At 65.0% G+C, this 43,470-nt stretch carries 44 protein-coding genes; 17 read left to right on the top strand and 27 right to left on the bottom strand.

Going from position 1 to position 43,470, the window contains the following annotated elements; genetic code table 11:
• The 5 genes from QSJ97_RS20870 to QSJ97_RS20850 form a co-directional block, all read right to left on the bottom strand.
• On the bottom strand, positions 1–887 hold an 887-nt coding region (locus tag QSJ97_RS20870), incomplete at its 3' end, for a recombinase family protein (protein WP_285674171.1).
• Positions 884–1,198 (bottom strand): hypothetical protein, encoded by a 315-nt coding sequence (locus QSJ97_RS20865; RefSeq protein ID WP_285674169.1) that lies wholly within the window; start codon positions 1,196–1,198, stop codon positions 884–886. The genes QSJ97_RS20870 and QSJ97_RS20865, both read right to left, overlap by 4 nt.
• A gap of 19 nt (positions 1,199–1,217) precedes the next feature.
• Positions 1,218–1,565, bottom strand: coding sequence for a hypothetical protein (locus QSJ97_RS20860; RefSeq protein ID WP_285674168.1), 348 nt, complete (start codon positions 1,563–1,565; stop codon positions 1,218–1,220).
• 168 nt (positions 1,566–1,733) lie between these two features.
• Positions 1,734–2,393, bottom strand: a complete 660-nt coding sequence (locus QSJ97_RS20855; RefSeq protein WP_285674167.1) for a hypothetical protein — start codon at positions 2,391–2,393, stop codon at positions 1,734–1,736.
• A 20-nt stretch (positions 2,394–2,413) separates the two neighbouring features.
• Positions 2,414–2,914 (bottom strand): hypothetical protein, encoded by a 501-nt coding sequence (locus QSJ97_RS20850; RefSeq protein ID WP_285674166.1) that lies wholly within the window; start codon positions 2,912–2,914, stop codon positions 2,414–2,416.
• A gap of 62 nt (positions 2,915–2,976) precedes the next feature.
• Here QSJ97_RS20850 and QSJ97_RS20845 point away from each other — a divergent pair, with 62 nt between their 5' ends.
• Positions 2,977–3,234: a hypothetical protein gene (locus tag QSJ97_RS20845; RefSeq protein ID WP_285674165.1), complete on the top strand. Its 258-nt coding sequence runs from the start codon at positions 2,977–2,979 to the stop codon at positions 3,232–3,234.
• Positions 3,235–3,254: 20 nt separating this feature from the next.
• On the opposite strand, the gene QSJ97_RS20840 is transcribed toward QSJ97_RS20845, so the two are convergent.
• The 6 genes from QSJ97_RS20840 to QSJ97_RS20815 are packed head-to-tail and all read right to left on the bottom strand — an operon-like array spanning position 3,255 to position 7,385.
• A complete protein-coding gene (locus tag QSJ97_RS20840) occupies positions 3,255–3,524 on the bottom strand; it encodes a hypothetical protein (RefSeq protein ID WP_285674164.1) in 270 nt (89 codons plus the stop codon).
• Between the two features lies 1 nt (position 3,525).
• A complete protein-coding gene (locus tag QSJ97_RS20835) occupies positions 3,526–4,908 on the bottom strand; it encodes a type IV secretory system conjugative DNA transfer family protein (RefSeq protein WP_285674163.1) in 1,383 nt (460 codons plus the stop codon).
• Positions 4,901–5,215, bottom strand: a complete 315-nt coding sequence (locus QSJ97_RS20830) for a hypothetical protein (protein WP_285674162.1) — start codon at positions 5,213–5,215, stop codon at positions 4,901–4,903. Before QSJ97_RS20830 ends, QSJ97_RS20835 begins: the two co-directional genes overlap by 8 nt.
• Positions 5,212–5,586: a hypothetical protein gene (locus QSJ97_RS20825; protein WP_285674161.1), complete on the bottom strand. Its 375-nt coding sequence runs from the start codon at positions 5,584–5,586 to the stop codon at positions 5,212–5,214. Before QSJ97_RS20825 ends, QSJ97_RS20830 begins: the two co-directional genes overlap by 4 nt.
• Before the next feature lie 15 nt (positions 5,587–5,601).
• Entirely contained in the window at positions 5,602–6,132 is a 531-nt protein-coding gene (locus QSJ97_RS20820) for a hypothetical protein (RefSeq protein ID WP_285674160.1), read from the bottom strand.
• Positions 6,132–7,385 carry a hypothetical protein gene (locus QSJ97_RS20815; RefSeq protein ID WP_285674159.1) on the bottom strand — a complete coding sequence of 418 codons (1,254 nt, stop codon included), beginning with the start codon at positions 7,383–7,385 and terminating at the stop codon, positions 6,132–6,134. Before QSJ97_RS20815 ends, QSJ97_RS20820 begins: the two co-directional genes overlap by 1 nt.
• A gap of 189 nt (positions 7,386–7,574) precedes the next feature.
• Between QSJ97_RS20815 and QSJ97_RS20810 the strand changes: the two genes are divergently transcribed.
• The 6 genes from QSJ97_RS20810 (at position 7,575) to hsdR (ending at position 16,470) form a co-directional block, all read left to right on the top strand.
• Positions 7,575–8,141, top strand: coding sequence for a hypothetical protein (locus QSJ97_RS20810; protein ID WP_285674157.1), 567 nt, complete (start codon positions 7,575–7,577; stop codon positions 8,139–8,141).
• 87 nt (positions 8,142–8,228) lie between these two features.
• Complete coding sequence (locus tag QSJ97_RS20805) at positions 8,229–9,281, top strand: hypothetical protein (RefSeq protein ID WP_285674155.1); 1,053 nt, start codon at positions 8,229–8,231, stop codon at positions 9,279–9,281.
• A gap of 467 nt (positions 9,282–9,748) precedes the next feature.
• Positions 9,749–10,762 carry a hypothetical protein gene (locus tag QSJ97_RS20800; protein WP_285674153.1) on the top strand — a complete coding sequence of 338 codons (1,014 nt, stop codon included), beginning with the start codon at positions 9,749–9,751 and terminating at the stop codon, positions 10,760–10,762.
• 700 nt (positions 10,763–11,462) lie between these two features.
• Positions 11,463–12,911, top strand: a complete 1,449-nt coding sequence (locus tag QSJ97_RS20795; protein ID WP_285674151.1) for a class I SAM-dependent DNA methyltransferase — start codon at positions 11,463–11,465, stop codon at positions 12,909–12,911.
• Positions 12,908–14,122: a restriction endonuclease subunit S gene (locus QSJ97_RS20790; RefSeq protein WP_285674149.1), complete on the top strand. Its 1,215-nt coding sequence runs from the start codon at positions 12,908–12,910 to the stop codon at positions 14,120–14,122. Before QSJ97_RS20795 ends, QSJ97_RS20790 begins: the two co-directional genes overlap by 4 nt.
• 17 nt (positions 14,123–14,139) lie before the next feature.
• Positions 14,140–16,470 (top strand): EcoAI/FtnUII family type I restriction enzme subunit R, encoded by a 2,331-nt coding sequence (gene hsdR, locus QSJ97_RS20785; protein WP_285674147.1) that lies wholly within the window; start codon positions 14,140–14,142, stop codon positions 16,468–16,470.
• Positions 16,471–16,829: 359 nt separating this feature from the next.
• On the opposite strand, the gene QSJ97_RS20780 is transcribed toward hsdR, so the two are convergent.
• Entirely contained in the window at positions 16,830–19,310 is a 2,481-nt protein-coding gene (locus tag QSJ97_RS20780; RefSeq protein ID WP_285674146.1) for a DEAD/DEAH box helicase family protein, read from the bottom strand.
• A gap of 444 nt (positions 19,311–19,754) precedes the next feature.
• Between QSJ97_RS20780 and QSJ97_RS20775 the strand changes: the two genes are divergently transcribed.
• Entirely contained in the window at positions 19,755–20,663 is a 909-nt protein-coding gene (locus QSJ97_RS20775) for an ArdC family protein (RefSeq protein WP_285674145.1), read from the top strand.
• Positions 20,664–20,759: 96 nt separating this feature from the next.
• On the opposite strand, the gene QSJ97_RS20770 is transcribed toward QSJ97_RS20775, so the two are convergent.
• From QSJ97_RS20770 to QSJ97_RS20705, 14 genes are all read right to left on the bottom strand, one after another.
• A complete protein-coding gene (locus QSJ97_RS20770) occupies positions 20,760–22,064 on the bottom strand; it encodes a relaxase/mobilization nuclease domain-containing protein (protein ID WP_285674143.1) in 1,305 nt (434 codons plus the stop codon).
• Between the two features lie 4 nt (positions 22,065–22,068).
• Positions 22,069–22,530, bottom strand: a complete 462-nt coding sequence (locus QSJ97_RS20765) for a hypothetical protein (RefSeq protein ID WP_285674142.1) — start codon at positions 22,528–22,530, stop codon at positions 22,069–22,071.
• A gap of 256 nt (positions 22,531–22,786) precedes the next feature.
• On the bottom strand, positions 22,787–23,605 hold the full coding sequence (locus tag QSJ97_RS20760; protein WP_285674141.1) for an integrase core domain-containing protein: 819 nt from the start codon (positions 23,603–23,605) through the stop codon (positions 22,787–22,789).
• A gap of 461 nt (positions 23,606–24,066) precedes the next feature.
• Positions 24,067–25,224 (bottom strand): CaiB/BaiF CoA transferase family protein, encoded by a 1,158-nt coding sequence (locus QSJ97_RS20755; protein WP_285674140.1) that lies wholly within the window; start codon positions 25,222–25,224, stop codon positions 24,067–24,069.
• A gap of 9 nt (positions 25,225–25,233) precedes the next feature.
• A complete protein-coding gene (locus QSJ97_RS20750) occupies positions 25,234–26,037 on the bottom strand; it encodes an SDR family NAD(P)-dependent oxidoreductase (RefSeq protein WP_285674139.1) in 804 nt (267 codons plus the stop codon).
• Complete coding sequence (locus tag QSJ97_RS20745) at positions 26,034–27,140, bottom strand: CaiB/BaiF CoA transferase family protein (RefSeq protein ID WP_285674136.1); 1,107 nt, start codon at positions 27,138–27,140, stop codon at positions 26,034–26,036. The genes QSJ97_RS20750 and QSJ97_RS20745 overlap by 4 nt, the downstream gene beginning before the upstream one ends.
• A complete protein-coding gene (locus QSJ97_RS20740) occupies positions 27,137–28,474 on the bottom strand; it encodes a phenylacetate--CoA ligase family protein (protein WP_285674134.1) in 1,338 nt (445 codons plus the stop codon). Before QSJ97_RS20740 ends, QSJ97_RS20745 begins: the two co-directional genes overlap by 4 nt.
• A complete protein-coding gene (locus QSJ97_RS20735) occupies positions 28,474–29,136 on the bottom strand; it encodes a TetR/AcrR family transcriptional regulator (RefSeq protein WP_285674132.1) in 663 nt (220 codons plus the stop codon). The genes QSJ97_RS20740 and QSJ97_RS20735 overlap by 1 nt, the downstream gene beginning before the upstream one ends.
• A complete protein-coding gene (locus QSJ97_RS20730) occupies positions 29,120–30,301 on the bottom strand; it encodes an acyl-CoA dehydrogenase family protein (protein WP_285674130.1) in 1,182 nt (393 codons plus the stop codon). The genes QSJ97_RS20735 and QSJ97_RS20730 overlap by 17 nt, the downstream gene beginning before the upstream one ends.
• A complete protein-coding gene (locus QSJ97_RS20725; protein ID WP_285674129.1) occupies positions 30,301–31,299 on the bottom strand; it encodes a branched-chain amino acid ABC transporter permease in 999 nt (332 codons plus the stop codon). The genes QSJ97_RS20730 and QSJ97_RS20725 overlap by 1 nt, the downstream gene beginning before the upstream one ends.
• On the bottom strand, positions 31,299–32,165 hold the full coding sequence (locus QSJ97_RS20720) for a branched-chain amino acid ABC transporter permease (protein ID WP_285674128.1): 867 nt from the start codon (positions 32,163–32,165) through the stop codon (positions 31,299–31,301). Before QSJ97_RS20720 ends, QSJ97_RS20725 begins: the two co-directional genes overlap by 1 nt.
• Complete coding sequence (locus tag QSJ97_RS20715; protein ID WP_285674127.1) at positions 32,162–32,890, bottom strand: ABC transporter ATP-binding protein; 729 nt, start codon at positions 32,888–32,890, stop codon at positions 32,162–32,164. Before QSJ97_RS20715 ends, QSJ97_RS20720 begins: the two co-directional genes overlap by 4 nt.
• Positions 32,887–33,711 (bottom strand): ABC transporter ATP-binding protein, encoded by an 825-nt coding sequence (locus QSJ97_RS20710; RefSeq protein ID WP_285674173.1) that lies wholly within the window; start codon positions 33,709–33,711, stop codon positions 32,887–32,889. Before QSJ97_RS20710 ends, QSJ97_RS20715 begins: the two co-directional genes overlap by 4 nt.
• Positions 33,711–34,856 (bottom strand): ABC transporter substrate-binding protein, encoded by a 1,146-nt coding sequence (locus tag QSJ97_RS20705; protein ID WP_285674126.1) that lies wholly within the window; start codon positions 34,854–34,856, stop codon positions 33,711–33,713. Before QSJ97_RS20705 ends, QSJ97_RS20710 begins: the two co-directional genes overlap by 1 nt.
• 318 nt (positions 34,857–35,174) lie before the next feature.
• Between QSJ97_RS20705 and QSJ97_RS20700 the strand changes: the two genes are divergently transcribed.
• The 9 genes from QSJ97_RS20700 to QSJ97_RS20660 are packed head-to-tail and all read left to right on the top strand — an operon-like array spanning position 35,175 to position 43,161.
• A complete protein-coding gene (locus QSJ97_RS20700) occupies positions 35,175–35,960 on the top strand; it encodes an enoyl-CoA hydratase/isomerase family protein (protein ID WP_285674125.1) in 786 nt (261 codons plus the stop codon).
• Between the two features lies 1 nt (position 35,961).
• On the top strand, positions 35,962–36,525 hold the full coding sequence (locus tag QSJ97_RS20695) for a hypothetical protein (protein ID WP_285674124.1): 564 nt from the start codon (positions 35,962–35,964) through the stop codon (positions 36,523–36,525).
• Positions 36,522–36,929 carry a Zn-ribbon domain-containing OB-fold protein gene (locus QSJ97_RS20690; protein ID WP_285674123.1) on the top strand — a complete coding sequence of 136 codons (408 nt, stop codon included), beginning with the start codon at positions 36,522–36,524 and terminating at the stop codon, positions 36,927–36,929. The genes QSJ97_RS20695 and QSJ97_RS20690 overlap by 4 nt, the downstream gene beginning before the upstream one ends.
• A complete protein-coding gene (locus QSJ97_RS20685; RefSeq protein ID WP_285674122.1) occupies positions 36,929–38,077 on the top strand; it encodes an acetyl-CoA acetyltransferase in 1,149 nt (382 codons plus the stop codon). The genes QSJ97_RS20690 and QSJ97_RS20685 overlap by 1 nt, the downstream gene beginning before the upstream one ends.
• Before the next feature lie 16 nt (positions 38,078–38,093).
• Positions 38,094–39,008: an SDR family oxidoreductase gene (locus QSJ97_RS20680; protein ID WP_285674120.1), complete on the top strand. Its 915-nt coding sequence runs from the start codon at positions 38,094–38,096 to the stop codon at positions 39,006–39,008.
• Positions 39,008–39,874 carry a MaoC/PaaZ C-terminal domain-containing protein gene (locus QSJ97_RS20675; RefSeq protein WP_285674119.1) on the top strand — a complete coding sequence of 289 codons (867 nt, stop codon included), beginning with the start codon at positions 39,008–39,010 and terminating at the stop codon, positions 39,872–39,874. Before QSJ97_RS20680 ends, QSJ97_RS20675 begins: the two co-directional genes overlap by 1 nt.
• Positions 39,871–41,034 carry an acyl-CoA dehydrogenase family protein gene (locus tag QSJ97_RS20670; protein ID WP_285674118.1) on the top strand — a complete coding sequence of 388 codons (1,164 nt, stop codon included), beginning with the start codon at positions 39,871–39,873 and terminating at the stop codon, positions 41,032–41,034. Before QSJ97_RS20675 ends, QSJ97_RS20670 begins: the two co-directional genes overlap by 4 nt.
• A 3-nt stretch (positions 41,035–41,037) precedes the next feature.
• Complete coding sequence (locus tag QSJ97_RS20665) at positions 41,038–42,111, top strand: NAD-dependent epimerase/dehydratase family protein (RefSeq protein ID WP_285674117.1); 1,074 nt, start codon at positions 41,038–41,040, stop codon at positions 42,109–42,111.
• A gap of 27 nt (positions 42,112–42,138) precedes the next feature.
• Positions 42,139–43,161: a cyclase family protein gene (locus QSJ97_RS20660; protein ID WP_285674116.1), complete on the top strand. Its 1,023-nt coding sequence runs from the start codon at positions 42,139–42,141 to the stop codon at positions 43,159–43,161.
• Here the strand turns inward: QSJ97_RS20660 and QSJ97_RS20655 are convergent.
• The coding region (locus QSJ97_RS20655; RefSeq protein WP_285674115.1) for a hypothetical protein at positions 43,139–43,470 on the bottom strand (332 nt) is incomplete at its 5' end. The two genes, QSJ97_RS20660 and QSJ97_RS20655, sit on opposite strands and share 23 nt — an antisense overlap.

The raw sequence follows: 43,470 nt of genomic DNA, 5'->3' as shown, positions 1-43,470 counted from the left end.
GTGCTGATGTCCTTGCGTGCGGGCGCCAGCGGCTTACCGTCGAGCCGGTCCTGGATCTTCGTCCAGGTCTCGAAGTCGATCAGTGCCTCGTGGCGGCCGGGCTGCAGGTGGATGTCCCATTTGGGCACCGAGAGATAGCCGGCATAAAGCGGGCGGCGCAGCGTTTCGATGGCGAGCTGCAGCCGCACGCGCCCGTAGCGGTCCTTCGGGATCGAGGGGAAGCGTTCGAGGAAGCGCTGCACCTCAGCGGGCGATTGCAGGCGCCCGGCGGCGAAGCCTTCGAGTGCCTCGCGGACGATCATGGCGTTGGGCTCATCGGGGACCAGCATCTTTCCCTGGCCCGGCACCTTATCGTAGCGGTAGCCGAGCACCGGCGAGAACAGCCAGTAGCCGTCGAGCACGCGGGCGCGCATCTTCTGCACCACCTGCCGCCCGTTCTGCTTGCGCTCAAGTTCGCCCTGTGCGGCGAGGATGGTCTCGATGAATTCACCCTCGGGGGTGTCCTCGAATCGGAAGTTGAGGCATTCGACGCGCGCGCCGCGTTGGCGCAGCTCGCGCTTGAGTTTGATGTGGAACTCGGTGTCGCGGGCGAAGCGCTTCAGGTCGTCGAAGATGACGGCATAGGTCTTGCCGGTCTGCGCATCGAGATAGCTCAACAGCGCCACCATGCCGGGGCGACGCATGAAGTCGCCGCCGCCGGAGACATCGTCCGGGAAGACCGCCTCGACGATGTAGCCCTGTGACTCGGCGTATTCTCGGCAGCGCATCTCCTGGCTGTCGAGCCCGTGGCCGCGGCGCACCTGCGCGGTGCTCGAGACGCGGCAGTATATCACCGCGTGGATCGGGCCCTCGTCACGGTCCTCCTCGATGCTGGCATAGCTGGTCATGGCGTCCTCGCTTTCCGCCCAGCTGTCGGGCGCTCCGCGGCGGCGGCGAAGCGCCGGTCGAGCCGGGGCTCCTCCAAGTCTAACGCATGCGGCACCGGAGCAGGGAGGGCATCGCCTAGTTGTCCACAGACTTCCTGTACAGGATGGATGCCGTAGCCGAGGTCGACGAAGGCAACGACGATGGACCAGAGCGCCTCAAGGAACTGGCGCTTCTCGTCCTCGGTCAGATCGGCCTCGGCGAGATATGTCTCGTAGAACGCCCAGTCGATCTCGACGATCTTCTGCGGGGTCTTGTCGGTGTCGTTTGTCATGCTTGGCATCTCCTCGGGCTCAGCGCGGGCTCCGGCGATCATGGGGGCGATCGGGAGCCTGGCCTCGCGTCCCGCGCGCGAAGGCACTGCGCGGGCGGTCCTCCTCGATCAGCGGCAGGGTCTCGGCCTCCACAGCCAGCTCCCGGCGCATCTCGAGGCTGCGCGCATAGGCGATTTGGCAGAGCGCGGCGATCCGCGGCAGGTCGGATACCGAGAGGCTCTGCGTGTCGGCGACATGGCCCGCCTCGGTGCGGTAGGTCCGCGCGATGGTGGTTGTGAGAAAGGGGCCGGACTGGCCCTCGTTCTTCCAGACGGTCAGCTTGAGCGCGCCGTCCCGGAAGGTTGCTTCTGGTTGTTTCTTGGTCATCCCTGTCTCCTTTCTTGATCGAAATGATGAATAAGAACATTTATAGAACATAGGACAACAATCCTATTTCCACAAGGTAATTTTGTACTTTTATTCGACCTAGTCATAACTCGACCCTTTCTTCGACTATCGCGTCACTACAGGCCACGCTCCGATGGACCCGATACGTTACGGCTCGTATCGGCGCTGATAGCCGCGGCGGGGGCCGCTCGCCTCGCCATAGCTCTGCTTCAGCCGGTCGGTCTCGCGGGCACGGCGTTCGGCTTCGACCTTGGGGCGGTGGACGCGCTCCTCAACCTCCTTGCCGGCCTCGTAGAGATCGCGGCCCTCCGCCTCCTTGTAGGCCTCCTTCATCACCGTCTTGGCTGTGGCCTCGCTGATCTGGAAGGCCTCGGCAAATGTGGTCGCCTGGATGTCGTAGGACTTGTAGAAGGGCATGGTCTCGCCCGACTGGATGAGCTCGGGAACACCCCGCGCCACGTTCAGCGCTTCCTTGCGGGCGAAGTCGTCGAGCTTTCCTTCGCGCTCGAGCTGCGCCTCGCGCATCTGGTTCATGGTCTGGCCGTAGCGCTCCTTGAAGATGTCGCGGATGATCGTCTCGCCCTTCAACTGATCGAAGCGCTGCGAGCGGGCGAAGGCATGGGCATAGTCGGTCAGCTTCTCGGTGAAGCTGCCGGAGCTCTTGATTTCGGTCCGCATGATCTTGGCGATCGCCCAGGCGTCCTCGAACTGCGCGTTGCTGAGGCGCTGGCCCTGATAGCTCGCCTTGGCACGCTCGCGCGCCTGGCTCTCGTCGACGGTCGGCAGGTCGTGGCGGTTCGGTTCCATCTTGCTTTCCTTGTCATGGATCAGTCGTCGGACATGCGCGGCCCGCGGCGCGGGCTCTGGCGCCGCTCCTCTCCGGAGCGGCGGTCCGTGGTGCGGGCGAAGTCGGTCAGGGTCTTCTCGCGCAGACGGTCACGCTTCGCGGCGCGCGTCATCAGCGTCTTGAGCGCCTCGCTCTCCCGTTCCTCGAGCCGGGCGATAGACTTCTCGTGCGCGCGGCGGACATTGCGATGCGCCTGACGCTCGATAGCGGCGCGCCCGAACTTGTCCTCTCGCGACCACCATGGCTTGGGCGTGGGATCCTGGTCCGCCGCCTTGTCGATCAGCTTCTGTTTCTCGGCCTCGACCCGTGTCTCGTATTCGGCGCGGAAGGTACGCTTCTCCTCGCGCTGGGCTTTGGCGAAGTGGACCTGGACCTGCTGAAGGCTCCGCCAATCCTCGCCGGTGCGAAGCTGCTTCGCCTCACGGCGGCGGCTGGCGAGCTCGAAGGTCCGGCGGACCTCGTCGGACAAGCGCGACGTCATGGGCGGAAGTCCAGGTTCGGAATCGATTTAGCGATCCGGCGGATCTGTGCTAAGATCATGACATGAAAACATTTTCCAGCATTGACGAGGCGGATGCCTGGTTCGCGCCAATGGATTGGGAGGAGTTCTGGAGCGAAGCCGAACTCTTTGGCCTGACAGAGGACTTGCCCTCTCAAGCCGGTGCGCGGCGTGACGTGGAAAGAGGCAACGCCAATGAGGCCACCGTGCTCGACGGGCTCAAATACATGGCCCGCCACATCCTCAAGACGCGCCAGGATCTGCATTACCGGATCGAGGATCTCGCCCCGCAAGGCCGCTGAGCGCATCTTTGTGTATCTCGTCACGGGGCACCTCCTTCGAGCTTCGGGAAGTAGAGCCAGCCGCAGCGCCCATCGGTCGGATAGGTGGTGACCGCCGATCCGTCGAAACCGACCCAGGTGCAGCGCGTGTACTGGCGCTCGGCGTTGAAGGGATCGTGCCCGCGACCGTCGTCGATCCAGCTATAGGACCAGATCACCATCGGCGGACCGAGGATCTCGGCGCCGACCCAGAGCGCGGCTAAAGGGATCAGCCAGAGGAGATAACTCGGGCGGAAGAGCCACGGGGTCATGTCAGGACCTCCTCTTCGCTGGCGTAGGCAGCGTGATCTTCGGATCGGGCTCGAGCCGCCCGCCCTCGAGCGGGTTCTCGCCGAGCTCTTGGCAATAGGGTGCGAGCTGGTTCTGCCGAACCTTCAGACAGTGAATGAATCCAAGGCCGGCGATGTGGATGATCTGCTCCTCGGGCGGGAGCCGCATGAGCTCCTCGGCCGAGAAGACGCGCTCGCGGCCGGTGCTGATGTTGAGGGAGTGGTCGAGCCGGCCGCCCTGAGTGCCGATGCCGAGGGTGACGGTGCGGGTCTCGCCCATGGCACGGGACACGCGCTCGGCCTCGGCGTAACTTGAGAACTTGAGATACACCTTGATGGCGCAGTTCTCCTCGAGAACCGCGGTCTCGTGCTCGCCATAGCGCTTCACGCTGTCCATCCGCGACTGGGCGATGAAGTGCCCGCGCGCTCCGAACGCCCTGAAGACGGTGATCTTCTTGATCACCTCGCGCATCGGGCTCGCGCAGAACTCGTCGATTACATAGTCGGACTTGCCGATGGGCCCCGAAAGCTGCGCATCGAAGAGCGAGGTGAAATGCTGCGCGAAGAAGGGCCCGAGCCGGTCGACATGGCGCGTCGGATTGACGAAGCAGACCACCCAATGGTCGCGGATCAGATCCTCATGGGCGAGATCGGGGTCGAAGCCCGCCTCATGGAGCGGGCCCTCGGCAAAGATCTTGAGCGCGGTGAGCGCCGCCCGAAGATGCTGCGAGTAATGCTCCTTGTTGTGCTCGCGCATCCAGAGCGTGTGCTGCGCCATGGCGCGCGTCGCCCCCTCGATCTCCTCCTTGGCGGCCTCGAGCGCGCCTTCCCAGATCTCGGGATCGGCGAGGAGCGCATGGACACCGCCGGGCGTCGCGAGACTCGGCTTGCGGTGCAGGAGGAGCCGTGTGGCCAGGTTGATCATCTGGCGGGGCTCCTCGCGGAAGTAGAAGTTGCGCGTGTCCTTCTCGACCTCGGGGATGAAGGTGTGGGTCATGCTCTCGAGCAGGAACGGCAGGTCCTGATCGCCGCGCGCGGCGGCGAGCGTGATCGAGGAGAACGGGTTGACCTCGATTTGGTGCGGGTTGTCGGCGCCGAGCACGCCGAAGCGGTCGACGAGGCCGAAGCGACGGCCATGGCGCAGGCAGAGCTCGGCGATTTGCGGCGCGATCTCGGCCTTGATGTCGTTGATGAAGAGCGCGCGCTCGGTATCCGCGAGCATCGCCAGGATCGACGGCATGGCGGTGCAGGTGGTCTTGCCGCCGCCGGTCGCGGCCCAGGTGATAGAGGAGAGCGTGCTGTTCGGCTCCCAAAGCGGCTTGCCGTCGAAGGTGAAGCCGAGAATGCGGCGGATCTTCTCAGTCATCGAGCACCCCCGCCTCGCGCAGCCGGTCGTGATCGTCGGAAGCGAGCCGCGCCGACTTCGGTGCCGCTGCGTCTTTGGTGAGCTCGGCGATGGCCTTCTCGCGCTGATAGAGCGCGACCATCTGACGGATCGCCGCGATGACGTTGCCGACGGCGGCAAGCGCGAGGATCACCGACATCATGCCGAAGGACCACCATTTCGGATAGGTGGGCCAGATTGCATAGGCGGTCACCGCCATCAGCGCGGCTCCTGCGAGCTTGGCGTTGATCGAGAAAATCGTCGCGGTCGGACGCGCGCCGGGGATCATGCAAAGGGCCTCCCGCCGAGCCGCCGGCGCTTCGCGACGATCTCCGCGCGCTTGTGGTTGAGACGACGGTAGGAACCCCAGATCGCGCCGGAGAGCTCGCTGCCGCGCAGATCGCGCGAGAGGAGCTTCAACTGGCCGAGCCAGAGCCCGGCGACGAGCGCGACCATCGACGCGCCGACCAGCGTGCCGATCTCGGTTGGGTAGAGGAGATCGGCGTTCGCCCAGGAGAAGGCGGTGAAGCCCCCGCCGATCACGGCGGCGGGGGCAAGCAGCGGGCGCCGCACGGAGACGACCGTGAGGCTGTCGAGGATGTAGCTGTCGCGATGCGTGTTGACCGCGCCGTCATCGATCGAGATCGACCCGAAGATCATGGCAGTCTCCTTCTCTCAACGCGACCCGCAAGCGGGCGAGCGGTAGGCCTGAACGAGGCTCGTCTCGAGGTTCTCGATCTCCGGCGGCACCATGATCCGGGCACTGCCGGCGGCGATGGCGAGGCCGATGCGCTCCGCGCGCAGGAACTCGCTCGCCGCGCAGTCGCAGCGGGAGAGCGCCCGCGAGGCCTCTACCTGGCGGCGTCGCTGGGCGAGATCCTGGAGGCGCTGCTGATGCGCCTGCAGCTGGTCGAGGTAAGGAATCCGCAGCTGGCTCCCGTAGTGCTGGCAGATCGCCCGGCCCTGCGGCCCGAGAATGCCGAGCACGGAATCGCAGTTGATCTGCGGCGCGAATTGCGGGTCCGGCGCGCTCGCGGCGAGCTCCTCGCGCACCAGCGCCGTGCAGCGCCTGGACCAGTCCGCGCGCTCGATCATCCGCTGGCCGATAAGCGGGCCGGTGCCGAACGCGCTCAGAAGCGCATAGAGGATGACCGTCAGCCCGATGCCCCCGAGCGCCGAGACGCCCGATCCATCCGAGCCGAACATCACCAGGTCTCCCCAGCGTCCAGCTTCGCCTTCCCGTTCGCCCGCGGCTTGCGCTTCACCGACGGCTCGTGCTCCTCGTCGGGCTTGGCCTTCGTCAGATCGGTAGCGGGAAGCGTGACGAGCTCGGAGAACTCGTCGCGCTTGGCGTGCTTGCGCCAGAGATCCGGGTCCCGCCGGAAGCCCGCCCAGATCAGCGAGTAGTAGGTGTAGATCCAGAGCGTGATCGGGAAGATCAGCTCGACGAGCGCCACCACCGCGGCCACGGGGAGGAAGTGCCCGATATACTCGAAGGTATCATCGACGCCCGTGCGCTTCGGCATCGGCGGCCGGCTGGTCGCCGACCCCTCGATGCTCGCCAGAACATCCGCCAGACTCTTGCCATGGCCGCGCAGGACCGTGCTGATGTTCCGGCTGGCCACGGGCCGGGCGGGGATCGTGATGCCGCCCCGGAGCTCGCTTGCGTAGGCGGCGACGAGCGCGATCGGCGCGGCTTCGTCGAGCGAATTGAGTTGCTCGCGGATCTCCGCGTCGACCCCTTGCAGCGCCTTGCGTCGATCGGCGGGCGAGAGGTCCTCGGTCTCGATGGTGTCGGCATAGGCGGCGATCTGCTTCTTCAGTGCCGCGAGGGCGGACTGGCGGTCGCGTTCGCCCGCTTCGACCTGAGCGACCAGCGCCTCCGCGCGCTGCCGCAGCGCCGCGAGTGCGTTCGAGACCGGTCCCTGGCCGCCGCGACCGCGCCCCGACAGGCAGGAGCGCTCGATCTCGCAGGCTTCCTTCGCGGCAATATCGCTCACCACAGCCCGCATCGCGGGCGCGATCCGGCTGGTCTGCGATGCCGCCTGGGTCTGCTCCTCGACGAACGCCGTGTAGTCCTGTGCGTGCCGCTGCAGCCGGAGCGTCTCCACGTCGTTGAGCACGAGGCCGGAATAGGTTGCGGTCGCAAGGCAGGCCCCGACCGCCAGGATCGAGACAGTGCTGACAAGCCAGGTCATGCCGACCCGCTGCGCGGCCAGCGGCGCCCCTTTCTCGATGGCCAACCGGTTCACCGAGAACGCGACGAGCGCCCCGGCGCCGGCAATCAGGGCCGTCTTGGCCAAGACAAAGTCGCCGCCGATCAGGTTCGGCACGGCCAGCCCCAGCATGGCTCCTGAGGCGACAGCGAGCGCGCCCGTAGCCATCGTGGCGACAGGCTTCGTGTCGTTCGCGGGCATCCGCCGCGACTCCTGTCCGGCCTTCTTCTCATGTGTGGTCATCACGATCTCCTCGCGTGAGTTGGGATCCCCGCAGAACGTGTAAGTCGCTGCGCGGATTCCGTGCCTTTGGGTGCGGGGTTCACCCGCCCAAGAGCGGGGCCCGGCGTCCTGTGCGCCGATACACATCCGAGGGCTACGGGGAGACCGCTGTTCGTGCACTTGAAGCTTGTTGAAAAAGTTTGAGAGGACTTGAGCGCTGTGTTGCAGCGCCAAGACGAACGATTACAGGAATCTGTATCGTTTCTTCTTATTGATGCATATTGTTTCCAATATTTTTCATTTATACTGTGGAATATTCAACAAGATGCCGATTGTGAGAATGTCTTGAGTACCGCCTACACGGAGAAATATGATGTCGATGTGGTGATTGAGCATGGGGCGGACAGACCCATTGCCGTTCTGGAGACATGGAAGGCCAACGGCGTGCTGCATCGGACAGCAGGTCCAGCCCTCATCGAACGAGATCCGGACACGGGGATTGTCACGCAGGAGCAGTGGGTATGCCACGGTGTCGTCCATCGCGAGGACGGGCCTGCGGAGATCGCTCGGGATCGAGAGTCCGGCCATGTTACGAGCGAGAGATGGTTTCTGAGCGGCCGTCTGCACAGAGATGGTCAGCCGGCCTCTCTTTGGTACGATATGTTCGGCAACGTCATAGAAGCTCGTTGGTATCGCCATGGCACCGAAGTTACCGCCGATAAGGCTTCGTCAGGCGTCGGTCGTCCAGCCAGCCCATCTGGTCCGCGACCGGCATGAGGCGGCTGGCATGCGCCGATCTTGGGATGCGCAGGATCGGCATATCGGCAACGTGCCGCGCTGATCGCTTCAGAACGGGTTTGACGCATGGCTGGCCCCGCCGATCCAAAACCAGAAAGTGGCAAGCACTACTTTCCTGAATTGCAACGGTTTATTGCTCAACGTATTGACGCAATAATTCGCGAATACAAAGCTGCAACCGGTAACAATCTATACAAAAATCGCATAATCTCCGAGATAAACGAGAGCGCCAGCAGTGAATCCGGCCAGGTTGATGAGTTCATGTTTTCGCGGATGCGCCGGAATGGCGACGTTGCAGATCATCACGTGGCCAAGTTTGTAATGTACTTTTCTAAGCCGCAGTACGATCCGACGTTCACCGACGAGGTTGCCGAGAAGAGAAACGAGTTGCTCGGTGGGCTAGCACAGCAGCCGCAACCAGCTACGACGGACTCCGATCCGGAGATCCCCCAATTCGGCGATGCCGATCGTCTCTACCTCTACCAGGTTGCCTTCCTTTGGCACGGTTGCGCTCCGCCGCCGGTCAACATGCACTGGTTCCTGATGACGCCGGATGTCGAAGAGACGAAGCGCATGCTGCACGGATCGATTGCGGCGGGCATGCTCACGGCGACACAAGTGACGATGGAGGTGGGCCTTTCATCATACGTCATGACCATGGAGGACCTGCGCAGCTTCGCCCAGGCTGCTGGAATGCGCCCCAAAGCATTCTTCCCCGATGCACCAAGCGATCCATTGGAAATGCTACGCAATCGCGCCGCCCTGATCGAGAAGCTGACACCTGCCGAGCCTTGCGAACTGCGCATCATTGAAGACTGGTTGGAGCATGACGCTCGCGACGAATGGCTTGTCTACGAGGCCGCGTTCCTCTGGCATGGCTTCGAGCCCCCGTCGATCGCGGACCACTTTCGGACGATGACGCCGGAAGTGGAGGAGACCAAGCAGATGCTTCACACGGCAATCGATGAAGGCAAGCTGGCAGCAAGGACGCAAATGCAGACCCCGTCGGCAGGAAGCCGATATGTCACACGAAGCGCGCTGACGGCCTTTGCCAGGACCCTGGAGCAGAGGCCTCGCTTCCTGTTTCCCGAAAGCATGATGAAAGATGGAGATGAATAGTGGACCGCCTCTGACTTTCCGCACCCCGGAATGTCAACCCGATCACCTGGCGTTAGCCCATCTTTGGGTTAATTTTCTCTACGGACAGTCGCCGAGCAGCATGTTTTTTCGTATCGGTCCAACCAATGGATTGCTGAATAGAGTGAGGTCAGTGAGCAGTTTTGGTTCTTTACAGAGGTCGTAAGTGCCAGAACCTGTCAGGCGGAGACTCCGTTCGCATTTTCGGCGCGGCAGCCGTCGTGGCGGCAGGCGATCTCACTGATCCATCAATCTCGGGCATATGATCCCCGCCAACGAGATTGACGGTCGCTAAGGCCGCAGCGCCAAATACGAAGGAGACCGCACCTAGCGCAGCAATTCCCTTGACCGACTGTAGCAAGCAATATGCCTGGACTTCTTCCTCGCTTTTGTCATAAAATTTTTCTGCGTCTACCATATATCATTGTATCCCTAGTTATGGTGAAGAAATGCATAATACTCAAGAAGAAATCAAAAGTAAAGATTCTGAATCGTTGTCTCTTTACGAGTATTTATTTGCAAAAATAGTAAAATACAGGATGACGCTGGTTCTAATAGCGACATCACTGTTTGTATATATTCTGCTTTTTACCGCGTTTCAGTACTATGTTTCCTCGTGGAGTCCTTACGCGGGAACTATTTTGACAAAGTTAACGGATGCTCTTTTTATCTCTGTGATAATTGCGATATTCGTAACGGTCGGAGAGCGATTGTATGAGAAAACAAACATTGCCTACTACCTTCGGCGTGAGTTGAGTGGTTTTGAGAGAAAATTTTCTGACAGGATCGAGAACTTGATTTTGTCAAGATTCTCCCTTGGCTTGCAGCAGGTCATAGAGAAAATCGATGATGGGGAAATAATATGTGATTCTTCCAACAAGTCTGTAATGTGGATGAACACAAAATTTAACGAACTCGAGGTTTCACAAGAACATATTCGAACTGCCTTACTAAAGGGAACAAATGTTCGCGTGCTTCTTATGCATAAGGACAACCCATGTTCAGAGTTTCGCGGTAAGGACTCCTGCAGAAATCCGGATGACCCGGAAAGCATTAAAAACGCAGTGGAAGACTATAGGAGATCCCTAAAAACAAGCCAGATTTCAATGATAAACTTCTATAAAGACATGCAGAAGTTAAGGAACGCAATAGATCAATCAAAAGATAAAAATAAGAAGCCGCTTGGATCATTCGAGCTTAGATTCTATATGGACTTGCCATCTGTTCCGATGATCGTAGTGGAGAGAGGGGAGCGACACGAGTCGGTTTACACGGGATTCTACTTAAATAGATTTTCTAGCGCAATGCCGTACATTGAGTGGGGCAGTTCAAATCCCGAAAACAGCTTTGTTGACAACTTATATGATTACTTTGAAAGAAAATGGAAATACTCAGAGATGCACGATGCTGGAAATTTTCTTGACGCAGATAGCAAGAAAACCGCTAGCGATCCAAGAAATTGAGGCGTAGATCAGCACCCCCCTAGGAAGGGCGAGTTTGTGCGGGCGAATATTTTTGTCGCCTCAGACCTAAAAAACCCAATCTCCGTCATTCTCTTTAGCCGACGCAAGCGTCCACGGCATCGTCCTACAGGATCACGACCTCGGTTTCGCTCTTCGGTTTGGCGCTGACGCAAGCGTCCGGGGTAGCGTCCTACAGGTTCACGGTCTCGGCCATTGGTCTGCGGTTTGAGACTGACGCAAGCGTCCGGGGTAGCGTCCTACAGGTTCACGGTCTCGGCCATTGGTCTGCGGTTTGAGACTGACGCAAGATGTGTGGTGTATGACACCACAATCTTGTCTCGTCGCCGTCGGCTCCTCGGCAAGGGGGCGGTGCCGCCCCCTGTGCAACCCCCTGCTGGTAATGCGGCCAAGGGATCGCACCGTTCTCACGCGGTGTGCTGTTAGCAAGCTGAGGCCAGGGGAGGAAGCCGTTGCTGTTTGCATACCAGACTTTGCCACCAACGCGACTGACGCGGTCGGAATAAAGCTACGACCCTGTGGAAAAGTCTACATCTTGTAGTAGACTAGGTGCGCAGCACCAACCAAGTTGATAATCTCCTTCGGGGGATCGCGAGCGACAGAATCGGCTGACGGCTGACTCTGTACTGTTCGGTGGCTGCGACAGCTTGGAAAACCAAGCACAGGAAAAACCGAGGACACTTTGTACGAGAACGCATTTAACAAGATTGAACGGGATCTTCGCGCGGAAGAAGGCATCGCCAATGAATTGGATTACGTGGAACAGACCTCATGGGTGCTGTTCCTGAAATACCTGCACGATCTTGAAACCGAGCGCGCAGACCGCGCTGAACTCGATGGAGAAGACTACACCCCCATCATCGACGGCGCTTTCCAGTGGGACAAATGGGCCGCTCCCAAAAAAGACGGCGAGTTTGACCACAACGCAGCCCGTATTGGCGACGACCTGATCAAGTTTGTTGATCAGGAGCTTTTCCCGTACCTCGCATCCTTCCGACAATCCGCCACCAGCCCGCAGACGATCCAGTACAAGATCGGCGAAGTCTTCACCGAACTGCGCAACAAATTCCGCTCCGGCTACATCCTGCGCGACGTGCTCGAAGCCGTGGACGGCCTGTCCTTCAACACCCAGGCCGAACGGCACGAGCTATCCCAGCTTTATGAAACCCGCATCCGCCGCATGGGCAATGCAGGGCGCAACGGGGGCGAGTACTACACGCCGCGCCCACTCATTCGGGCCATGATCAAGGTGACAGCACCCAAGATCGGCGAGACAATCTATGACGGCGCGGTCGGGTCGGCGGGCTTCCTTTGCGAGGCCTACGACTATCTGCGCACCGACAAGCTCTCCGCATCCGAATACGAGGCGCTGCAAACCAAGACCTTCTACGGACAAGAGAAGAAGGGCCTCGCCTACATCATCGGGATCATGAACATGGTCCTGCACGGCATCGAAGCACCGAACCTGATCCACTCTAACACGCTCAATGAAAACGTGATGGATATTCAGGAGAAGGACCGCCACGACGTCATCCTCGCCAATCCCCCCTTCGGCGGTGGCGAGCGGCGCGAGGTGCAGCAGAACTTCCCGATCCGCACGGGCGAGACGGCCTACCTGTTCCTGCAACACTTCATCCGCAAGCTGAAGGCAGGCGGGCGCGCCGCCGTGGTGATCAAGAACACCTTCCTCAGCAACACCGACAACGCCTCCATCGCGCTGCGCAAGGAATTGCTGGAATCGGCAGAGCTGCACACCATCCTCGATTGCCCGGGTGGCACTTTCCAGGGCGCGGGCGTCAAGACCGTGGTGCTGTTCTTCGAGAAAGGCGCACCGACGCGGGACATCTGGTATTACCAGCTCGATCCTGGCCGCAGCCTTGGTAAGACCAACCCGCTGAACGACGACGATCTGGCAGAGTTTGTCGAGCTGCAACGTACGCGACCCAACGGACCAAAAAGCTGGATAGTAAACCGCGCTGATCTGGACGAGGACACCTGCGATCTGTCGGTCAAGAACCCCAACGCGCCCGAGGCCGAGGCCCTGCGCAGCCCCGAAGAGATCATCGCCGAAATGCTGGCGCGGGATGCCGAAACTGCGCAAATCCTCGAAGACATTCGGGGGATGCTGTGAAGGATTTTGCCCAGCAGGGCTGGAAAGAAGTCTCGCTAGGGGACATCTGCGAGAAAACGGAGACAGTAGACCCGCGTAAGGCACCGGAGGACGAATTCGATTACGTTGATGTTTCCAGCGTGTCGAATGAGACCTTCACCATAGGCGAAACGCAAAGACTGCTTGGCGCTGACGCCCCTAGTCGAGCCAGACGAAAAATCCGTTCTGGTGACATCCTTTTTGCCACCATTCGACCGACACTCCAACGTATAGCGCAAGTTCCTGAGCACTTAGACGGCCAAGTTTGTAGCACAGGCTACATAGTTCTAAGGCCAAAGCCTGTCCTTGACGCCCGTTTCTTGATGCACTCGCTCTTCCGCCCTGATTTCATGGATGCGATGGAGTCTCTGCAATCAGGGGCAAGTTATCCTGCGGTCACTGACAAACAGGTGCGGGCTCAAACAATCCCCCTCCCGCCACTTGAAGAACAACAGCGGATTGTTGCGGTTCTGGACGAGGCCTTCGAGGGTCTGGCTCGCGCCCGCGCCCACGCCGAAACCAACCTCCAAAACGCCCGAGAATTGTTTGAGAATTTCCTTGGCGCGCTTTTCACCCGAAATGACGCCGATTGGATCAGCGCTACACTCCAAGAGATTGTCGAGAGCGATTGCAGCCTTTCATACGGAATTGTTCAACCTGGTGACGACGTCTTAGGAGGGCTACCGATTGTTCGCCCCACCGACCTTGGGCGGAGGATCATTACTCTGGACGGTCTCAAACGTATCGATCCCGCGAAGGCGGACGGCTACGCTCGCACGAAGCTGAAAGGCACGGAAATCTTACTTTGTGTAAGAGGCAGCACGGGCGTAGTTGCTATGGCGTCTGAGGAACTTGACGGAGTCAACGTAACGAGAGGCATTGTGCCCATTCGCTTCGATCCTGATAAAATGGATCAGCGTCTTGGTTACTATCAGTTTCTATCGAAGCCTGTGCAAAACCAGATCAAGGCGGGAACCTATGGCGCTGCTCTAATGCAGATCAATATACGCGATCTTCGAAAACTCAATTTCTTTGTTCCTCCGGTTGCCCAACAAGAAGTCCTATTGGAACGCCTCGATAGCGTGGCCAATGATTTTGATACACTGATTGAAGACTATACGCGGAAGGTTTCGAACACCGACGATCTCCGCCAATCCCTTTTGCAGAAAGCCTTCGCGGGCGAATTAAAATGACGTAACGAGTAGATAAGATGAGCATTCACGACGAAACCGAAGCCGATACCCGCGCCGAGCGCATAGACCCCGTCCTTGCGGCGGCGGGCTGGGGGCAGAACGGCTCAAAGGTTCGGCGTGAGGTCATCTGCCCTGGGCGCATCCAGTCGGGCGGCACGCGAGGCAAAGGGCTGTCTGCCGACTATGTACTGATCCACAAAGGCCAGAAGCTCGCCGTTCTGGAAGCCAAGCGCGCAGGCGTCAGCCACCGCAACGGTATCGGTCAAGCCAAGGACTACGCCACACGATTAGGTTCTCGCTATGCCTACGCCTCTAACGGGCTCAGCTGGTATCAGATTGATATGGCCAACGGGGCCGAGGGCGACATGGACTTGCCCTTCCCGACGCCCGATGAACTTTGGGACCGCACCTTTGCCGATCACAACGACTGGCGGGAGCGCTTCGGTGCCGTGGACTTCGAGACGGACGGCGGCAAGTGGGAGCTGCGCTACTACCAACACAAGGCGGTAAACGCGGCACTGGAAGCGTTGGCCAAAGGCGACCGCCGCATTCTTTTGACGCTCGCCACGGGCACGGGCAAGACCTCCATCGCCTTCCAGATTGCGTGGAAGCTGTTTCAAGCGAAGTGGAATCTTTCGGGCGAACCTGTTCGTCGCCCGCGCATCCTGTTCCTCGCTGACCGCAACATCCTCGCCGATCAGGCCTATAACGCCTTTTCCGCCTTTCCGAAAGACGCGGTGACGCGCATTGACCCTGACACCATCCGCAAGAACCGTGGAAAACCGCCGAAGAACGCGAGCCTGTTCTTCACGATCTTCCAGACCTTCATGACGGGCGAAGGCGAGCCTGTTTACACGCAGTATCCGCCTGACTTCTTCGACTTCGTTGTGATCGATGAATGCCACCGTGGCGGGGCAAAGGACGAAAGCGAGTGGCGGCGTTTGCTGGAGTATTTCGAACCAGCGGCTCAGCTTGGGCTGACTGCCACGCCCAAGCGCAAGCATAACGCCGACACCTACGCCTATTTCGGCGAGCCCGTCTACACCTACGCCCTGCGCGACGGGATCGAAGACGGTTTCCTGACGCCGTTCAAGGTGCGCCAGATGGCCAGCACCATCGATGAGTACGTCTATGATGGCAGTGACGAGCTCGTCGCGGGCGAAGTTGAAGACGGCGATTCCTTCGGTGAAGGCGATTTCAACACGCGGATCATCATAGAAGAACGCGAGCTCAGCCGTGTTCGGGAATTTATGAGCCAGATCGATCAACGGCAGAAGACGTTGGTCTTTTGCGCCACCCAGGATCATGCGGCGCTTGTCCGCGACCTGATCAATCAGGTGAAGGACAGCACCAATCCGAACTATTGTCATCGCGTGACCGCTGACGATGGTGCAATCGGCGAACAACATCTTCGCGACTTCCAGGACAACGACAAGACGATCCCGACCGTCTTGACGACTTCGCAGAAGCTGTCAACAGGCGTGGATGCTCGAAACATCCGACATATCGTCTTGATGCGCCCGATCCGATCCATGATCGAATTCAAGCAGATCATCGGGCGCGGAACGCGGACCTATGAAGGCAAAGACTTCTTCACGATCTGGGATTTCGTGAAGGCGCATGAAAACTTCAACGATCCGGAGTGGGATGGCGAACCTCTCGAACCCGAAGAACCGAGAGATCCAAGAACACCTCTAGGCGAGGCCGACCTCGGGCCCGAAGGTGATCCCGAAGATCCGGAAGGAGGCGGCGAAGAAGAGCCGCAGCGCGAGAAAATCGTTGTGAAGCTATCGGACGGTAGCGTTCGTAAGATCAAGTATATCGCCTCCACTACCTATTGGAGCCCTGAGGGCAAGCCGATTTCAGCACAAGAGTTCTTGAAGCGACTCTTCGGTGATCTGTCAGGCATCGTGGCCGATGAAGATCAGTTGCGCGCAGTTTGGAGCGATCCCGATAACCGCGAGCGCTTCCTCCAGCAACTTTCCGATCGTGGTTACGATCAGGACCGGTTGAATGACATACGCAAACTTGTTGATGCACCGGACAGCGATTTGTTCGATGTCCTAAGCTATATCCTATTTACCAACGCACCGAAGACCCGGCACGAGCGCGCAAATAACGTGCGCTCGACAGGGGTGGTGGGCGCTGACGAAGAAACGAGAGAGCTTCTTCTCTCGATCCTCAAGGCATATGAGCAGCGGGGCGAGAGCGAGCTTGCCGCGAAGAAGCTGGGGGCATTCCTGACCGCGCGTTATGGGAGCGTCGGAGAGGGGAAAGTGAGGCTCGGCGGGCTTTCTGCTGTAAAGCTGGCCTTTAATTCAATGCAGAGGGATCTCTATCGCGATTAAGTCACTTGCACTAAAGCGCGATAAAGCCAGATCGGCGTCGTTGGGATTCCCCTGAGCGAGTCAGCGCCACCGCAAGCTGGTATTGACGTCAAGAACTCGAATTACAATGTTTATAAAGAAGGGGCTCTGAAGCCCACGCCATCGCCTGTTCTGGTGCGTCGTTTTCGGGTGCGGGCGAGCGGCATGAGACTTGCTAGGGAATTCTTGGCCTAACCAAAATGGATTGGAACAACAACACATTGCACAAGCAGTTAACATTTACACCTGTCTACTCTAAGGCGTTTTCAGACACCATTCATCAAAACAAGGACATGTCCTATAGTGTTTACGATTTTCGCAATTTTATATGACGCTCAAGCTTACTTTACGATTGTAGTATACTGTTTCAGAAACTCCACGCCGTTGAATCCATGAGTGGCGAGAAGTTCGTTTATCTGCTTCTGGCTGTTGAGGATGTCCGGATCGCCAAGTGATTTCGCAAAATCGGCGAGCGCTTTGCGCAGCTTCTTTAGCTCGTTTTCAGTCATGATCCGCATGCCCTCGACCTCGGATGCACCGTCGCCAAGTGTCCGGAGGGGATGGATGATGACGGGCGTGCCGCTGGCAGCCTTCGTGTACTTCCCGAAGAACCATGACATAGCCTGGTCGAGTTGGCCCAGATCGGTTTTGGAAATGCCTTTCTCGGATGTAGCGTTATTCTTGCACTCTATGATCAGGAACGAACCATCGGGGAGCGCCCACAGATTGTCCGGCCCTTCATCATTGAACTGTTTCTCGGGACGCTGGGAATGCAATCCGATGAACCGGGCAACAGCATCTATGGCCGCTTCGAACTTATCCGGCGTCACGCTTTGAAAGCGCAGGTCGTCGCTAAGCTGGTTGACTTCCAGTATCCGGTCGGCAGCTTCGAGAAAGCGCTCCTGATGATACGATTGCACTTCCGCCGCCTGTGCACCTTTCTGCGCCGCGAGCTTCTGATAGGCGATGCCTTCCATCGGGCGTAAGACGTTCGGGTTCAGCCGGTGCGCTGACAGTAAGGTTTTTTGCGACGTGGCCGGGTTCAGGTGATGTTGCATAGCCGCCAGTTTCGACATGAGCCATGCCTTTTCATCGTCGTCCTGCGCGGCGTTCGCAGCTGTGCTGAGCAGATCGGCGGCGGCCTTGTAATCTCCCGAGCGGGCTGTGTCGAAGGCAAGCCGCACCGCGACGCTGGCTTTGTCGAGAACCAGACCCGTCTTTGCCTGCGCTTTCAGGAGTGTTTTCTTGCTGATCTTGACCCAGGAGGGATCGCGTTTGAGGCACTGGTAGATGACACCTGCAATCCCTTCTATATCGACACCATCGATCTTCTTGGCGATCTTCTTCGAAAGGTCGAGCTGTGCCTGTGTGGCAGGGGTAAGCAGCTTGAGGCCGTCAGGCGATTTCACGCGGCGCGTGAGTTTCGATCCGGCAAGCAGCACCACGCAATAATCGTCGTTGGAGCGCACGCCGCGCCCCATGCCTTGTTCGACGCGCTGCATCTGACGCCGCAAGCCAGATTGGGAATCGCTTAAGACCGCCATATCCGTCAGGTCAGAAAACGATGCCACCTCGGGCAGATTGTAGATCACCAGAACGCGGCACGCATCGTGCGGTAGGTCGATGCCGTCATACCTGTTCACGAGGACGGTCAGTCCGACATGCCCATCGCGCAGCTTCTCAATCCCATTAACTACGCTCGAAGCCATGAGCGTCTGATCGGCGACATCCTCCCAGTCCTTGGCAGCGTTCTTCGAGGGCACGATAACGACAACGTTTTGCTCTTCCGCCAGATCGACAAGCAGCGCCTTGATCTCCTTCAACGTGATTTCGGGGTTAAGTTCCTGCGGCATGAGGATCATGCGCTCGCCCATGGACTGCGAGGACGTGGGGACAATCGGATCGGAGAGCTTTTCGGGGTCGGCACCGAAATGGGTAACGAGCACGCTGTCGTCGGCAAGCGTTGCCGTCATATAGATTCTGCGCTTAGCACGGGAGAAGGATCGCACAAGGTCGGTTGGCGGACAATCCGGCTCGATTTCCATCTTCTGGCCGCCGATCACACAGCGGCAAAGCGGCAGAATATCCCGAAGCAGCGGATAGGAGAATTTCAGCTCGTCCTCATTCTTATGACCGTGCAAGGCCTGCATGATCTCTTCCTGAGCCTTGACCCACGCCCAATACGGCACTTCCATCATAGCGCGTGGATCACCCGAATTGACATCGAGGAACCGGGCATGGCTTTGCCGTTTCAGGTCAGGTTCAACAGTCTTCAAGATTTCCTGATAGGCGGCATGCGTATTGGGAAGCTCGATCCTGAACTGTTCGGTGACTGTTGCAATGCAGGCATGGGCGTCGTCGATTACGACTGCCCCCAACTTGATCTTCACGCCTTCTGCGCCAACGCCGAATACAGACTTCCCGTTGAACAGCCTGTGGATGGTTGTGACCAGAATTCTGTCGCCCGACTGGAAGTCCGTATCATGCGGATCGTCTGTGACCTCAACACCGAGTGCATCGGCTTCCGCAATCACTTGATCGACTAGTTGCTTGTCTGGTGCGATATAGACAGCAGGAGCCATTTCTTCATTCAGCGAGCTTTGTAACAGCAATAGACCGACCAGAGTTTTTCCGCTGCCGACATTCAACTTAATAACCGTGTCGGCTTGGTCTCTCTGCGAAAACCAGTCCTTCATGACCTCGGTTTGAATATCTCGGGGAAAAGCGAATGCCTTGTCACGGTCCAGGGTCAAGAAAATATCGCGAGGATCAATGACAATTGAATAGTCATCATCTAGAAGGTCATCGAAATTTATCGGCATTCTTCGTTTCTCTTTATTTTCTTGTGGGTTTATTTGTCCGGGTTCCGTTGGAGCGTCCGGCCTTTCCCTATGTGCTTGACCAAGATACAGATTTGTCCTCCTAGAGTCGAAAACAAATGGGTTTTCAAAATCGCACTCACATTGGCGCGTCCGGCGTTGCCGGACCGGGCTCTCGTAAACCGAGCCCGCTGATTGCTGTCTCGGCCCTTCGGGCTTCGATCCCTCGCGCAAGAGGGGCCTGCGGCCCCATCGCGTGTCAAGACTAAACCCTACGCGCTGCGCGCTCCGGGCGCCGCGGGCGGTATCCCCGCTCTTCCTCCCTTTCGGTCGTGCAGAGCGGGTGATCCCCCTCCGCCCGCTGCGGACTTGACGCTCTCCCCCCGCTCATTGGCGCGGGCCTAGTCGGGTTGCATGAACGCAACTCGAAAATGGAAGGAAAACGCCATGAAACCAGACATTTACACCCGGATCACCGGTCAAATCATCGCGCATTTGGAAATGGGTGTAAAACCCTGGACCCAGCCTTGGAATGCGGCACATGCCGCCGGGCCGGTTTCCCGCCCGCTGCGGTTCAACGGACATCCCTATAGCGGGATCAATGTCGTGACCCTCTGGGCGACGGCGATGGAGCGCGGCTTTGCCGCCCCGATCTGGATGACTTTCAAACAGGCCAAGGAGCTTGGCGGGCATGTCCGCAAGGGCGAGAAGAGCGCGCCCGTGGTCTACTGCAACACCCTGGTCAAGACAGAACTGGACGAGCAGACGGGCGAAGAGGAGGAGCGGGCCATTCCGTTCCTGAAGGGCTACCATGTCTTCAACGTCGAGCAGATCGAAGGACTCCCGGCGCATTTCACCACCCTGGCCGAGCGTGCCAAGAACCCGGACGAGCGGATCCGCGCAGCGGATGCCTTCTTCGAGGCGACGGGTGCGAAGATCCTCCAGGGCGGAAATTCAGCCTGCTATATCCCTTCGCTTGATCAGATCCGGATGCCGGACTTCGAGACCTTCCGGAACGCTGAAAGCTACTATGCGACCCTCGCGCATGAGTGCACGCACTGGACACGGCACGAAACCCGTTTGAACCGCGACCTTGGCCGCAAGAGCTTCGGCGATGCCGGCTATGCCCGAGAGGAACTGGTTGCGGAGCTTGGGGCGGCCTTCCTCTGCGCCGATCTCGGCATCACGCTCGAGGATCGCGAGGACCACGCCGCCTATATCGGCTCCTGGCTGCAAGTGCTGAAGAACGACAAGCGCGCAATCTTCACCGCCGCCGCTCATGCGCAGCGCGCCGCAGATTTCCTGCACGGCCTTCAGTCGTGCCGCGAGAGCCGGTCGCAGTTTGCGGCGGCCTGAGCGGTAGAGAATAATTCGGCGCGGCCCATCGGGCCGCGCCGAAACGTGCCCAGAAGATCCGTGGCGACCAAACCCTCGGACGACCGCAAATGCCATCTATGGTTCCATGCGGGGTCCATCCCGTCGTCGCCGGCGCCGAGGCCGCTCGCTCAGATCTCGCCCATCACGGCGCTGCTTCGGAGGCGCCTCGAACGGAGGACCTCGCTCATATCGACGAATATCATTCGCGAGCTCCTCAAGGGCCTCGCGAAAACTCTGTTTGAGCGTCGTCGATCGGTCTTGTAGTGATGTGCTCTCAGCGGAGTGGCGTCGCTCCAGAGCCGCGGATTCAATGCAATCTCTTTCCGCAGCCTTCGTCTCCTCAAAGCGGATCTGAGCGAGCGTCTTCTTGCGCCGCCCGGTGAGCCGATCGAGGAGACCCAGGAGGCCGGTTCGCAATCGTCCCGACCGCTCAGCGTTCTCTTGCACTCGTCGCCGTGCCTGGCTCTTGGCAAGCGAGGCCGCTTCGGCTTGTTGTACGGCTCGAAGGCGACGGTGATTCTCAACCAACTGTTTCAGGGAGCGCTTAGCCGATGCCTTCTGCTCCTCGCGGATCTCGCGCAGCCGGTCCGCGACGACCTTTGCCGCCTCGGCCCTGGCGGCTTGGGTGCCTGGCAATGTGTCGGCATCGCCGAGCCGTGCCCGCACCTGCTTGGTCTTGATCCCGACCCATCGGGCGATGGCATAGACCTCGCCGTCGCGGTCGACCGCCACGAAGCCGCGCCGGTCGCCGCGGGCGAGGATGTAGCCGCGTTCGCGGAGCGCCAGCGCGAAGCCGGCCCGGCTGTCCGAGATCGCCCAGCAATCCTGGAACATCGCCTTGAGCGCCGCGGGGTCCTTCTTCGCGCGCTTTGCCTGCTGCCACTCGGCGAGCGAATAGGTTCGCGGATCGCGCTCCCCGGACCGGACGAAGCCGCGGGGCATGCGCCAATCCTGCTCGAGATAGATCTGGCGCGCGATGTCCTGCAGCTTGCGCTTGGTGAAAGGGAGCGGCACGGCGCGCATGGCGTCGGCGTCGATCCGGCACCAGACCGCATGGGCATGGCGGCGGCCGTTCTTCTCGTGGAAGACGACGGCGCGGGGTTGTCCTGTCAGACCGAGTTCGGCCTCGATGCGAGCAATGGCATCCTCAAAGACCGACGGCGCGACGCTCTCCTCGGGTGGCGGGTTGAGGCTCAGCGAAAAGAGGTGCTGGCGGCAGCGGGTGCCGCGGCTGAGGGCGTAGGATTCCTGAAAGGCCGAGATCAGATCAGTCGAGGCGAAGCCGCGCAATTCGTGGATCTCGACGCGCTCGTTCTCGTCCTTCATGAGATGAAGGGCGAGGTTCTTAGCGCCCCCGCGCTGATTGCCGACGAGGATCATGGTCTCACTCCGGCTTGAGCCCAAGGGCAGCAATCAGGTCGCGACGGATCGCAGCTATGTCGGTGCAGGCCTGGCGGATCGCGGCTTCGGTTTCGGGGGTGAGACGCAAGATGCCGTCATCCGCGGCGTCGGCCAGCGTTTCGAAATCCTTCGCGAGGCCTGTGCGACCGAGCTGGCTGAGTACGCGTGCAAGCGCATGGTGATCCTTGACGGGTGCCCGGTTCCGACCTTGGCGTGGGGCGGCTGCCTGACCGAACAGCCGCTCCCGAATATGTGCGCTCAGCGACCGGCCTGCCGCGTCGCGTTCCAGTCGTGCCCGTTCCGCTTCGGTCAGCCGGAGCGACACAGGTGTCGGGCGCCTCTGACGCGAAGCAGCGCCATTGGGAGCCGTCGACGCAAGATCGGTGGCGTCCCCGAATGCGCGCCGAAGTGAATCGCCTCGATTTCTCAACGGGATCTGCGTCATGGTCGCGGTCCCGGCAGGTCCCGCTCATGTGCCTTGAGTTGGACATTCCAATCTTGTAGAACCTCAAAAAGGGAGTTCGAAAACTCTCCCTCTTGGTCCACCAATCCCTCAAGATCAGATGAATGATTTCAATCGGCTGGCATTTCGGGCCGGCCGGTTCCCCAGATTATACCCACGCCGATCTCAGACTTGCTCTATTGGCGAGCGATGGCGCCACTTACGGCCAGGTGTATCGACCCGGCGGAATCTGCTCGGGTCAGGCCGCCAATCCGACCTCGGCGGGTGTCCGGATGCCGAGAGCCCGGTGTGGTCTCCTCGTGTTGCAGAACTGTATCCAGTCGCCGATCGCGCGGGTTGCGTGCGTCAGGCTTTCGAAGCGCTGCTGATGCACGCATTGCTCTTCCAGCGACCGGATCAGGCGTTCCATCATGCCGTTCTGCTGCGGGCAGTGGGGTGTGATGAACGCCTGTTTCAGACCGCAGCGTCGCACGAGCCGGGTGTCGTGCCGGGATGTGCACACCAACCCATTGTCGGCGCGGAGCAGGAACGGCGTCCCGACCCGGCCGAGCGTGCCGAACCTCGCGATAAGGGCGTGCTCGAGCGCCGGGGCTGCCGTCGTCGCCTTGCCTGAATGCGAGAGATGCCAGCCGAGGCCCTCCCGGGTGTGGCGATCCACGACAAGCGCAAGCCTGGCCCAGCGGTCCTTGCCTGTCCAGACCCGGCAGGGGGCCGTCGACCGGCGTTCGTTCGGGGCCGCGGCCACAGAGGGCATGGCCGCGATCCGCGGCCGCGCGCCCACCGGCCGCTTCCAGACCTGCCAGCCCCTGAGCCGGAAGTTCCGTCGGACCGTGTTCCTGTTGAACCCGAGACGGTGCGCAACGGTCCGGTAGCCGAAGGAGGGGTCATCCTCTATGCGCTTCCCGATCGGCTCGGCAAAGCGCGGGGCGACCTTCGGGGGCGCCCTGGCCGGCTTGCAGCAGACCGCACACCGCGACACACCGAACCGGGCGCAGAGCTTGGTCGGGGGCATCGCGACGCCGTCGGCGAGAAGGCCCTCGCGGAGCGTCCGGATCAATTGCCGTCCTCCCGCTCCACGAGGGGTATCGTCATGTTGGCGCGACAACGGGTGCATTTTCGCCGCTCCAGCGCCGCGGGCTGACTGTCCCGCGATTGCTATGGCTCTCGTCTGGATGCCAGCGCCCTCTCGAAACGGCGAAAGCGTCGAGTTCTGCCGGTACGAGGATCTTCAGCCGAGAGCTTCGATCGCTCATGCGGCCCGGCACGATCGGCGAAAGCCGCGCAACGGTCGCTGACAGATTGTGCGGTCTCGCCTTGCCACCAATTGCAACCGGAACCGGCACATCAATGGTCGCGATGCGATCGGCCCCAGGGACTCCTGTTGCGAGGAACGCGGCCCGATCCCGGCATCCCGCAGCAGAGAGCGCGGGAACGGAGCCGGGTCTTGCGGGCCTGCCATGTCCCCCGCATCCCGGCTCCGGGTTGCCGAATGGCGCTTCGCGTCACTCTCGCACGGCCTCAGCCCGAATGGCGAGCGGTCACGCCGTCCAGGATATCCGCCGTGTGCTCGCCCGCGCGGGGCGGGGCCTTGGGTGCCGCCGGCGGGGTGGCGGACAGCTTGAGCGGCGAGCCCACCAGCCTCAGCGTCCCGTGCAAGGCGTCGGGCACCTCGTGGACCAGCCCGCGGGCTGCGATCTCAGGCGATTCGAGCGCCTCGCCCACGCTCCGGATCTTGCCGGACGGCACGCCCGCGGCCCGCAGCCGGTCGATCCAGACCGCCGTGGGCTCGGCCCGGAAGACTGCCTGCAGCGCGGGGATCAATGTCTCGCGATTGGCGACGCGGGCGCGGTTGGTGCTGTAGCGCTCGTCCTCCGCGAGTTCGGGCCGGGCGATGACCTTGCGGCAGAGCGTCGCGAACTGCGTGTCGTTGCCAACCGCCAGGACGAAGGCCCCGTCCGCGCTGTCGAAGAGCTGGTAGGGCACGACGGTCGGGTGCGCATTGCCATAGCGGCGCGAGGACCGACCTGTCGCCAGATAGCCTGAGGCAATGTTCGCCGTCGCGGCCACGGCGCAGTCGAGCAAGGCAATGTCGATATGCTGCCCCTCGCCGGTACGCCCGCGGGCGATCAGCGCCGCGAGGATCGCCTGCACCGCCGACATCCCGGCCACCAGATCGGTGATCGCGACGCCATACTTCAAGGGCGGCCCGTCCGGCTCCCCGGTGATCGACATCAGCCCGCTCTCGGCCTGGATCGAGAAGTCGTAACCCGGCTCGCTCGCTCGCGGCCCGGTGCGCCCGTAGCCCGAGATCGAGCAGTAGATCAGTCGCGGGTTGCGCGCATGCACCGCCTCCCAGCCGAGTCCGAAGCGCTCGAGCGCGCCCATTCGGAAGTTCTCCACCAGGACGTCGGCCCGGTCGACCAGGCTGAGCGCGGCTGCGCGGCCCTCGTCGGTCTTGAGGTCGATATGCACCGAGCGCTTGGAGTGGTTGGCGCAGTGGAAATAGGTCGACTCGCCGCCGATCTCGGGCGGGCGCCAGCCGCGGGTGTCGTCGCCCTGGCCGGGCGGTTCGACCTTCCAGACATCGGCGCCGAGATCGGCGAGCGTCTGGGTGCACCAGGGGCCAGCGAGCACACGGGTAAGATCGAGGATGCGGACATCTTTGAGCGCGGTCATGCAGTCCCCTCAGCTCGCGATCAGGTGGAGGCCGGGGCCGAGATGGGCGGCGCCGTCGATCTGGATGAGCTGCCCGGTCATCAGCCGCCCGGCAGGGCTCGCGAGATAGGCGACGAGCTCCGCCACCTCCTCCACCGGGGTCGGCTCGCCCATGGGGGTCGCGGCGACCAGACGGTCGAGGATCTCGCGCGCGGCCTCGCCCGCGAGCCCTTCGGTGACGACCGTGCCCGGCCCGATGCAGTTGAGGCGGATGCCGTCCCTCGCCCATTCGAGCGCCAGCGAGCGGGTCATCCCGAGCACACCGGCGCGGGCTGCGATGGAATGCGCGAAGCCCATGCCGCCGCGGTCCACCCCCGAGAGCGACATCGAGACCACCGCGCCGCGGCGCGCCTTCAGGTGCGGATAGGCGGCCCGGGTGACGGCGAAGATGGCGTTGAGGTTGAGATCGACGACCGTGTTCCAGCCCTTCTGGCTGATCTCGGCGGCGGGGGCGAAGAACTGCCCGCCCGCGTTGTTGACCAGGAGGTCGAGCCCGTTTGCTGCCACCTGCTCCACAAGCGCCGTCACCGCATCGGTCTCGCGTACGTTGCAAGGGGTGTAGGCAAAGCTGCCCGCCAGCCCCTCGGCCAGCGTGGCGGTGCCGGCCAGCGCCTCCTCGCGCCGCCCGGTGCCGTGGACGGCCATGCCCAGCGCTGCGAGCCGCAGCGACACCGCCCGCCCGATGCCGGAGCCCGCGCCGGTGACGAGCCCTGTGGTCCCCGCGAGCAGCCCCGGGCGCAGCACCTCTTTTGGCGGTGTGGATGGCTCGGTCATCGGATTTCCTTTCCTGGGTCTGCGTTGTCGGCGGGCAGCGGGGGCGCGGGGCGCCGGTCGATCCGCTGGCCCGAGAAGCGCGCCGGGAAGACGGGCAGCCGCGCGCCTTCCGGCCCCTCGGAGGTCACGGCATCCGGACGGGTGGCCCGCAGCGCAGCGATAGCCTCCACCGGGTCGCGCACTGCGCCCGCGGGGATGCCGAGCCGCGCCATCTCTGCCAGCACCTCGTCGCGCGTGCGGCTGCGGGTCCAGGCCTCGACCGCGGCATCGAACTCGGCCGGGGCCGCCAGCCTGTCGCCAAAGGGTGCCGCACGCCCCCCCACCACCGGGGCGAGCCGCGCCCAGTAGTTGTCGAGCCCCGCATAGACATAGGCGTACCCGTCCGCGCAGGCATAGATGCTGGAGGGGGCGGAGGCACGGTCGCGGTTGCCGGTGGGCCCGTCGAGCGCCGCGCCTTCGCCCGCGAGGATCGCGGCCGGCCCGAGCAGCACGGCGGAGGCGACCTCGAGCATCGGCACGTCGATCACGACGCCCTCCGTGCGCCTGGGGTCGGCCAGCGCCATCGCGGTCGCGTAGGCCGCATAGAGCCCCGAGAAGTAGTCGACCGGCCAGGAGGTCGAAACCCGCGGCACGCCGTCGAGCCCGCCGTTCATCCAGGCGAAGCCGCTCTCGCACTGCGCGATGGTGTCCATGCAGGCGCGAGCGTCGTCCTGCCCGAAGCCCGAGATCAGCGTGACCACGAGATGCGGGTGGTCGCGCATCAGTCTCTCGGGGTCGCGGCCGAGCCGGGCGAGGGTTCCCGGCGCGATGTTGCAGACCACCGCATCGGCCGAGGCCAGAAGCTCGTCGAGCGCCTTCGCGCCGGCCTCCGTGCCGATCTCGAGCGTCAGGTTGCTCTTGGAGGTGTTGAAGCAGCGGTAATAGGCGCTGCCGTGCTCCGTGCCGGGCAGGCGGCGGGTGGCGTCGCCCCCGGGGGGCTCGACCTTTATCACCTCGGCGCCGAAATCGGCCAGGAGCTGCGCGGCGGTGGGGCCTGCGATGAACTGCGAGAGCTCCACCACGCGGCGCCCCTTCAGCGCCATGGGAGGACCGGCGGGGCTCATTCCTGCACCACGCGCTTGGCCTTGTGCACCGTGCGGGGCAGGGTGTCCGGCGGGAGCACCTCGATCTCGAAGCGCACGCTCAGCGCGTCGCGGAGCACGCTGCCGAGTGCCTCGCGCAGCCCTTCGGGGTCGGCGCCGCCGGCCGCCTCCACGCGGAGACCGATGCCCCTGAGCATGCCGGTGTTGGGGTCGCGCATCGCGTCGCGCACCACGAGCACGTATTCGTTGGAGGTGCCCGGATGGGCGCGCACGATGTCCTCGACCGCCGAGGGGAAGAGGTTCACCCCGCGCACGATCAGCATATCGTCGGCGCGGCCGAGCACGCCCCCCGGCAGCCGCGCATGGGTGCGCCCGTCCGGCGCGGGGCTGCTGTCCCGGATCACCACGTCGCCGGTCCACCAGCGCACCAGCGGGCAGGCCTCCTTGTCGAGATGGGTGAGGACCAGCACCCCGCGCTCGCCGTCGGCCACGTCATCGCCGGTCTCTGGATCGACGATCTCGACGAAGAGGAAATCCTCGGCGATGTGCGGGCCGATCTGGAGCGCGGAGTCCCAGGCGATGGGCTGGGCCTCGAGCGCGCCGTAGCAGTCGAACATCTTCGCCCCCCAGAGCCGCTCGATGCGCTGGCGCGTGCCGGGAACGCTCGCGCCGGGCTCGCCGCCCACCATCACGAGCTCGACCGAGCCTGCCGGCAGGTCGACCCCCATACCGGCCGCGGCCTCGGCAATATGCGCCATGAAGGATGGGGTGCCGATCACCGCGCGCGGGCGGTACTCGACGATCGTCTCGACCTGGCGCTTGGTGTCGACCGAGCCACCGGGGATCACCATCGCGCCGAGGTGGTGCGCGGCGAGGCTGGCGCCGAGGCCGCCCACGAACCAGGAATAGCCGAACATGCAGTGGAAGACGTCGCCGCGCCGCAGCCCCTGCGCATAGAGATACCGCGCGTAGAGATCCGCCCAGCGGCCGAGGTCGCCATGCGACCAGAGCACCGGAGCGGGCCGCGAGGTGGTGCCCGAGGAGAAATGCACCCGCGCCATGTCGCGCGCCTCGACGGCACGGAAGGTGCCGAAGGGCGGATCGGCGGCGAGCCCCGCCACATAGTCGGTCTTGCGCGTCATCGGCAGGCGCTTGAGGTCGGCCGCGCCGCTGAAGCCCTGCGGGTCGAACCCCGCCTCGTCGAACACCTTCGCGTAATGCGCGCTGGTGCGGCCCACGCGGGCGAGCTGGCGCGCCAAGGCCTCGTGCTGGAACGCCTCGATCCGGTCGCGCGACCAGAGCTCGCATTCGTCCCACACCGTGTCGGAATGCGGGGTTTTCGGCTCAATGAACATCAATTCCGCTCCTTCAGGATGCCGCGCACCGCGAACTCGGTCAGCATCTCGCCCAGCATCTGCAGATCGTCCTCGGTCTGGAGGCGGCGCGGGCGATACCAGATCGTCACCCAGTTGAGCGCGCCGAAGAACGGCTTGGAGAGCAGCCGCGGCGGCAGGTCGACGAAGACCCCCGCGCGGATGCCCTCGTCGATCACCTCGCAGAACAGCGCCTCATAGGCGTCGCGCAGGCCTACGATCTCGCGCATCGCCTTGGCGTGGCGCACGCTGTCGGAGGTGATCACATGGGTCTCGAGCCCCTGGACCGAGACCTTCTGCATCGGCAGATCGTGCAGCAGGCAATCGACATGCGCGCGCGCCATCCGCTCGATCCGCTGCTGGGGCGGACCGCCCTCGCGCGCGATGGGCTCGACCAGCTCGGTGAGCCGCCGCATCGCCGAGCGCTGGACATCGAAGTAGATCTCTGCCTTCGAGCGGTACCAGTGGTAGACGCGGCCCTTGGTGCTGCCCATGCGCTCGGCGATCGCGTCGATCGAGGTCGCGCGGTAGCCGAGATCCATGAAGAGCTCCGCCGCCGCCTTGACGATCTCCTGGCGCGGTGCGTCGGAATCGCCGCCCCTGGCCGCCTTGTTTGCGGCTTCGGGCTCACTCGGCGGCGGCATGGGCGGCATTCTTGGCCTCGACCTCGGCGCGGATGCTGCGGCCGAGGACGAGGCGCTGGATCTCGGAAGTGCCCTCATAGACCTCGAGGATCCGCTGGTCGCGGTAGAGCCGCTCGGCGATGCAGGGCTTGCAGTAGCCGTAGCCGCCCCAGACCTGCACGGCCGCATCTGCCGCCCGGTGCGCGACCTCGGAGGTGTAGAGCTTGGCCATCGCGCCCAGCGTCGAGACATCGCGCCCGGCATCGTAGGCGCGGGCGGCCTCGTAGAGCATCATCCGAGCCGCCGAGATCTCCACCGCCACATCGGCGAGGCGGAAGGCGACGCCCTGATTGTCGATGATCGGCTTGCCGAAGGCCTCGCGCGCGACCGCCCGTGTGGAGGCCTCGCGATAGGCCGCGAGCGCGAGCCCGAGCGACTGCGCCGCCACCATGATCCGGCCGACATTGAGCGTCTGGAAGGCGAGCTTGAGCGCGCGACCCGGCTCGCCGACGCGCGCGTCCTCGCCGACCACGATGTCGAGCTTGAGGTTCGAGGTCTGGGTGCCGCGGATGCCCATCTTGTCGGAGAGCTCGTCGATGACCGCGCCGTCCGCCTCCTTGTCGACCATGAAGGCCGAGATGCCGCGCGCGCCCGCCGCGGGGTCGGTCTTGACGAACGCCACATAATACCGCGAGGCACCGCCGTTCCCGATCCAGTATTTCTCGCCGCGCAGGCGCCAGCCGTCTCCCTCGGCCGTGCCGGTGGCCGAGATCGCCGCGGCGTCCGAGCCCGTGTGGCGCTCCGAGAGCGCGAAGCTGGTGCCGACACCCTTGGCCATCTCGCCGAGATAGAAGCGCTTTTGCTCCTCGCGCCCCGCCAGCAGCACCGGGAAGGCGCCGAGCTGCAGCGCGCAGAGGATCGCGGCGGTGGAGGAGCAGCCCTGGCCCACGGTCTCGACGATGGCCACCGTATCGACGAGGCTCGCGCCCCGCCCACCATATTCCTTGGGGATGAAGACCCCGGCGAGCCCGTGCTCGACCATCGTCTCGATGCTCTCCCACGGATAGCGCTGCTCGCGGTCGATCTCCTCGGCCAGCGGAGCGAAACGGGTCTCGGTGAGCCGCTCGGCCGTGGCCTTCCACGCCGCGGCAGAGCCGCCGAGCTCCGGTTCCCAGATCACAGACATCAGGTGGCTCCTTCGTTCTTGGCATTGGTCCGGGCGGGGTCGTCCGACCGGCGTATCCGGGCCGCGAGCGCCCGGGCTGTGCCCGCGATCCCGCCGGGCAGGAAGGCGAGCGAGACGATCAGCGCGCAGCCGAGGATGATGCGGTCGACGTCGCCGCCGAAGGAGAAAAACTTCTCCTGCACCAGGATCAGCGCCACGCCCATGAGCGGCGCGAGCAGCAGCCGCCGTCCGATGATGACGACCGCCGTCAGCATCAGGATCAGGAAGTAGGGCGAGAGGAGATCGGCACTGATATAGGCCCGCTGATAGGCATAGAGCCAGCCTGCCGCCGCCGTCATGGGGGCGGAGACCAGAAACACCATCAGCCGTGTCTTCTGCGGGTCGATCCCCGACATGGTCGCGAGCCTGGGGTTGAGATGCACCTTGAGCGCGGCGTTACCGAGGCGCGAGCGGCGGAAGGCCGAGACGAGCCACAGCGTCGCCAGCAGCAGCCCGTAGGCCACCGGCCAGAGGTCCCGGTCGGTCACGGCGCGGAAGCTCGCGATCCCCGCATCGACGGTGAAGAGCGGAATGCCGGCGATCCCGTCCGATCCGCCGAGCGCCGACCAGTTCTCCGCCAGCGTCAGCGCCACCACGGTCACCGCATAGGTCACCAGCGAGAACACGAACTCGCGCAGGCGCAGCGTGATGAACCCGACGAGCAGCGCCAGCGCCATGGCGACGGCGAGGCTCGCGACGAAGGTCAGCACCGGCGAGAGCCCCGCCTCGGTGGAGAGCAGCGCGGTCGCATAGGCGCCCGAGGCGAAGAACACCGGATGGCCGAGGCTCACCTCGCCGAGATCCGAGACGATCAGGTCGAGCCCGTAGGCCATCACCGCGAAGATCGCGATCAGCACGCAGGCGCTGTAGACCGCGCCTCCGCCGCCAAAGGCCGCGGGCACGAAGAACCCCGCAACCGCCAGCGCGAGAACCGCGATGGTGCCGAAAACCGTAGCCATCAGGCGCCTCCCGGTTTGGCCGCCAGCCCGCCGGGGCGCAGCACCAGCACGGCGATCAGCACCAGGAAGGCGGCGGGGGTGGTGTAGGCGGGCGAGACCAGCGCGCCGAAGAACGCCGTGAAAAGCCCAAGCGAGAGCCCCGCCAGATAGCTCCCCAGCACGCTGCCGATGCCGCCGAGCACCACCACGAAAAAGGTGATGATGACCTCCTCGAAGCCCATCGAGGTGAGGATCGGCGTCCTCGGCCCCACGATGGCGCCGGCCAGCGCCACCGCCGCGCCCTGAAAGGCGAAAACCCCGAAATAGACCCGCCGGACATCGACGCCAGCCAGGATCGCGAGCTTGGGATCCTCCGCCACCATGCGCGCGAGCCGGCCGAGGCGGCTCTTCGCCAGCACCAGCTGCAGCGCGATGAAGAAGGCCACCGTCACCGCGATGATGAAGAGGTCCTGCCCGGTGAACCAGATGTCGTTCCAGTAGACGTTGATCGTGGAGAATGGCGTGTCGAGGATCTGCCCGGTCGAGCCGAAGGCGATCGCGGCGACCCCGTGCAGCACATAGCCGAAGCCCAGCGTCACGATCATGATCGACACGAGGTCCTGGCGCAGCGTGAGCCCCAGCATCACCTCCTGCATCACGAAGCCGATGAGGACCCCGGCCAGCACCGAGGTCACCAGCGCGAGCGGGTAGGGCAGGCCGACCTTGGCCATCACCATCCAGGCGACGAAGGCGCCCATCATGTACATCTGCCCATGGGCGAAGTTGACCAGCCGCGCGACGCCCAGCAGCACCGTCCAGCCGATGGCGATCAGCGCGTAGGAATGGCCGAGGACCAGCCCGTTGAGGATCTGTTGACCGAGGTTCATGCCCGCTGGGCTCCCAGATATGCTTCGGCGATGCGCGGGTTGTTCCGCATCTCGGCAGCCGTGCCCTCGAGCACGACCTGGCCGCGTTCGAGCAGCAGCACCCGATCGACCACCTCGATGGCGGCCTTCACGTTCTGCTCGACCAGCAGCACCGAGAGCCCGTGCGCGCGCAGGTCGCTCACGCTCTGGAGCACGGTGCGCACGAGCTTGGGCGCGAGGCCGATGGAGGGCTCGTCGAGCAGCAGCGCCCGCGGCGCGAGCCGCAGCGCCCGGCCGATCCCCAGCATCTGCCGCTCGCCGCCCGAGAGCTGCGAGCCGAGATGGCCGCGCCGCTCCGCGAGCCGGGGGAAGAGCGCGTAGATCTCCTCCACCGAATAGGGTTTGCGCCCCTCGCCCGGATCGTCGATCCCCTCGGCGAGGTTCTCCTCCACCGTCATCGTGCCGAAGATCAGCTTGCCCTCTGGCACCAGCAGCAGCCCCTCGCGCACGCGCCGGTGCGTCGGCAGGGCCGAGATGTCCCGTCCGCCGAGCTGCACGCTGCCCTCGACCCGCGGCGCCCCGCGCGACCAGCCGGCGACGGCGTTGACCAGCGTCGACTTGCCGGCGCCGTTGCCGCCCACCACGCCGATGATCTCGCCATGGCCGAGGCTCAGCGCCCCGACCGAGAGCGCGAGATTGCCGCCATAGCGGACCTTGAGGTCCCGAACCTCGAGCAGCGCGCTCATGCCGCGCGCCCCAGATAGGCGTCGAGCACCTCGTCGTTCTCCTGGATCTCGGCCGGGGTGCCATGGGCCAGCATCCGGCCCTGATCCAGCACCACGATCCGGTCGGCGACGGACATGATGAGGTCCATGTGGTGCTCGATCACGACGAGGCTCAGCCCGTCGTCGCGCAGCCGCGCGAGCGCCACAACCAGCGCCTCCATATCGGCGCCGCCGAGCCCCGCCGCGGGCTCGTCCAGCATCAGCACCTCCGCGCCCGAGCCGAGCGCCAGCGCGATCGAGAGCATGCGCTGCGTGCCATAGGGCACCTCGGTGGGGTAGCGGTCGTGATAAAGCGGCGCGATGCCGAGCCGCTCCAGTGCCGCCGCCGCCGCGCGCCGCGCCTCGCCGGTGCGCCGGCGCTCGCGGAAGGGGCGGACGAGGCAATCCGCGAAGGAGGTGCCCCAGACGTCCTGGAGCACCGAGACCATGTTGTCGAGCACGGTCACGTCGTCGAAGAAGGCGTTCTGCTGGAAGGCGCGGCGCAGCCCCCGTTCGGCCAGCCCGTAGGCCGGCACGCGGGTGACGTCCTCGCCCTTCAGCACCACCCGGCCCTCGCGCGCAACGAGGTTGGTCACCGCGTCGTAGCAGGTGCTCTTGCCGGCGCCGTTGGGCCCGATGATGCCGAGGATCTCGCCGCGCCCGAGCCGCCAGCTCACGCCGTCGAGCGCCCTCAGCGCCCCGTAGCTCACGGCGAGCCCCTCGACCTCGAGGACAGTGTCGCGGACCTGATCGAGGACGGCGCTGCCGCCGCCCTCCCGCGTCGCATGGGCCGTGCCCTGCATCACTGCCCGGCCGCCCGCACGACGATCTTCTGATCGGTCACGTCGAACAGGTAGTGCTTGCTGCCGAGCTGGCCGTTGCCCTCGAAGGTCACATCGCCGAGGATCGTACCCGTGAACGACCCGCCGCGGATGCGCTCGGCGATGGCTTCCTTCTCCAGCGTCTGGAGCTCATTCGCCGCCATCGCCCAGACCTGCAGCGCGAGCGCGCCGAGCGCCATGAACTTGTCCGGCGTGTAGTCCATCATCTCCTCGGTCTTGGCGATGAAGGCGATGTTGGCCGGATTGCTCGCGAAGGGCTCGATCGAGGGGAAGTAGATGTCGGCGCCGATCAGGCCGTTGGCCGCCTCGCCGGCGACGTCGATCACGCTGGGTGCCACCGTGCCGACCGCGGCGACGAGCTGGCCCGGCACCTGGAGCCCGCGCGCCTGGCGGATCAGCGCCGGCATCCCGAGCCCCTCATTGGCGTTGATCGCGATGGTGACGTCCGGATTGGCGGACTTCACATTGGTCAGCGCCACGCGGAAATCGGCCTGGGCGAAGGGAAACTTCTCGACCGCGACCACCTCGTAGCTGTGCCCGATCGCCTTCAGCCCCGCCTCGATGGAGGCCTGCGCGCCTTCGCCGTAGGCGTCGTTCTCGGTCATGAAGGCGACGCGGGTCAGGCCGTTGTCGGCGATGTATCTCGCGATCACCGCGCCGTCCTGGGTGTTCGAGCTGTTGAGCCGCACCGCGAGCGGGTTGCCGCTGCCCGAGAGGATCGAATCGGCCTTGGAGATCGCCGTGATGTCCATGACCCCGGCGCGCGCGATCACCGGCTGCATGGCGAGCGTGACCGGGCTGTTCCAGCCCTCGATGATCACCGAGACGCCCTCCGAGATCAGTTCGGAGGCGCGCGAGACGCCGACCGCAGGGGTCGATTCGTCGTCGCGGATCAGGATCTCGATCGGGCGGCCCATCACGCCACCATTGTCGTTGACGATCGCGGCCATCGCCTCGATCGCGCCGCTCACGTGCTGGCCCTGCGGGCCGGCGCCGCCGCTCAACGGGAAAATGACCCCGACCTTGATCGGGTCTTCGGCGAGGGCCGGCGATGCGGCGGCCGCAAACGCAGCCAGAGCCGCGACGGCGACTTTCATCAATCTCATGGTTTCCTCCGCTGTTGGTCATCCGTGTTATCGTTGGCTGCATACTGATTGGTATGTTGAAACTCGTCAACCGATTCTCGCAGCGATGGCACAGACTCCGGTTCCGGCAGGGGCTGCACATGCGCGCAACGATATGGCTCAAATGCCGGTAAATCGAGAATAATAGGGACAGTTCTCCCAGTGTACCTGGCGGAAATGGCACCGCCTGGTCCGTTCTGCCGATTGCGGCGGCTTGGCGCAGGCTGCGTCCGGGAGCGGATTTTTGGGCTTCCAGAGATACCAGTCAGTATGTTAGGCCGATCGCAAATGGAGGAACGCATGCCGCAGAGCACGCCCGACAATCCGGTCCGCATCGAGGATGCGGGCGTGGTCCGCATCGTCCGGATCGACCGCCCGGCGGTGCTGAACGCGCTGTCGCCCGCGGTCCTCACCGAGCTTGCCGCGGCGATTCGCGAGGGCGATGCGAACCCGGCCGTGCGCGCCTTCGTGCTGACCGGGGGCACGGAGGTGTTCTCCGCCGGCGCCGATCTCGACGCGCTGGCGGGGATCACCGCGCCCGCCTACCCGACGAGCCCCAACGCCGACGCCTTCGCCGCCGTCCGCGCCGCGCGCAAGCCGGTGGTCGCCGCGGTCGCGGGCTGGTGCCTCGGCGGAGGCTGCGAGCTGGCGCTCGGCACCGACCTGATCGTCGCGGGCGACACGGCGGTGTTCGGCCAGCCCGAGATCGCCGTCGGCATCATTCCGGGCGCGGGCGGCACGCTGCTCTGGGCGCCCCGCACCGGCCCCGGCGCGCAGGCCGAGGCGGCGCTCACCGGGCGCCGGATCGACGCCTGGGAGGCGCGCAGGCTCGGCCTCGCCGACCGCGTGGTGCCCTCCGCCCATGTCGTGACGGCCGCGACCGCGCTGGCGGAGGAGATCGCCGCGAAGGCGCCGCTCGCCGCCGCCGCTGCCAAGCGCGCGATGCGCGGGGCCTGGCGGGCGCCGCTGGAGATGGCGCTCTCGGCCGAGGTCGAGATCCTCTCCGGGCTGCTCGCCAGCGAGGATGCCGCGGAGGGTACTGCCGCCTTTCTCGAGAAGCGCGCGCCGCGCTTTGAGGGGCGCTGAGATGGCGACGCGGTTCGAGATCGCCGCAGGGATGCGCGATGCCGCCCTGGCCGGGGCGCTCCGCAAGGCGCTGCGTCGGGCCGGGGACGGGCTGCTGATCGCGGGGGACCTCTCGGGCGGGATGGACGATGCGCGGGGCCTTGCCGACTGGGTCGGGGCGCTAGGCGATGCTCCGGTTCCGGTCGCCCTGGCCGCCCGAGGACCGCTCGGGCCGCGCGGCGTTGCGCTGCTGCTCGTGGCAGATCTCACCGCCCTGGCGCCGGGGGTTGCTGCACCGGCGGACTGGCCGGATGCGCCCGGAGCGCCAGCGCTGGCCAGTCGCGCGCTCGGCCCCGCGGCGCGGGCGCTGGTGCTCGAGGGCGGAGACCTCGTGGCCGCGCTTGCCGCCACGGGCCGGCTGACCGTCGCCGACGACCCCCTCGCGGCCGCCGAAGCGCGCCTCGCCGCTGCCGGCCCGGGCGCCGCACGGCGCCGCGCCAGCCTCACCGCGGCCGCCAACCTGCCGCTCCGCGAGGCGCTCGACTTCGACCTCTGGCATCACCGGGCTGAAAGGGACAGCAGATGACCGACGATCCCCAGATCACCGACCCGCGCTTCGACGGGCCGGGGCCGGACGCCACCTGGCACGCGGGCCTCGCGCGCGGCATCGTCGCGATCCAGCGCTGCGGCGGCTGCGGCGCCCACCAGGCGCCTCCCTCGCTGCTCTGCCGGGCCTGCGGCGCGCCCGCGCCCGGCTTCGTCGACGCGAGCGGCAAGGCCACGGTCTACAGCGCCACGACGATCAGGCGGCGTGACGGGGCGTACAACGTCTCCATCGTCGAGCTCGCCGAGGGCCCGCGTCTGATGAGCCGGGTCGAGGGCGACCCCGAGGCGGTGCGCATCGGCATGGCCCTCACCGCGCGGATCGTGGAGGAGGACGGCATCCCGGTGCTGGTCTTCGACCCCGCGCCGGCAGGGGGGGCGGCGTGATGGCAGATGCAAACCGCGGCCGCATCGCCATCGTCGGCACCGGCATCACCAACCGCTGGGAGGCGCCCGGGCGCACCGCCTTCGACCAGGCGCAGGAGGCGGCGCTGCTGGCGCTCGAGGATGCCGGCCTCACCACCCGCGATGTCGACGGGCTGTTCTGCTCGCTCTCGGCCTCCGGCACGCCGGTGCTCAACGTCGCGGAGCGCCTGGGGCTGACCCTCCGCCACGCCGATGGCACGATGGTGGGCGGCTCGTCCTTCGTCTTTCACCTGCGCTCGGCGCTCGGCGCGCTCTCGGCGGGGCTCTGCGACGTGGCGCTGGTGACCTACGGCTCCAACCAGCGCAGCGCCGGCGGCAAGCTGGTGGCGATGCCCGACCCGCAGCCCTACGAGCTGCCCTACAGGCCGCTCTACCCGATCTCGAGCTATGCGCTGGCGGCGGCGCGGCACATGCACGAGCATGGCACGACGCGCGAGCAGCTCGCCTCGATCGCCGTCGCGGCGCGGGACTGGGCGCGCATGAACCCCGCGGCGATGGAGCGAGGCCCGCTCGGCATCGACGACGTGCTGGCCTCGCGCGTGGTCAGCGACCCGCTCACCAAGCTCGACTGCTGCCTCGTGACCGATGGCGGCGGCGCGCTGGTGCTCACCCGGGCCGACCGGGCGAAGGACCACGCGGCGCCGGTCTATCTCCTCGGCGTCGGCAGCGCGGTCAGCCACCGCCAGATCGCCGCGATGCCCGATCTCACCACCACCGCGGCGGCGCAGTCGGGGCGCGAGGCCTACCGCATGGCGGGGCTCGGCCCGGGCGAGATCGACCATGTGATGCTCTACGACGCCTTCACGATCTGCACGCTGATGTTCCTCGAGGATCTCGGCTTCTGCACCAAGGGCGAGGGCGGGGCCTTCGCCGCCTCGGGCGCCATCGCGCCGGGGGGCAGCCTGCCGGTCAACACCAATGGCGGCGGGCTCTCCTGCAACCATCCCGGCATGTACGGGATCTTCACCGTGATCGAGGCCGCCGAGCAGCTTCGCGGGCGCTGCGGCGCGCGCCAGGTGCCGGGCGCCGAGGTCGCGCTCGCCCATGCCAATGGCGGCGTGCTGTCGAGCCAGGCGACCGCGATTCTCGGCGCGCCCTCCACGATCTGACACAAAGGAGACTGCAATGAGCGGCATACTCGAGGGCAAGGTGGCCGTCGTCACCGGCGCGGGGCAGGGCCTCGGCCGGGCGATCGCCGAGGGGCTGGCGGCGGAGGGCGCGAGCGTCGTCGTCAACGATGTGGGCGTGAGCCTCAGCGGCGAGAGCGAGAACCCCTCCGCGGCCGAGGAGGTGGTGGCCGCCATCGGCGCGGCGGGCGGCAGCGCGGTCGCGAGCGACGCTTCGGTGGCCGAGCCCGAGGGCGCCGAGGCCATCGTCGGCGCCGCGATGGAGCGCTTCGGGCGCATCGATCTCGTGGTCAACAACGCCGGCATCCTGCGCGACACGATCTTCCACAAGATGTCGGTCGCCGATTGGGACGCGGTGATCAACGTGCACCTGCGCGGGAGCTTTCTCGTCTCGAAGGCCGCCGCCGTGCATTTCCGCGCCCAGGGCGGCGGGTCGTTCGTGCACATGACCTCGACCTCGGGGCTGATCGGCAATTTCGGTCAGGCCAACTACATGGCGGCGAAGCTCGGGATCGTCGGCCTCAGCCGAGGCATCGCGCTCGACATGCAGCGCTTCGGCGTGCGCTCCAACTGCATCGCGCCCTTCGCCTGGAGCCGGATGGTGAGCTCGATCCCCACCGAGACCGAGGCCGACAAGGTGCGCGTGGAGAAGCTCAAGCGCATGACCCCGCAGAAGGTCGCGCCGATGGTCGCCTTCCTCGGCTCGGAGGCGGCGAGCGGTGTCTCGGGCCAGATCTTCGCCGTGCGCAACAACGAGGTCTGGCTGATGAGCCAGTCGCGCCCGGTCCGCGCCCTCCATCGCGGCGAGGGCTGGACGGCCGCGAGCCTTGCCGAGCAGCTCCCCACCGCCTTCGGCCCCACGCTGACCCCGCTCGAGCGCTCGGCCGACGTCTTCAGCTGGGACCCCGTCTGATGGCGATCGACCGCGACCGGCTGATGGCGCTGGAGTTCCCCGAGATCCGCCAGAGCTACGGCGCGCGCGAGTGCATCCTCTATGGCCTCGGGCTCGGCTGCGGGCTCGACCCGATGGATGAGCGCCAGCTCCAGTATGTCGACGAGACCAAGCTCGCGACCTCGCCCACCATGGCCAACGTTCTGGCCTATCCGGGCTTTTGGATGCGCGATCTCGACACCGGGATCGACCACACCCGCGTGGTGCATGGCGAGCACGAGACCACGCTGACCGGGCCGCTGCCGGTGGAGGCGACCGTCACGGCACGCACGCGGATCGAGGGGCTCGTGGACAAGGGCGCGGGCAGGGGCGCGCTCGTCTACGTGACGCGCGAGATCGCCGATGCGGGCACGGGCGCCGTGCTCGCCACCATCCGGCAGACCGTCTTCTGCCGCGGCGACGGTGGCTTCGGCGGCTCGACCATGGAGGCCCGCGCGCCCGCGCCGCTGCCGGACCGCGCGCCCGACCTCACCGCCGAGGCGCCGACGCACCCGCAGCTCGCGCTGATCTACCGCCTCAATGGCGACCTCAACCCGCTGCATTCCGACCCCGCGACGGCGAAGGCCGCGGGCTTCGAGCGGCCGATCCTCCACGGGCTCGCGACCTTCGGCATCGCCGGCAACGCGCTGGTGGACGCGCTCCTCGGCGGCGACCCGGCGCGCTGCCGGAGCGTGCGGGGCCGCTTCTCCGCGCCGGTCTTCCCGGGCGACACGATCGCGCTCGACATCTGGCGGGACGGCCCCGGCGCCGCCGCCTTCCGCGCGCGCGTCGCGGCCCGCGACGCGGTCGTGCTCAACAACGGACGGTTCCTCTGGGAGGACGCATGATGGACTTCACCCTCACCGACGAGCAGCGCGCCCTGCAGGAGACCGCGCGCAGATTCGCCGAGGCCGAGCTTCCTGCGCTGGCGGCCGAGGTCGAGCGCACCGCCGAGCCCGTGCCGCATGACTGGACCGCGCGCTATGCCGCGATGGGCTTTCTCGGGATCAACACGGCCGAGGCGCATGGCGGGCTCGGCCTGCCGCTGCTCGATGCGCTGCTGGTGCTCGAGGAGTTCGCGAAGATCTCGGTGGGCGTCGCCTTCCCGGTGTTCGAGTGCTGCACGGGTCCGGTCCGCATCGTCGAGGCCTACGGCTCGGAGGCGCTCAAGGCGCGGGTGATGCCGGCGATGCTGCGGGGCGAGATGCTGGTGGCGATCACCATGTCGGAGCCCGATGCCGGCACCGCGCTCACCGATCTGCGCACCACCGCGCGCATCGAGGGCGACGAGATCGTGATCGACGGCACCAAGCGCTGGTGCTCCGGCGCGGGGCATTCGGAGGGCTATGTCGTCTTCTGCAGGTTCGACGGCGTGCCGGGGGCCAAGGGCGTGGGCGCGGTGTTCGTGGATCGTGACACGGCGGGCCTCAGCTTCGGCAAGGCGGAGCGGCTGATGGGGTTCAGGGGCGTTCCCTCCGCCGACATGACCTTCGAGGCCGTTCGGGTGCCCAGGGACCATCTGCTGGTCCCCGCGGGCGGGTTTCCGAAGCTCATGGGGCTCTTCAACATCGAGCGGCTCGGCAACGCCACCATGGCGCTCGGCGTCGCGGCCGGCGCGCTCGAGCAGGTGACGGCCTATGTGCAGGAGCGCCGGCAGTTCGGCAAGTCCATCGTGGATTTCCAGGCGGTGCAGATCCGCCTCGCCGAGATGGCGATGAAGGTCGAGGCCGCGCGCCTGCTGATTCACCGCGCCGCCGCCAATGCCGGCACCGGGCTGCCGGACCCGCGGGAGGCCTCGCTCGCCAAGTGCTTCGCCAACGAGATGACCCGCGAGGTCACCGGGGCGGCGATGCAGCTGATGGGCGGCTACGGCTATGCCTGCGAGTACGGGATGGAGCAGCGCTTCCGCGACAGCTTCGGCTGGGGCATCGCCGGCGGCGCGATCGACATCCAGAAGGTCAACATCGCCGCGTCGCTGGTCGGCCGCCGCTTCAGCCAGCGGGGCTGAGGGATGGCAGGGACAGTTCTGGTCGCGGGCGCGAGCGGGGTGATCGGGCGCGGCGCGGTGGCACATTTCGCAGAGCAGGGGCGGCCGGTGATCGCGGTCTCGCGCCGCCCGCCGCCGCCCGCGCCGGGGGTGACGCATCTGCCGCTCGACCTCACCGACGCCGCGGCCACGGCCGAGGCGCTCGCCGGGCGGCCGGTCGCGCGGGTGGTCTATGCCGCGCTCCACGAGAAGGCCGATCTGGTCGCGGGCTGGCGCGACCCCGAGCAGATGGCGACCAACCTCGCCATGCTGCGCAACCTCGTCGAGCCGCTGGGCGATGCGCTCGAGCATGTGACGCTGTTTCAGGGCACCAAGGCCTACGGCGTTCATATCCGCCCCTTCCCGGTTCCGGCCAAGGAGAGCTGGCCGCGCCATCCGCACGACAACTTCTACTGGCTGCAGGAGGACTGGCTGGCCGAGCACGCGGCCAAGCGCGGCTTCGCGACAACGATCTTCCGCCCGCAGGTGGTATTCGGCGACGCCATCGGGGTCTCGATGAACCTCACGCCGGTGATCGGTGTGCTGGCGGCGCTCGCCAGGGCCGAGGGGCGGGGCTTCGCCTTCCCCGGTGGCCCGCCCTATGTGCTCGAGGCGGTGGATGCGGGCCTCATCGCCCGCGCGGCGGACTGGGCGGGGAGCAGCCCGGCTGCCAAGGGGCGCACCTTCAACATCACCAATGGCGACGTGATGGTCTGGCAGAACCTCTGGCCCGCCTTCGCCGATGCGCTGGGGGTCGAGCCCGCCCCGCCGGAGCCGGTGCGGCTGGCCGAGACGCTCCCCGCAGCGGCCGAGGCCTGGGCCGCCATCGCGCGCCGCCACGCTCTCGCGGAGCCTGATCTCGCCCGCATCCTCGGCCAGTCTCACCACTACGCCGATTTCTGCTTCGCCCACGGGGCGGAGCGCCCGCCCGCGCCGGTGCTGGTGAGCACCATCGCGCTCCGGCAGGCGGGGTTTCACGACTGCATCGACACCGAGGCGATGTTTCGCGCGCAGTTCGCCCGGCTGCAGGCGGCGCGCGTGCTGCCGCCGCGGGACTGACCGCGCCACAAAGACAGGGAGGACACCATGGCGGAGCGCTGGAAGACCCGGCCCGAGGGCTCGAACTGGGGCGATTTCGGCCCCGACGACCAGATCGGGCGAATGAACCTTCTGACCCCCGAGATCCGGCGCAAGGCGGCGGAGGAGATTCGCGAAGGGCGCGCCTTCTGCCTCTCGCTGCCGCTCGACTATCCGGGCTCGAACAAGCTCACGCCCTATCGCCATCCGCCGCGGTTCCACCATGCCAGGCGCGGCCCCGGGCACAACTACAACTACGCGCTGTCGGACGTGAACGAGATCTTCAGCGACGTGATCAGCGACGACGCGGTGCTGCTGTTCACGCAATACTCGACGCAGTGGGACGCCCTCGGCCATGTGGGCTCGATGTTCGACGCGGACGGCGACGGGGTGGCGGAGAAGGTCTATTACAACGGCTACCGCGCCGGGGTGGAGATCGTCGGGCCCGATGACGCGCCGGCGGAGGACCCGGGCGCCGGCGCGCTCGGGATCGAGAACCTCGCCGAGACCGCGGTGCAGGGCCGGGGCGTGCTGGTCGATCTCGAGACCCCCTATGGCCGCGCGCGCAAGATGGTGGGCTATGACGAGCTGATGCGCGCGCTCGAGGCGCAGGGCACCGGGGTCGAGACCGGGGATTTCCTGTGCCTTCACACCGGCTTCGCCGAGCTCGTGCTCTCGATGAACCGTGACCCGGACGGGGAAGTCCTGGCGAACGCCTGCGCCGTGCTGGATGGTCGGGACGAGGCGCTTCTGCGCTGGATCGACGACAGCGGGCTGGTGGCAATCTGCGCCGACAATTTCGCGGTCGAGGCCTATCCCTCGCGCCCGGGCGAGACGGATCGCTATCCCGGCCTGCCGCTCCACAACCTGTGCCTGTTCCGGTTGGGCATTCATCTCGGCGAGCTCTGGAACTTTGCCGAGCTTGCGTCGTGGCTGAAGGCGGCCGGGCGCAGCCGCTTCTTCCTGACCGCGCCGCCCTTGCGCCTGCCCCGTGCCGTGGGCTCACCCGTCACGCCGGTCGCGACGGTCTGAGCGGCCGGGCGCGGCCCGCTCCCGGCGCGGGATCCGTGCCGGGAGACTGCGCCTGGCCGCCCCCGGCCTCACAGAGGGTGCGAACGCAACCCGCATTCCGGCGTGCCTGGGCAGGACAGAAGCAGCCGACGAGATGGGCCATCGCCGCCGAGGCACGGATCGCGTCTGCGTTCCGCCCATCGAGCCGCGCCGCTTCCTCCTCGGCCTCCGCGCGCAGGCGGCTCACGTCGATGGCCAGCATCTGTCCGCCCGCAAGGATCATGCCTCCGGTGGGGTATTGCCGGGCGGACCGGCACCTTGCGGCGCCAC

This window comes from Paralimibaculum aggregatum (assembly GCF_030270585.1).
GTDB lineage: Bacteria > Pseudomonadota > Alphaproteobacteria > Rhodobacterales > Rhodobacteraceae > Thermohalobaculum > Thermohalobaculum aggregatum.
The sequence above is the reverse complement of the archived record's forward strand: the minus strand, read 5'-3'. Positions and strand labels throughout refer to the sequence as shown.

Bases quoted from the DNA above. Each gene is read 5' to 3' on its own strand.
- QSJ97_RS20865 (WP_285674169.1), bottom strand. From the start codon at position 1,198: ATGACAAACGACACCGACAAGACCCCGCAGAAGATCGTCGAGATCGAC.
- QSJ97_RS20860 (WP_285674168.1), bottom strand. From the start codon at position 1,565: ATGACCAAGAAACAACCAGAAGCAACCTTCCGGGACGGCGCGCTCAAG.
- QSJ97_RS20855 (WP_285674167.1), bottom strand. From the start codon at position 2,393: ATGGAACCGAACCGCCACGACCTGCCGACCGTCGACGAGAGCCAGGCG.
- QSJ97_RS20850 (WP_285674166.1), bottom strand. From the start codon at position 2,914: ATGACGTCGCGCTTGTCCGACGAGGTCCGCCGGACCTTCGAGCTCGCC.
- QSJ97_RS20845 (WP_285674165.1), top strand. From the start codon at position 2,977: ATGAAAACATTTTCCAGCATTGACGAGGCGGATGCCTGGTTCGCGCCA.
- QSJ97_RS20840 (WP_285674164.1), bottom strand. From the start codon at position 3,524: ATGACCCCGTGGCTCTTCCGCCCGAGTTATCTCCTCTGGCTGATCCCT.
- QSJ97_RS20835 (WP_285674163.1), bottom strand. From the start codon at position 4,908: ATGACTGAGAAGATCCGCCGCATTCTCGGCTTCACCTTCGACGGCAAG.
- QSJ97_RS20830 (WP_285674162.1), bottom strand. From the start codon at position 5,215: ATGATCCCCGGCGCGCGTCCGACCGCGACGATTTTCTCGATCAACGCC.
- QSJ97_RS20825 (WP_285674161.1), bottom strand. From the start codon at position 5,586: ATGATCTTCGGGTCGATCTCGATCGATGACGGCGCGGTCAACACGCAT.
- QSJ97_RS20820 (WP_285674160.1), bottom strand. From the start codon at position 6,132: ATGTTCGGCTCGGATGGATCGGGCGTCTCGGCGCTCGGGGGCATCGGG.
- QSJ97_RS20815 (WP_285674159.1), bottom strand. From the start codon at position 7,385: ATGACCACACATGAGAAGAAGGCCGGACAGGAGTCGCGGCGGATGCCC.
- QSJ97_RS20805 (WP_285674155.1), top strand. From the start codon at position 8,229: ATGGCTGGCCCCGCCGATCCAAAACCAGAAAGTGGCAAGCACTACTTT.
- QSJ97_RS20800 (WP_285674153.1), top strand. From the start codon at position 9,749: ATGCATAATACTCAAGAAGAAATCAAAAGTAAAGATTCTGAATCGTTG.
- hsdR (WP_285674147.1), top strand. From the start codon at position 14,140: ATGAGCATTCACGACGAAACCGAAGCCGATACCCGCGCCGAGCGCATA.
- QSJ97_RS20780 (WP_285674146.1), bottom strand. From the start codon at position 19,310: ATGCCGATAAATTTCGATGACCTTCTAGATGATGACTATTCAATTGTC.
- QSJ97_RS20775 (WP_285674145.1), top strand. From the start codon at position 19,755: ATGAAACCAGACATTTACACCCGGATCACCGGTCAAATCATCGCGCAT.
- QSJ97_RS20770 (WP_285674143.1), bottom strand. From the start codon at position 22,064: ATGATCCTCGTCGGCAATCAGCGCGGGGGCGCTAAGAACCTCGCCCTT.
- QSJ97_RS20765 (WP_285674142.1), bottom strand. From the start codon at position 22,530: ATGACGCAGATCCCGTTGAGAAATCGAGGCGATTCACTTCGGCGCGCA.
- QSJ97_RS20755 (WP_285674140.1), bottom strand. From the start codon at position 25,224: ATGACCGCGCTCAAAGATGTCCGCATCCTCGATCTTACCCGTGTGCTC.
- QSJ97_RS20750 (WP_285674139.1), bottom strand. From the start codon at position 26,037: ATGACCGAGCCATCCACACCGCCAAAAGAGGTGCTGCGCCCGGGGCTG.
- QSJ97_RS20745 (WP_285674136.1), bottom strand. From the start codon at position 27,140: ATGAGCCCCGCCGGTCCTCCCATGGCGCTGAAGGGGCGCCGCGTGGTG.
- QSJ97_RS20740 (WP_285674134.1), bottom strand. From the start codon at position 28,474: ATGTTCATTGAGCCGAAAACCCCGCATTCCGACACGGTGTGGGACGAA.
- QSJ97_RS20735 (WP_285674132.1), bottom strand. From the start codon at position 29,136: ATGCCGCCGCCGAGTGAGCCCGAAGCCGCAAACAAGGCGGCCAGGGGC.
- QSJ97_RS20730 (WP_285674130.1), bottom strand. From the start codon at position 30,301: ATGTCTGTGATCTGGGAACCGGAGCTCGGCGGCTCTGCCGCGGCGTGG.
- QSJ97_RS20725 (WP_285674129.1), bottom strand. From the start codon at position 31,299: ATGGCTACGGTTTTCGGCACCATCGCGGTTCTCGCGCTGGCGGTTGCG.
- QSJ97_RS20720 (WP_285674128.1), bottom strand. From the start codon at position 32,165: ATGAACCTCGGTCAACAGATCCTCAACGGGCTGGTCCTCGGCCATTCC.
- QSJ97_RS20715 (WP_285674127.1), bottom strand. From the start codon at position 32,890: ATGAGCGCGCTGCTCGAGGTTCGGGACCTCAAGGTCCGCTATGGCGGC.
- QSJ97_RS20710 (WP_285674173.1), bottom strand. From the start codon at position 33,711: ATGCAGGGCACGGCCCATGCGACGCGGGAGGGCGGCGGCAGCGCCGTC.
- QSJ97_RS20705 (WP_285674126.1), bottom strand. From the start codon at position 34,856: ATGAGATTGATGAAAGTCGCCGTCGCGGCTCTGGCTGCGTTTGCGGCC.
- QSJ97_RS20700 (WP_285674125.1), top strand. From the start codon at position 35,175: ATGCCGCAGAGCACGCCCGACAATCCGGTCCGCATCGAGGATGCGGGC.
- QSJ97_RS20695 (WP_285674124.1), top strand. From the start codon at position 35,962: ATGGCGACGCGGTTCGAGATCGCCGCAGGGATGCGCGATGCCGCCCTG.
- QSJ97_RS20690 (WP_285674123.1), top strand. From the start codon at position 36,522: ATGACCGACGATCCCCAGATCACCGACCCGCGCTTCGACGGGCCGGGG.
- QSJ97_RS20685 (WP_285674122.1), top strand. From the start codon at position 36,929: ATGGCAGATGCAAACCGCGGCCGCATCGCCATCGTCGGCACCGGCATC.
- QSJ97_RS20680 (WP_285674120.1), top strand. From the start codon at position 38,094: ATGAGCGGCATACTCGAGGGCAAGGTGGCCGTCGTCACCGGCGCGGGG.
- QSJ97_RS20675 (WP_285674119.1), top strand. From the start codon at position 39,008: ATGGCGATCGACCGCGACCGGCTGATGGCGCTGGAGTTCCCCGAGATC.
- QSJ97_RS20670 (WP_285674118.1), top strand. From the start codon at position 39,871: ATGATGGACTTCACCCTCACCGACGAGCAGCGCGCCCTGCAGGAGACC.
- QSJ97_RS20665 (WP_285674117.1), top strand. From the start codon at position 41,038: ATGGCAGGGACAGTTCTGGTCGCGGGCGCGAGCGGGGTGATCGGGCGC.
- QSJ97_RS20660 (WP_285674116.1), top strand. From the start codon at position 42,139: ATGGCGGAGCGCTGGAAGACCCGGCCCGAGGGCTCGAACTGGGGCGAT.